The following is a 57671-nucleotide window of genomic DNA, read 5'->3' on the forward strand; positions in this document are numbered from 1 at the left end:
TGGATTGCCAAATTAGAACAACAAGAACGGAAACGCACTGGCATCAAATCGTTAAAAGTAGGTTATAATCGTATCTTTGGTTACTATTTAGAGATTACCAAATCAAATCTCCATCTTGTACCAGAAGAAGGATACATTCGTAAACAGACGTTAGCAAATGCAGAAAGATTTATAACAGCTGATTTGAAAGAACAAGAACAGCTTATTTTACATGCAAACGAAAGATCACTAGAATTAGAGATGGAAACGTTAAAGCAGGTAAGAGATACAATTGCTAATGAAGTTGTACGTTTACAGAATTTAGCTGCAAAAATAGCAGAAATCGATGTTCTACATGCATATGCTGCTGTTTCTATCCGCTACCAATATACTCGCCCTATTATTACAGATAGTGATCGGTTTTATGTTCAAAAAGGCAGACATCCTGTAGTAGAGGCAGCTCAATTTGATAACTATGTATCAAACGATATTCATATGGATTCTGACACGAGACAAGTGCTAATGATAACAGGTCCTAATATGGCTGGGAAGAGCACCTATATGAGACAAGTAGCACTTATCGCTATAATGGCTCAAATTGGATGTTTTGTACCTTCTGATAAGGCAGAGATAGGTTTGATCGACCGGATCTTTACTCGTATCGGAGCTTCTGACGATTTGGCACAAGGTCATAGTACCTTTATGGTAGAAATGATGGAAACATGTGAAGCATTACAAGAAGCAACTCCTAAAAGCTTAATTCTTTTGGATGAGGTAGGACGTGGTACTTCTACTTATGATGGGATGGCTTTGGCTCATGCAATAGTAGAATATGTTCACGAGAAAGTAGGAGCAAAAACGCTTTTTTCCACTCACTATCATGAACTTACCAAATTAGAATCAGAACTTCCCAAATTGAAAAATGTACATGCCAAATGTGTGGAGAAAAATGGGAAAGTAGTATTTTTGCATCGGATTGTTTCAGGAGGGGCAGATCGTAGTTATGGAATACATGTGGCGGAATTAGCAGGACTTCCTGTTCCTGTTATCGAGCGAGCTAAAGAAATTCTTACTCATTTAGAAGAAACGAACACAGCTGAAGCTGAAGTTGCAGTAACCAAAGAAGAAGAACCTCTCACTTTATTTTCATTTCTACCAGAAATTAGCCCGATTGAAGAAGAAGTGACCAATGAATTGCGAGCTTGGGATCTATTGGAGCATACACCTATGGAATCTTTACAGTTTTTACAAACGTTGCAACAAAAATTGAAGTCGAAGTAGGAGGGTTGGATCTTGGCTACGATTCAAATCCTGAGTGATCATTTAGCGAATCAGATTGCTGCTGGTGAAGTAGTAGAACGCCCTGCTTCTGTAGTAAAAGAATTAGTAGAAAATGCGATCGATGCTGACGCGACGAAGATCGAAGTGGATTTGGTTGAGGGTGGAATTACTTCCATTCGGATATCGGATAATGGTATTGGTATGAGCATGGAAGATGCAAAACTTGCCTTTGAACGGCATGCTACCAGTAAAATCCGAAATGAGAGAGATTTATCAACTATTCGTACCTTAGGTTTTCGGGGAGAAGCGCTTCCTAGTATTGCTTCTGTAGCGAGAGTAGAATTAGTCACATCCTCAAATGATTTAGAACTAGCTACCACTATTCAAATAGATGGTGGTAGCAAACGAGAAGCAGCTTCCACTTCAAGAGTAAAAGGAACGGATGTAATAGTTCGCGATTTATTTTACAATACACCTGCACGCTTAAAATATTTAAAAACGATTAGTACAGAAATTAGCCATGTAGCAGACGTAATAGGTAGATTAGCTTTGGCTCATCCTACCATTTCTTTTCACCTCCAACATCAGGGTAGAGAACTATTCAGAAGTACAGGAGATGGAAAACTACTTCATGCCATACTTGCTCTGTATGGAAAACAAGTTGCGGCACAAATGGTAGAAATAAAAACCGAGGACAGCGATTTTAAATTATCTGGATACATCGGTAAACCAGAAGTGACAAGAGCAAGTAGAAAAGCGATTACACTGTTGTTAAACGGAAGATATGTTCGTAGTATTCCTTTGGCTAATACCATTCTAACTGCTTATGGAACACTGCTACCTATAGGAAGATATCCCATTGGTGTATTTCAGATTGAGATGGACCCAAAACTCGTGGATGTAAATGTCCATCCTGCAAAATTAGAAGTAAGATTAAGTAAAGAAAAAGAACTTGCTCAGCTTATGACGAAATCGATTAAATCTGCTTTTCAACAAAAAACATTAATTCCCATAGCCACTCAACCAAAACAAACTATTTTTCCACCAAAACCCAACGTTGAGCAAATGGAATTGTCTCATGAGCAACCGTATCAAAAGATAGAAATCAAACAGCCTTCACCTATCATACGAGAGACTAGTTCTCTTATTTTACCAAAAGAAAAAGTAGTAGAGGTTGAAGAATATCTTCTATCATCTCAATTAGAGAGTTCCTCAAACGAACTAAAACAACTAGAGGTAAAATCAAACCGTGTTCCACTGCCTGATTTATTGCCATTGGCACAAGTACATGGAACATACATCGTAGCTCAATCAGCAAATGGGATGTACTTGATTGACCAACATGCTGCACAAGAGAGGATTTATTATGAGCAGTTTTTAGCGAAAATGAAGAAAGAAGATCATCACGTTCAGCCTTTGTTAGTTCCATTGACAATAGAATGCACCTCAAGTGAAGCACTTTTATTAGAAAGCTATTTAGAAGAGCTCAAAGATTGGGGTTTAGAACTTGAGCCTTTTGGTGGTAATACGTTTTTATTGCGCAGCTATCCAGATTGGTTTCCTTCCGTTGAAATCCACTCATTACTGTCAGAAATTATTGAGTGGTTAAGGAAACATGGTCAGGTAAACACAACGGAGTTACGAGACGCTTCTGCGAAATTAATGGCATGTAAAGCTGCGATAAAGGCGAATCGCCATCTACGGGTGGATGAAATGGAAGCATTGCTCGGAACGCTTGCGACATGCGAAACCCCTTATACATGCCCACATGGTCGACCTATTCTAGTCCATTTTTCTACCTATGAATTGGAGAAAATGTTTAAGCGGGTGATGTAAATGATTGTAGTCACTACTTCGCATGAACCATCTATAAAGGAAAAAGAAAAGGCAGTAGCGATTGCAGATTCCTTATCTGTTCCTTATGTAGATAGAGATCGTGCGAGTTTGGATAAGATGCATATACAATATGAAGTTGATGGTGTATTAATTGTTACTAAACAAGGATTGCGTTACGAAAGTAGTGGTTATCCATCATTTTTTTTTCACCCAAATTTGTCTGTTGTTCGTTTGAAACAATGGTCAAAAGGCGAAAATGATGCTATGGTGCGAGCTGCGAATCTCTTAGAAGGAGATCAAGTGCTGGATTGTACACTTGGAATGGGAGCAGATGCGATTGTTTCGTCTTTTGTGACAGGTTCTAGTGGGAAAGTGGTGGGTCTAGAAAGCGAACCATTACTAGCTTGTATGGTAAAGGAAGGTCTAAAAAATTATTGTAGTGGAAGACCTGCCGTAGATGAAGCAATGCGGAGAATTGAAGTAATTAATTGCAATTATCGATCCTATCTTGCTAAAAGTAAGAGTGACTCTTTTGATGTGGTCGTATTTGACCCTATGTTTCGTAAAACCGTATATGGATCAAAAGCGATGCAGATGTTAAAACCACTAGCTAATCCGACAGCTGTAGATGAAGAATCAGTTGCACATGCAGTACGAGTTGCTCGTAGGCGGGTTCTGCTAAAAGAGAGGAAAAATAGCAGCGAATTTGTTAGACTTGGTTTTAAGGTGATTCATCAATCTTCAAGTTATGCATGGGGGGTGATTGACCCATGAAACCTGATTTGTTGGTTATTGTTGGACCTACAGGGGTTGGAAAGACAGCCTTGAGCTTAAGTCTAGCAAAATCGTTTCATGGAGAGATTATTTCTGGAGATTCCATGCAAGTATATCAGGGAATGGACATTGGAACAGCAAAGGCTAGTCAAGAAGAGCAAGACTTAGTTCCTCATCATCTGATCGACCTGCTTCAACCAGACGAATCCTTTTCGGTTCAACAATATCAAGCAATTGCAAGACAGAAGATTGTAGAGATACAAAATCGTAATCATCTGCCTATTTTAGTTGGTGGAACAGGACTATATATAGAAGCAGTCATCTTTGAGTATCAAATGGCCAAAGTCACTGAAAATCCAGCTATTCGTCAGGAACTAACTTCGTTAGCAAGTAAACATGGAAACGAATTTTTGCATCAGCGTTTACAACAAGTTGATCCCATTCATGCCAGAAAACTTCATCCTAATGATCTGCGAAGGATCATCCGAGCGCTAGAAGTTTATCAGCTGACAGGGAAGCCTTTATCCGAACAACAACACCGAAGTGCTTCTCCATTTGAAGTTTTATGGATTGGGTTGACAATGCCGCGCACAGAGCTATACGATCAGATTAATCGCAGAGTTGATCAAATGCTCCAAATGGGTCTAGAGCATGAAGTAAGACAATTGCTTGCTACTGGGCGATTTGAACATCATACTGCATCTCAAGCAATTGGTTACAAAGAGATGATTCAATACATAAAGGGTAATATTTCTTATGAAGAGGCAGTATCCTCGATTAAACAGGGTAGCCGAAGATACGCGAAACGGCAGCTTTCCTGGTTCCGTCGCATACCCGAGATTCATTGGTTTGATAAAACAGATGTACATGCGTTCATAGAAATTAACCATTTAGTAGCAGGAAAGTTTCCATCTTACAGAGAATAGGTATCAGATAAGAAGATATGGGAGGTACCACACATTGAAACAATCAATAAATATTCAAGATACATTTTTAAACCAAATTCGCAAAGAATCCGTTCCGGTAACTATATTTTTAGTTAATGGATTTCAACTCCGTGGTTTGATCCGGGGATTTGATAATTTTACAATTGTGATAGATAGTGACGGTAAACAACAAATGGTATATAAGCATGCGATATCTACATTTACCCCTGCTAGACCAGTTTCCCTCATGTCAGCAGATGAGGCTAAAGAAGAACAAAACGCTTAAGCATGGTATGGAAAAGTCCCTTATAAGGGACTTTTTCTTTTTCACCCTTTCTAGGCACTTGCGTATAGTGGAGTGTGGTGAGATGGAAAGGGGAATGATGTATGAGTAGAAAAGTTTTATTGGAGGAGACCAAAAGACGCATTCAAATTGTATTTGACCGAGATGTGGAGCCTACTCCAGCAGATTGGGAAAAAGAACATCAATCACTGACAAAGTGCCTTCATTCCCTGAGACATTTAATCGGTTTAACAGAGATCAGGTCATTTGTGGAAGAGATATATGCTTGGCTGGAAATTGGAGAAAGGCGTAAAAATGCTGGATTGACTCAGGAGCAACAGGTACTTCACATGGTGTTTACAGGAAATCCAGGTACAGGAAAAACGACCGTTGCGAGGATTATCGGCGAGCTCTTTCAAGAGATGGGAGTGCTTACTCGAGGGCATGTTATTGAGGTAGAACGTGCTGATCTCGTTGGGGAATACATTGGCCATACAGCTCAAAAAACGAGAGAACATGTGAAACAAGCATTAGGCGGAATACTATTTATTGATGAAGCATATGCACTTTCTCGTGGAGGAGAAAAAGATTTTGGCAAAGAGGCAATTGATACATTAGTTAAGTCGATGGAAGATTATAAAAATGAATTTGTCCTTATTCTTGCAGGATATTCGCATGAGATGGAGGCATTTATCCGCTCCAATCCAGGATTGCCATCCCGATTTCCTATCCATCTGAAATTCCCTGATTTCTCAATAATGGAATTACTGGAAATTGCCGACTTAATGGTAAAACAGAGAGAATATGTATTTTCAGCAGCTGCAAAAGAGAAAATACGTCAGTTGCTTCAAAGGGAAGCAGAACGAAAAAATCACACGTTTGGGAATGCTAGATTTATCCGGAATTTAGTAGAACAGGCAATACGACTACATGCTGTTCGATTGCTGAAGAAAAAAGAGGCTGATCGTCATAGTTTGATGACTATTTTACCGGAGGATATCTTACTTGAATCCATTGGACGAAAAAATCATTCTTCATGGTAGAATAGAGTTGTATAGAAAAATGATTCTAAGTAGAAAAGATGATAGTGTATGTCAAAAGTTAAAACGCAGCAAAAAACAATTTCTAAAATTGCCCCTATCCTTGAACAGATTGAAGAAAGAGTCGAAAGACATCAAGCAAAACTCTTAGCTGCATTTCAAAAACATAAGGTGAGTGAAACTCATTTACAATCGTCGACTGGATATGGGTATGATGATATGGGTCGAGAAACATTGGAACGAATTGTTGCTGATTTATTTGGGGGAGATTCAGCTTTGGTGCGGCCAAATATCGTTTCAGGTACGCATGCAATAGCTGCATGTCTCTATGGTGTACTCCGTCCAGGGGATGAGTGGATTTCACTTACAGGGAGACCTTACGATACCTTATTTCAAATTATCGGCTCTCCTGATGATGGGACAGGCTCTCTTGCAGATCTAGGTGTGCACTATCATGAGATTGGATTAACAGACGGGCATAAGGTGGATTGGACTAAATTTCAACAAAAAGTAACTAGTAAGACAAAACTAGTAGCAATCCAACGCTCTAGAGGATACTCCAATCGCCCATCTTTCACGATTGCAGAAATCACAAAAATGATCACTCAAGTACGCCGGATTTTACCAAATGCAATCATATTTGTTGATAATTGTTATGGCGAATTTGTGGAAGATCAAGAGCCACTGCATGTGGGAGCTGATTTGATCGCTGGTTCCTTGATTAAAAATCTGGGTGGTGGTTTAGCTAAATCAGGTGGATACATAGTTGGTCGTAAATCGCTGGTAGAGTTAGCTGCATCTCGACTAGTTGCTCCTGGACTTGGGGTAGAAGTTGGCGCTACTTATGGTTATTTAGCTGATTATTATCAAGGATTATTTCTAGCGCCACATGTAGTTGGAGAGGCATTAAAAGGGATGGTTTTTGCATCAGCTCTTTTTGAAGATGAGGGTTATACTGTTTCTCCTACTTATCAAGATAAGAGAACGGATATTATTCAACAGATTCAATTAGGTAAGCCAGAAAAGCTTGTGTCTTTTTGCCAAGCCATTCAAGCTGCATCCCCGATAAATGCATACGTACGGCCTGAACCTTGTGATATGCCAGGTTATAAAGATCCCGTAATTATGGCAGCGGGAACCTTTGTGCAAGGAGCGAGTATTGAGCTGTCTGCTGATGGGCCCCTTCGTGAACCATATACGGTTTATTTACAAGGCGGTTTGACTTTTGCACATGTAAAAGTCGCTTTAAAACAAGCTTTACATTCGTTAAATCAAATATAACAACTGGATAGGAGAAACGTAATGAGTGTTGCAGATGTTTTTTGGTGGGTTGTCATTGTTTTTTTATTTTTACTAGCATATGGAGGGTTATTCCTTCCAGCATTACCTGATGTACCGTTTATATTTGCAGGTTTCCTTGTTTATCACTTTCTCATTAATGATGGAAAATTAGGTTGGTTTTTTTGGTCCATTACGCTTGTGGCAACGATTGCTTTGTTTTTAATCGAGTACTTTGCCGGCGGGTATGCTGCTTCAAAAGTAGGAGGGTCAAAGTGGTCCATACCGGTTGCTGCCTTAGGTGTAATTGTATTTATGTGGCTTCCAGCAGGATTTCTTATCGGGCCGATCATTACGGTATTTCTTCTTGAATTGGTTTTTATGCGCAGAACACCAGCAGACGCCTTAAGAATATCGATCAGCACTTTAATCGGATTTCTCGGTGGAATGATAGTCAAGTTTTTCTTGATGACTGCAATGATTATCTGGTTCTTAGCCTTAGTATTCTTCTTTTAGAACGCCGAATGGCGTTCTTTTTTTAGGGGTATGTCAGCTTTGTTGACACAAATTTGACAGCGAATATGACATCACCCTATAATGTTTCTCGAAGGAGGCGTTAGCGTGAATGATGATATCCGACGAAACATGTCGTTGTTTCCGATAAGCATCGTGAGTAAATTAACTGAGTTAACCGCGCGCCAAATTCGTTATTATGAAAAACATGGTTTGGTTAGTCCTGCTAGAACGGAAGGTAACCAACGTCTCTTTTCATTTCACGATGTCGATATGCTCCTCAAAATCAAAATACAACTAGAGAAAGGCTATAACTTGACGAGTATCAAGAATATGCTTTTACCTAAGGAGCAAGATAAACTGAAAGAGAAGGGAAAGAAAGAGCTCACTGATCAAGAATTACGTCGTATGTTACATAGGGAATTGTTCTCTGGTGACAAACATAAGACACCGCTTACACAAGGAGAATTATCTCGATTCTTCCGCCCATAATATTTTGAAGGGAGCCGTTTTTACATGGCCAAGCAACTAACGAAGGACGATATTTTACGAATTGCATCAGAGGAGAATGTACAGTATATCCGACTACAATTTACTGATCTGTTAGGGACCATTAAAAATGTTGAAATTCCGCTTAGCCAACTAGAGAAGGCACTTGATAACAAAATGATGTTTGATGGTTCTTCTATCGAAGGCTTCGTTCGTATCGAAGAATCAGATATGTATCTATATCCTGATTATAATTCTTGGGTCATTTATCCTTGGGAATCTGATAATGGTAAAATCGCTGGATTAACTTGTGATATATACAATCCAGATGGCACACCATTTGATGGAGATCCACGTGGTATTTTGAAAAAAGTAATGGAAGAAGCAAAAGAACTCGGTTTTACTTCTTTCAATGTTGGCCCTGAACCAGAATTTTTCTTATTTAAAACCGATGAAAAAGGGAACCCAACTCTTGATTTAAATGACCAAGGTGGATATTTTGACCTTGCACCGCTTGATCTTGGAGAAAACTGTCGTCGAGATATCGTGTTAACACTGGAGCAAATGGGCTTTGAAATTGAAGCTTCCCACCATGAAGTAGCACCAGGTCAACATGAAATTGACTTTAAATATGGTGATGCTGTTACAACAGCTGACAACATCCAAATCTTTAAACTTGTTGTAAAAAATGTCGCACGTAAATATGGTTTACATGCAACTTTCATGCCAAAACCTCTATTTGGTGTAAATGGTTCCGGTATGCACTGCCACCAATCTCTATTCCGTGGAAATGAAAATGCTTTCTATGATGAAAGCGATGAGCTAGGTCTAAGTGAAACTGCAAGACATTACTTAGCAGGTATCTTGACACACGCTCGCAACTTTACTGCTATCACCAATCCATTGGTGAATTCCTACAAACGACTCGTACCAGGTTATGAAGCACCTTGTTATGTTGCTTGGTCTCCTAAAAACCGTAGTCCATTAGTACGTGTACCAGCTTCTCGTGGACTTAGCACCCGTATTGAAGTACGCAGCCCAGATCCATCTGCAAATCCTTATTTAGCATTAGCAGTAATGCTAAAAGCTGGTCTGGATGGTATTAAAAATAAACTTGCTCTTGTGCCTCATACAGATCGTAATATTTATGTGATGGATGAGTCCGAGCGTAAAGATGCAGGGATCGATAACTTACCAGCTAGCATCATCGATGCAGTTAAAGCATTGCAAAGCGATCCAGTTATTTGTGAAGCTCTAGGAGAGCATGCATTAGCACACTTTGTTGAAGCAAAACGCATCGAATGGGATTTATTCCGTACAACCGTTCACGATTGGGAACGCGATCAGTACATTTCACTTTATTAATATCACCAAAACCCCTACTTGCTGTAGACCACAAGTAGGGGTTTTTGCATAAGTGAAAGTTTTAGTTATTGAAGCAAGATTAACCAAAGGTATAGTCCTGTCAATGTAAGAAATAACGTTGGAACAGTAAGTAGGAAGCCAATTTTAAAATAATATCCCCAACTGATACGCACATCTTTCTGTGCGAGAATATGAAGCCAAATGAGTGTCGCTAAAGAGCCGATCGGAGTTATTTTTGGACCGAGATCTGATCCTATTACATTTGCATAGATAAGAGCTTCTCGCATGATACCATGTGTAGGTGTTGCATGTATGGCTAAAGCATTGATCATCAAAGTGGGTAAGTTGTTCATGATGGAAGAGAGGACAGCAGATAAAAATCCTGTCCCTAAGGTAGCAATGTATAAACCACAGTTTGTGAGCCAGGTGATAAATTGACTAAGTTCGTCTGTGAGGCCTGCATTTTTTAAACCATAAACTACCACATACATGCCAATAGAGAAAATAACCACAGACCAAGGAGCGTTTTTCATAATTTTTTTGATTTGAATGGATTTCCTTTTTAGTGAGGCGATAATCAAAATAATAGCAGCTAAACTCACTACAAAAGAAACAGGAATTTCAAAGTATTCACTAATAAAATATCCTCCAAACAATAAGAACAGGGTAAACCAAGTTAGTCGAAATAGTATTAGGTCTTTAATCGCTTCTTTTGGTTGTTTTAGCTGGGATATATCATAGTTTTGTGGGATACTTTTTCGAAAGTAGAGAAACAGTACAATTAAACTTGCACCTATCGAGAATAAATTAGGTATTAACATTCGACTTGCATATGCTACAAATCCAATGTGAAAATAATCGGAGGAGACGATATTTGTTAAGTTGCTAATGATGAATGGAAGAGATGAAGTATCTGCAATAAAGCCACTAGCCATCACAAACGCTAAGACCATTTTGGCTTCAAAATTCAAAATGCGAACCATTGCTAATACGATGGGAGTTAGGATAAGAGCAGTGCCATCGTTCGTAAAAAGTGCAGATACGATAGCACCTAGTAAGATCACATAGAGAAACATCCTTCTTCCGTTTCCCTTAGCTAAACGAGCCATATGGAGAGCAGACCATTCAAAAAAACCGATCTCATCCATGATCAATGAAACTAAGATAATTGCTACAAATGCAAATGTTGCATTCCATACAATCCCTGTTACTGTACCTATATCCTCTAGGCTAACGATGCCAAGTAGCAGTGCTAAGATAGCTCCTGCACTAGCAGACCAACCTATGGATAAACGAAATGGTTGCCAAATCACGAATGTTAATGTAAGAACAAAAACGAAAAATGCTAAGAAAGCCATATATCAATCTCCTTCAAAGAATGGGGTTTAATAGGAAAGTATGGTTTGTTTCGATAGGTACAGGTGAATGGTTTGAGTACATATTTTTATTATACAGAATTATTATAATAAAAATTAGAATATGAATTCTATTGTAAGGACAATTTATTGGAGAGCTATCATCTTCCTCCAAATACTCCTCGTATAAGGCTGGAAAAAAGAAAAAGTGAGGAACAGCCTCACTTTTTCTTTTTGTTCTCTTCTTTTTTTTTGTCGTCTTCTTTTTGTTTCTTGTACGCCCCTTCTGAATAGACCGAAGAATGATGTATAGTTGGATCATCTTTATTGAGGAAGTAGATCAATTTTAATTTATATCCATTTACATGGTAGATATAAATAGATTCGCCGGTATGGTGGGTAATCTCATTTGGTTCGCCTAAAATATTTACTACTTCAGAACGAGTTATCTCCATTAATTTTGGGTCATGGGAACGAACATCATAAATTAGATCCTTTCTGCCTACTCCAAAATCCAAATTGCGTTTGCTATAAATGTAGTAAGGGAAATCTTTGCTTTTTGCGTTAGGCTCTCCATATTCTTTTTTGACATCTGTCAGCGTGTTTTTACCTGCTGCAAAATTACTACCTATTACCTTACCTGATCCAGCAAGAGCTAAAGATTGCAGCAAGTATTTCTGATGCTCTGGATCAATTTTTTTGGGGATGTTCTCAGGTATGGTTGTTGTTGATGTTGTTTCCTCAAGGGTTTGTGATGTTTCCCGAGTGTTGTTTTCATTTTTCTTTGGCGATGCGAAAATGAAGTCACAGCCATTTAATAAGAAAAAAACAAGAACTGATATACCAATCAGACGAACAAACTTCATTTCATTGCCTCCATAACATCATGTATGTAGGATTTTTATAACTGATTTGCAAGCAATTTGTACAAAGCTTGTGTACCACTGTTTTCTTCGCCTTTTTCCGCTAGTTCTTCATATAATGACTTTGTTAGTTCTAATCCTGGTGTACGTATTCCCATCTCTTTGGCAGAATCCAATGCAATGTTCATATCTTTGATAAAGTGTTTGACAAAAAAACCTGGAGAGTAGTCTTCTGCTATAATCCGTGGACCCAAATTGCTTAAAGACCAGCTTCCAGCTGATCCCGCAGAGATGCTTTTTAAAACTTGTGTTGGATTTAAACCAGCATTTAATGCATACAGAATCGCTTCGCAAACTGCCATCATGCCCGATGCAATTGCAATTTGGTTACTCATTTTGGTATGTTGTCCAGCACCTGCAGTCCCTTGCAGGATTACGTTGGAACCCATGGTATGTAAGATAGGGGATACAGTTTCGAATGCTGCTTCCTCTCCACCAGCCATAATGGTCAATGTGCCGTTTTTGGCGCCGATATCTCCACCTGACACTGGTGCATCGAGTGCAAAAATGCCGGTTTCTTTCGCTGCTTGATAGATTTTTTTTGCCAATGATGGGGTAGAAGTGGTCATGTCAATGACATAAGTACCAGCATCCGCATTTGCCAGAATTCCAGATAGACCAAAATAGGTCGCTTCTACGTCTTTGGGATAACCGATCATCGTAATAATAACATCTGCTTCTTTCGCAACGTCTGCGACGGTATCTTTCCAAATAGCTCCCATTTGTACAAGTTCATCTGTTTTTTCTTTTGTACGATTGTAAACCAAGAGGGAATAGCCAGCTTGAATAAGATGAGCAGCCATCGACTTTCCCATCACACCTGTTCCAATAAATCCAATAGTAGTGTTTTTATTTAGCATGTATATTGCAGCTCCTTTGCTGGTATAAGAATAATTTACATGTAGGAAAGACAGGAAGCAAGGGGAAGGGGGAGTTCTTCTGTTTTCATTCGAGATTATAATTTAATTTTGTAAAAATTAAAGGATTTCGGGGGATTATGTCGAAAATTAGAAAGCGGATTATAGAATAAATGGATATAACTTGCATTTATCTTGGTCTGCAGAATGAAGAGATATAATTGTATTTTTTCGAAGAACAACTGAGGTGAAGAAATGAAAAAATTGGTTTTTTTATTATCTTTTTTATTGTTAGGAGGAATGGTGGGGTGTAGTGATAATCCTACCCAAGCAGATGAAGCAAATGGACATACGCCAACAGAAGTTGCGGTACGATATCTAACAGCGTGGATTGAGAATAATACACGTAGACAAATGGAGTTAGCAACACCAACACTGCAAGAAAAAATACAAAAGAGTACGGAAGATAGATACCTATATTATTCTCCATACAAGTTGCAATTTGGACCAGAAAACAGGGATCAATTAGATGAAAATTATCAATTGGAAGAGTTTAAACTGAATGATTCAGCCTATTTTTACCGATTTTCTGGTGCGTTTAAGAGTGGAGATACATTGAAAGATAGACTATTAAAAGTAACTCTTTATAAAGGAGATTGGAAGGTCGAGGAAACAGACGCAAAAGATAATTTTCAGGAAAATGAAGGAAAGATGGAGCCAGTAATTATAAAAGAGCCAGATAAAGAGCCTATATTTCAAGAGCAAATAGCAGAGGACTATAAAGAAGATGTAAGTAAAGGTAAGTTAGCTAAAAAGCAAGATGAAAATTATTTTGTATCAGATGGTGAAGTGCTTAAGGGCTATTCTCCTGCTGATGTAGCACTTCTTTATCATGTTCTTCATGATAATGGTGACTTTTTCCGTTTGAATAAAATAATTACACAAGAAGAAAGGGACAAACTTAATAAAGAATACTCCTGGGATTGGTCTTATACAAAGGAAAAAAGTGAACTTCAATCTTTTTACGAGAATGAAATGGATGAAAAAGATTCTGTAGAGGAAATAAAAAAAGACAATAATACATATTTCTATATTGTGGATTCCATTAATTATGTTATAGTGAAAAAAGAAAATGGCGAATGGAAAGCCCAAAATGGCAGGCCAGGCTATACATCACCTAAATGGGACGATTTAGAAAAAAGAGTAGTATTTACTCAGTTAATCATCCCCTGAATATCAAAAAGCTGACCAAATAGGTCAGCTTTTTCTCATAAATACCGCTTTTTCCAAAATACAAACGTAGTAATGCTGGACAATAAAACGGAAGCAATCATAATGACAGCAAAAGCATGTGGGGAGTGTTGAAAAGGGATGGGGATATTCATTCCATATACACTCGCGATCATAATCGGGAAAGTCAAAATAATGGTTAAAGATGTTAAGATTTTCATCACGTTATTCACATTGTTAGAGATAACAGAAGCAAAAGTATCCATTAAGCCACTGACAATAGGAGTATAGATTTCTGCCATTTCAATCGCCTGTCTATTTTCGATGATGACATCTTCTAGTAATTCTTGGTCTTGATCATAGAGTCGTAAATGTTGGCCACGTGATATTTTTTGAGTCACCACTTGATTCGTTTTTAATGAAGTGGTGAAGTAGACCAAGCTTTTTTGTAAATTTAGTAGAGAAAAGAGTTCTTGATTTTTTAAGGATTGCCGAAGTTCTTTTTCAATTTCATTCGTTTTTCGGTTAATTTGTTTTAAATATGCTAGGTAGTATGTTGATACTGCATTTAAAAGCTGTAGGACAAAACGTGTTTTCATAAAGGTAAAAAAGTTTTTAACTTTTTTACGTGTGAAATCTTCTAAAATTGGTGTTTCTTTTAGACAAACAGTAATCAAGAAGTCTCTTGTAACGATAATTCCGAGAGGGATAGTAATAAATTTTTCTCTTTTGGTGCCATTTGGTGTCATGATGGGCAAATCTATAATAATAAGGGTGCCTTCATCTTCTTTTTCAATCCGTGATTTTTCTTCTGGGTCTAATGGATCTTTGATGAAATAATCCGGGATTTGAGCAGCTAATACTACATCATTGATTTCTTGCTCAGTTGGATTGATTAAATGAATCCAGGTACCTTTGACGAATTGGTTGACAAGTGCAAGTTGACCTTGCGTGTTGGAACGATACACTTTTAGCATGGATGTTCACCTCTGTTTCACCACATCCAAGTAAAAAGGGAATCACTCTTACTTGGACGCGTGTAATGTTGTTTAACGATCGACGTATCTCCTATAGCCGGATCATCGGTAAGAATGATCCCCACCTCCCTTGATGGATGTAAACAGAAAAACCTTCCACTCAATGAGCGAAGGTTTTAACAGCACAGAAAAAATGCGCAGCCGACAAAACCTACCTCTCGTTGAGTTTTAGCACTGTATAGCATAGGCTTATGCCAGCTACGTTAAGAAAGACCTTAAGCCGATCTTTCCTGTTCTACCCATTGGCGTCTTTCGACATTTTTGGGCAGTAGCTTCTCTCTATACAGGAGCCTCACCTAACGGTAAGTTAATTTTTATTTCCTTCTATACTATACGCGCATCATAGCTGATGCGTCAAATGTTTTCTTCAATAAAGGCTTATTTTTAGAATTTTGTACACATCTTGTTTTTCAAAGTCCTACAGAAATATAACTCCTTATGGAATTTAGAGGAGAGAATGGAAGGATTATAAAAGAGTTGATTTTCCATGAAATGTGTAAACATTGACTTATTTATTGTGCGATTCGGAAGGTTTGAAAAACAACTCAATTGGTATTCGATGAGTTTAGGGTCGTCGTCGAAGGGACTGGTTCATAGAATCCCAGAGGACTGTTGATACGCTGCATGGCCACATAAAATAAAAGGCAACTAAAAAATTAGTCACCTTTATCTTTTCATCAGTTTGTAAATGTAGCTACTACCCTACGTATGGATTTGTTTAGTTCTATTAAATCGGGAGTAGGGATAGTTTGCCGATCTGTAAGTTTGTATTTTTGTTTTAATAGTAAGATACGAAGTACACTTTCATCAATCCGCTTTTCCGTAATCCAACCACTGGCAATACTCTTTTTCAGTGAGGAGATGACTTTTGTCACATTATCGTATCCATGAGCAACAAGTAAAATATCGCTACCTGCCTTTATGGCTTGAACCGCAGCTTTACCAATTCCATAATGTTTGGCGATTGCCCCCATTGTGAGATCATCTGTTATCACAACACCCCTGAAACCAAGTGTATCACGAAGTTGATCGGTAATGATTACTTTAGAAAGCGAAGCAGGGAATTTGCTATCTATTTTTGGAAACAAAATATGTGCAATCATCGCCACATCTGCCCCATTGTGGATTGCACTTTTAAAAGGAACCCACTCAAAAGATTTAAGTTGACTCAAATCCTTATACACAATAGGTAATTCTAGATGGGAGTCAACAGATGTATCGCCATGTCCTGGAAAATGTTTTACTACTGAAATAATGCCCTCTTGCTGTATTCCTTGCATCACCTTTATTCCTGTACGAGACACAACATCTGCAGTTGGGCCATAAGAACGTACTCCAATCACCGGATTGTTTGGATTACTGTTAATATCTAATATAGGAGCATAGTCGACATTCATTCCCATTGCTTTGCATGCTTTTCCTAGATATCGACCAATTTTCAACACATTGGTTGAGCTATTCGACTTTCCAATCACCGAAGCGTTTGGGAATTTTTCTAATTTTGGCAACCGACTTACTTTGCCTCCTTCTTGGTCAACTGAAACAATTAACGATGTTGGATTTCTTCGGTTCCAAGATTTAAGCTGATTCACATATGTAACCAAACCTTTTGGAGTTGTTATATTATTTTTATAGAAAATAACGCCACCCACATACTGTCCCTGAATCATTTTCTTGGTTTGTAAACTTGCTGTATTCCCTTCCATTCCAGCAATAATTAGCTCTCCAAGCTTTTGATCCAATGACATATTTTTTAGTTGTTTTAATGTTTTTTGTTGAGCTATGGTAGCACTAGATTGTGGTTTGACCTTTTCGGTTTCACTATGCTGGAGTTCTTCCGTATGGGATGATGGAGTTGTGTTCTCACCTTTTCGAGTACTCATACAACCTGTAACAAGGCTACATAATACAGTGAATAATGTTATTCTTACTATATTTTTTAAGATGATTCCTCACTCCTTTCTTATTCATGCTTCTATTATGTCCTTGAAAGATAGATGATATTTTAACTGTAGAAACTGAAAAACCATGTATTGTAGCAAGAGAAACAATAGAAGCTCCGAGGAGCGGTGGGAATGAACTGTTTTCCACGAAAATGAAGATGAATATTTTACTTTGAAGGATTAGTATAACGATACATGGTTATATATTTCAAATTAGTTCCTGTGAAGGATCTTCCTTAGAAATAGCAAAATCCCGTTACCTTCAGTTACGGGATTTTCTTTTTGCGGGAAGGGATTATTCTGTTAATTTAGTAATATTATTTACTTTTTATGATCAACTAATAATTGTTATTTTTCTATGCTTGGGCCTTCAAGACGTATTAACTGATAGAAGAAGTATAAGTTTTACTGTATAAGGTGCATTCTTGGATTCGCTCTAAATTTGGTTCATAACCAATCCCAGGACGATTGGGAACAGTGATTGTACCATTTTGAACCGTAACTTCAGGATCAATAAGGTCCTGTTCCCAATAACGGGAAGAAGCAGCAGTGTCACCAGGTAAGGTGAAATTGGAAAGGGTAGTAATAGCAATGTTATGAGCACGGCCAATTCCGGATTCTAACATACCACCACACCAAACGGGGATTTGATTTGCTTCGCAGAAATCATGAATTTTTTTCGCCTCTGTTAATCCGCCAACTCTTCCAATCTTAATATTAATGATTTTACAACTTCCAAGTTGCAATGCTTTTCTAGCATCCTCTACGGAATGGATGCTTTCATCCAAACAAATAGGTGTGTTTAGATACTTTTGTAAAGTAGCGTGATCCACAATGTCGTCATGTGCTAATGGTTGTTCGATCATGGTGAGGTGAAAAGCATCTAGTTGTTTTAAATGCTCTATATCATGAAGCGTATAAGCAGTATTGGCATCTGCCATCAATGGAATATCAGGAAACTGTTTTCGGATTGCTGAAAGAGGTTCAATATCCCATCCAGGTTGAATTTTTACTTTGATTCGTTTATATCCTTCATTGATATAATTCGTTACTAATTTTATTAATTGCGGGATGGTATCTTGGATTCCAATGCTGATTCCTACATCAATTTGTTTTTTCTTCCCGTCAAGCGCTTCTGCCAAGGGAATTCCTTTTTGTTTGGCAAAAAGATCCCAAACTGCACCTTCAAGTGCTGCTTTTGCCATATAGTTTCCTCGAATATGTGCAAATCGTGTCGTCACTTCATCTGGATGCTCGATGGGTCTTTCCAGGAGGTGAGGAATGAGAAAATCATTCATAATGCTCCAGTTGGATTGGACCGTTTCTTCCTTATAATAGGGATCAATAGCGGCTACAGATTCTGCCCATCCTGAAATCCTATTTGATTAAATCCCAATCGATCGACTCACTAAAAGAGAGAGTCGATGTGTCTATACTTCGTTTCCGGGCTTGGACGAAAGAAGGTAAGTTTTTTGAAATTCCGAATTTGTGGCATGAGTTTGATACCTAGTAGATGAGATAGACCAAATACAGGTGTCGATTGCCCTTGCGTGTCTGCATGAAGAGTATCTGGTTGCACATCGGATTCGTTTTTTAGTAACCCATCTAAAATATAAACGGCTTCCCATACCCCACAAGGAATAAAATGACTGAACAAGGCGATGTAATTATCTGCAAGGTGATGGTAGGCAATTGCCCCATAAATGCCATACCGAATATGATATTCGGCTCAGAGATTCTCTTCATAAACGTTATAGGGAGTGCCATCAGCAGCGGCGGATTTTCCTGTTCCCCACAACTTGGGTAAGTCAAAGCCGTGATGGTAATGGTTGATGATGTCCTTCATTGCTTGATCAATCTTTTTTTTTGGTAATATGCCTTTGATTGGTATAAGAGAGAACATTTCCGGTTACATCCTCCTGCATATGTCTAGCAGCTTGGAAAGGTCCTAAATTGCATCCGTACGCAAAGGTAGTTAAGATATACCGTTCACGGGGATTTTTTAACTTTGGATCAGAGCTAGATGCTGGATAAAAATGACAAAACCAATTTACCCAGTGTTCTACATTGCATAGAATATCCATTAGATTTCTTTCGGGAAGTCGTTTTTTAATCATCTCCTCTAGTTCCTTCAGTAACTTGTTATACTCCGTTTCTTTACTTTTTTTAATACTAATTTCCTGCTTCGTTGATACTAACATGCTCATTATCCGGTTTCAAAGTCCGTCAGAAGGAAATGAGGGGCTTGTTTTTATATGTATGTACGTTTATACGAAACAGTAAGAATTGTATAAGATCATGCTCAAACAGGAGCCGAAATCAAAATCAGAGATTGCACAGGGACCATTGTGGATGTAAATAGGGTCACTACGTGTTATCAAGTGATGTACAGCAAGAAAAAAGGGGAGCTGGTGCCGTTTGAGGATGTGAAAAAAGTTACCATGTGTTTAGTGATATCTGCTATGCTCAAAGTAGAACAAATAGTCAAAATCTATAAAATTTATTTAAGTTTAAGGAGAAAATCATATTGATCGACGAACGGTTTGTAATACTCGGTGCTGTATTACAGTTTATTGGCTCCATGAGTTATCTAATAGATACTTTAAAAGGTAAGACTCAACCAAACAAAGTTACTTGGGCTTTATGGGTACTCGCTCCATTCATTGCATTTAGCTCCGAAATTAACCAAGGTGTGGGTTTGCCAGCACTGATGACTTTTATGGTGGGTTTTGGTCCATTCCTCATATTCTTGGCATCGTTTGTTAACCGTAAATCTTCATGGAAATTGACAGGTTTGGATATTATCTGTGGTGGACTTTCCATTTTCGGTATCATCTTATGGAAAGTAACAGGAAGTGGTAATTTGGCCATTCTTTTTAGCCTTTTGGCAGATGGGCTGGCAGGTGTCCCTACAGTGATGAAATCGTATAAGAATCCAGAAAGTGAAAGTTGGCATGTCTTTTTTTTTGCTATGGTCAATGCGATTATTACCTTACTAGTCATAGATATCTGGAATTTCGCTCACTATGCATTTCCTCTTTATATTTTCGCACTTTGTCTTGTACTTGTCATACTGATCAAGTTTAAAGTAGGTACAAGGTATAAACCTTAAACAAAGATGGATCAGAAATAACGATAAGTGCTAGGCGTTTAAAAAGGTACCACATTCTGGTTCTCATTACGTAACAAAAACGAACAAAATTTAGACAGACAAGAAATTCAACTTCGAGAAGCTGGTTGCGATAAGGTATTTTGGGAAAAAATCAGTGGAACAAATAAGCATAGACCTGAATTAGATCGAATGTTGGAACAGTTAAGAGAAGGTGATACCGTTATTGTTCCAGACCTAACTCGATTATCCAGTAACCTTAGAGACATGATTGAGTTGGTTAATTTATTCGGAGAAAAGGGTTGCCATTTCATTAGTCTAATAGAAGGCTGGAATTTTAATTTAGGAACAGCAATGGGGAATATGCAGCTTCATCTTTTTGGGATGTTGGCACAATATGAACGGGATCTGATTGCAGAGCGTACCAAGAGGGACTAAGGTCAGCAGCAAAGAAAGGACGTTTCCCAGGAAGACCACAAACAGATAGCGATAAAGTCAAATATGCCAGTTTTCTTTTAGAACAAGGGAATATGACTATGCAAGAAATAGCTGATAAAGAAGGAGTTTCCCGAATGACTTTGTATCGAAAACTGAAAGACGGTCAATCATGACCAGTGGTATTTAATGGAACCATAAAATAGGAATTATCTGATGAACTGGAACAGAAACTGTCTCACTATCTCATAAAAAATTAGGTACCCCTCACTCTGGGAAGAGTGAGGGGTACTGGACTGGAGATTTCGAACGCTAACTGGCTGTCAGCGATTCAGGAGAGCTCCACTTGCTAACAGGATTAACAACTGTCTAGCAAATCATCCAGGTTGAACAGCTCGAAATCAGTCATGACTCGATAGAGTTCATTAGACTTATCAGAACTGCTCATTTGGTAAAGCCGTGTCCCTTACAACAATGGATACATAATCGACACCTCTCGCAGAAGACAGTGAATAGTGGTATTCTCCCACAGTTTCTGCAAATAAGCGTCCTACCTGGAGGCATGTTGCTCCTTTCACTATTGTTTGGAACCCTACAAACTAAATTTTAACATTATTTTCTCTATTGTAAAACAGGGTAATCTAAGTTGGGGTAGAACCAGCATCCGTGCAACGAAGTGCAATCTGTCCAATAAATGGAAATTATCGGAAGGACTAGAGCATGAACCGTTTCATTAGGACTAAAATCAGGTGTCCCCTTGTACGTTCACAAGGAGGCACCTGAGTGACCTCACCGTCATCTGGGTGACAGCGTCCTCCTTGTTGATCGAGGTGGTAGCGGTGCCATTCCTAGGCAGAAGATTGATGAGCTGTCGCATGATTTCCCTCGATACAACTCACTGAACAGGTCATGTTTTCTATGTTGCTATTTATTTTATATGGAGTGAGGAAACAACATCATTCCATGATCCGTTGCCTAGTTTTATCATGGTGAAATCAGAGTATTTTCCTGGTTTCAGTTTCAATTTCTGTCCTTTGTAATTGATGTGTTCGTATAACACAACACTATCAACATCGGATACTTTAGCAGATGACGCAACATCATTCCAATTCTTTTTGCCGAATTGCAAGATGACTAGTATCCGATCAAAGAACCATAATTTAACCATTGAGCATAAAAAACGCCACTTGTGTGAGTGGCTCTACAAATACAAATAGGAGTACATAACGATCTACCTAGCATTACGATGAGTCGATAGATGTTTGGTTATGATCGAAAGACCATAACAACCAAAACATCTATCGCCCATTCGTAATGGTTTGGTCAATCAAGCAAGATACTCTGTCAGAAACAATCTTTTGGTTATTTTCAACAGAGTATCTTGCTTGATCTTCGCTCACCACATATACACCTTACGGCATATATGGTTGGGCTTAATCGTTATGTACTCTTGACTATATGGTGTCCTAAATCGGAATCATCATGCACAGATACATATATTTTCCAGTGTGGCCCCTCAATGTGCGAATCGTTCACACGTCACCTATTGACTATCTACTGGCCCTGCGCTTTCGGTTACACTGGGCCTATTACAATTTTCGGGTAGATCAGGCTCCTCACGGTGCCTGATCTACCCGAAAAACTAACCAACTACTTGTTCGATAAGCAGTTGGTTAGTTTTTTCTATTAGTTGCTGGAATGACTAAATTTTGAATATATTATAGGAGCTAATGAATAGTAATTTCAATACGGCTACCGAAAATGAATGTAATTTTATTATTACCAGCTTTGTAAATAAGCTCATCTCCATCTTCATATTGCCCTGCTTCATCAGGTTTTCCTAATGCTTTTTGTACCTCTTGTTTGGTGATATCTTGAAGTCTTTCATCTGCACTGTAGAGTTCGACTACTTTGTTATTTTTTAATACAAAATATGCTTTCCGGCTCTCATAATACATTTGATCGACACTTTTTTCATCTTCAGTTCCCCATTTTTTGTTAATTTCACCCCGTAAGGAACCAAGACCAAATCCGTCACTATTGATAGTTTTACCTTCTATAGCTAGTTGTTTTACTTGTTGAATAAGTTGTTGCGTATTTAATTTAGGATTTGATTCTTCTGTACTCGATGGAGGAGAAGTAGATAGAGATGATTTGGATGTATTATTATTGGTTGAATCTGTTGTGCATCCTATGAGAGATAACATTGATAGAATTGCCAGCGCCAAAAAGAAAGGACGAAAAGAAGATTTTGCCATTTTTTAATTGCTCCTTATAATTATTGTTTTGCTTTTTTAGTATAAAAGACAAAACATTAGCTAAAAAGTGCAAAAAGAAATAAATTATTTCCTCTTTTTCTATCTTATAAGGGAAGTAGCGTATATCTAGGTGTGTCGGTACTCCCCCTTAATTTAAGTAACATGTTATAAATTGCGTTTTAAATGCCCTTAGGAGCAGTGTGCAACACTGCTCTGTTTTTTTATAAATTCCTATCTAATAAAATCCCTACTTGTTCTGCCATTTCACGGGCCGTATAAGGCATTCCATTATTAAACCACCATTCTACTAGCCCTACGTAAGAGGTGACAATAAATTGAAGAATAACTTCTTCCTTTATTCCTTGATTTTTCCCTTTCGCTGCATCCACTTCATCTTTAAATTCTTCGATGAGAAATTCTAGGAACTGACTACGAAATGAAGGAGCTCCTTTACTCGCTAACATCGTGGAAAAGAATAAATAATGACCTTCAAGGTATTCGAACCACGGGAGATTTGCATCTATATATTCCAATTTAGATGACGATTCACATATTACTCGTAGTTTGTCAATATGTTCTGCAATGAGCTTATCCAGTAAATCATATTTATCCAAATAATGAAGATAGATAGTTCCCCGACTAACATTTGCCCTGTCGGAAATATCTTGTAACGTAATTTCATCAAAACTTTTCTTGGACATCAATTCAATAACTGCTTTTTTTATGGCTTCTTGGCTTTTGGCTATTCTTCTATCCACTTTAGACATTGTAAATCTCCAGCTTTCCTAAAGATATTTAACAATTTTATTAGGTTTGTTCATTACTTAACAAATCGTGTTGAATTGACCATTGTAAGTATTTTGTATCTGTTTATAATTATAGACAGATGTCCATTAATTGATCAATGTTTATTTTGTAAGGGTATCTGGATAAAGAAAGGATTGTGTTGAAGCCTCTGAACTCGACTATACAATTTTGAGACTAGGCTGGTTTACCTATGAGGATGAAATCGATCATGAGATAACTCAGAAAGGCAAACCATTTAAAGGGCATGTTATATCTCGAAAGAGTGTTGCTGAGGTGATTGTTAAATTAGCAGTAACGCCAGGATTGAAAGTTCTTCGCAGTTTAGGGGTCAACAAACCAGTGTAATCTGGGGGATTATCCATCCCTTATTGCTTGAAGAAATCAAGGTATTTTTAAGAAAGGGTGTTCTATTATGTCAAATATAAAAGATAAAGTTGTCATCATTACAGGCGCTTCCAGTGGGATTGGAGAGGCTACTGTAAAGGAACTTGCTTCGAAAGGTGCGAAGTTGGCGCTAGCAGCTCGTCGTGAGGAACGTTTAAAGCAATTACAAGAAGAAATCAAGAACAATGGTGGTCAAGCCATTTATAAAGTGGTAGATGTGACTTCGCATGAACAGATGGAACAACTGGCTGAGTTAGCTCTAAAAGAGTTTGGAAAAATTGATGTTTTGGTCAATAATGCCGGAGTCATGCCGCATTCTTTCCTTTACAAGAAAAAAATTGATGATTGGAACAAGATGATTGATGTAAACATTAAGGGAGTTCTTTATGGAATCGCAGCTGTACTTCCAACAATGAGAGAACAAAAATCAGGGCATATCATTAATCTTTCATCAGTTGCAGGACACTTTGTTGGAGCTGGAAGCACTGTCTATGCCGGAACCAAGTTTGCTGTACGTGCTATTTCAGAGGGTCTTCGTAAAGAAGAAGCTGGAAACAATATTCGTTCCACTATTATCTCGCCTGGAGCAGTTACGACTGAATTGACAAATTCGATTACAGATATGGATCTGAAACCAGGAATCGATAAAATTTATGAAGGTGCAATTGATGCTGAATCAATAGCTCGTGCCATTGATTTTGCTATTGAACAACCTTCCGATGTAGCAGTTAACGAAATGATTATCCGTCCTACATCACAAGAACAGTAATTCATTATAATTTGTTCATTAATGGACAAATTAAGCCAACTGCGGATTATAAATTAAATTAAGGAGGACATGCAATGAAAGACGTTATACTTTGGACAGGTGCAGGACAGATTGGAATGGCGATAGCTAGAAGAATCGGTTTTGGTAAGAAAATTATTATTGGTGATAAGAATCTAGATAATGCCAAAACTATTTCGAAAATTATGAAAGATACCGGATTTGATGTGGTACCTGTCGAAACGGACATTTCTTCCAGAGAATCTATTTTAAATTTGATTGCAGAAGGTCAGAAGTATGGTGAAATCACTGTTCTTATCAATGCAGCCGGCGTGTCACCTAGTCAGGCACCTATTGAAACCATTTTGAAGGTGGATTTGTACGGAGCTTCAGTATTGCTGGAGGAAGTAGGAAAGGTCATAGCTTATGGAGGCGTAGGTGTGACAATTTCCAGTCAGTCTGGACACAGAATGCCTCAATTGGGAGTTGAAATTGATGAACAGCTAGCAACGACACCGACTGAAGAACTCCTTAGTTTGGAAATTCTTCGTCCAGAAAATATCAAGGATACGTTGCATGCTTATCAAATGGCGAAACGGTGTAATGTGAAGCGCGTTATGTTTGAATCTATTCGTTGGGGGGAAAGAAACGCTCGCATCAATTCCATTTCTCCGGGGATTATCGTAACGCCATTGGCTATAGACGAGTTCAATGGTCCAAGAGGAGAGTTCTATAAGAATATGTTTGCCAAGTGCCCTGCCGGACGACCAGGAACAGCTGATGAGGTTGCAAATGTTGCGGAGCTGCTGATGATGCCGCAGGGAGTTTTCATCACCGGAACTGATTTCCTAATTGACGGTGGAGCTACGGCTTCTTATTTTTACGGACCACTAAAATCAGCTGAATAATATAATCGTTCGACTGTTGAAGTAGGTTAATAATAAAAAATAAAGCTATTGGAGGAATTAAATTAAATATGACAAAACATGAGGAAGTAAAAAATGGTGTTATTTTTCCAGTAGGCGAAAAAAATGAAGCATTTGCACAATTTTTCGTAGGACAAAGTTATCTTAAAGGATTAGTTTCTGATCCTAAAGTAAATGTTGGTGTGGGGAATGTTACCTTTGAACCAGGATGCCGAAATAACTGGCATATTCACCGTAGTGGATTTCAAATTTTACTTGTAACTGGCGGCGAAGGTTGGTATCAAGAAGAGGGAAAAACAGCTCAGTTTTTAAAAGCTGGTGATGTGATAGTCACTTATGATGGTGTGAAACACTGGCATGGTGCTACAAAAGATAGCTGGTTTGAACACATTGCAATCACTGCAGGAATTCCGGAATGGTCAGAACCTGTTGATGATGAATGGTATAACAAGTTATAAAACTTTTGCATCAAATTAATTGATTCGATGTGTTAGTCACTTTAAAAAGATATATTGTGACTTTATGGGAAAATTCAAACCTGAAGTGATTGTGATGACCATAACCAAGTGTTATTAGAATTAATTGCTGGAGTTGCTGAAAGTAAGAATGCAACTCATAATACTGAGGTGGATAATCCTCGTTTGAAATAATTGTTAACCGGTCTATTCTTAACACTTGGAGGATTCGATTCAACTTCGTTGCTCCAATATCCTGATATTCAAATTTTTCATCCTTTGAAATCTTCATCTGAGAAACACCCAATTTCTCGGTCAGCTGTTCTTGGGTAATACCTCTGTAGACACGCATTTTTTTCAAAAAAGATCCCAATTGACTCATCGTAACGGTTTCTTGATCAAAATCACCCTGTTTCATACATTTCAATGTCATATTTTAAAGAGTAATAAATTTTGTTAATAGCCATGAGTGAAATATCAATTTTTGTTTGATCATACCCTTGATTAGTCAAATTTTCTGTAATATATCTCCTTTTTTATAAAATTCGAGAAATACATCTTGATAATACGACCGTTTGGAACCGTTCGGCTAAAAAAGCCGATGCCCTTTGTCGAAAAGGGAGCGATGCGTGCAACTACAGTTGATGAAGCAGTTTCAACAAGCACAGTAGTAGTCACCTGTGTGTTCGATTACAAAGCATTGAAAGAAATCCTTAATCCTGTAAGAGCCTGCCTCTCTGATCGAGTTATCATCAATCTCACTTCTGGGATATCGGAAGAAGCGCGTGAGATGGCCCTAGGATAGCCTTCCATAGCGGAGATTGTGGATTGTTGAATGGATTTACCGGTGGTGGATTTCACTTTGGAGGCTAGTTCTGTCTGTTTCCATCCTAAATCCAATCGACGATGGAGAATCACTCTTCACAGAGTAACTTTCTATAAAATCCTTTACACTAAACCTCATTTAACACTTGAAAAACATTGTTCACTTTGCATTCTAATCGCTTAACTTCGTGCCGTACGTTTTAGCCATCATTCGTTCCCACAGAGGGATAAACTGTTTGATCAAAGGTCCAATAGTCAGTGCTGTTAGCAGTGTACCGATAGAAACTGGTCCTCCAAACAAAAAGCCCAGCAATGTGACTGTGCATTCAATTCCGATTCGGGTTTTGCTGATGCTCCAGCCCATTCGTTCATGTAAGACCAACATAAAGCTATCGCGTGGTCCTGCCCCGATTCGTGGTGAGATGTACATACCCGTACCGAATGTATAAATAAGCAAACCAGCAGTAAACAAGAAGATTTGTTCGATGATGGTCTCTCCAGAAGGAAGCCATTTTAACCACATGAATAAGTCTATAAACACGCCAAAGAAAAACATGTTTAAAAACATACCTATATTTGGCTTGATTTTACCAATGAAATAAGTCGCGAGTATGATGATGGCTCCCATGATTTGCGACCACATCCCGATGGTAAGTCCAAACGTCTTTTGTAATCCGATATGCAGTGTGTCCCATGGAGCAACACCTAAATTAGCTTCAATCATCATGCCGATTCCATATCCCATGACTGCCAATCCGAGCATGAACATACCATAGCGAACCAACATTGGATGAAGCAAAAACTTTTTTTTCATAATGAATTTCCCCTTCATGAATATCTTTTCTAAAGGTGTAGGGAGGTGATTGAGCAAATACTATTTCTGTTTTTAAATGAATGGTGAGCTGCTTTCTTCTGTTGAAGTATTTTGTTACTTGTTGAACTGTCACAAGGGGAATGATACTTTTTGTACAGGACAATCGCTTTTTGTATGGAATTATTTTAGTTTTAAATTATCTATGCTATTTTTATATAAGGAAGGTTACTTGTCAACATATTTTGGATAATTTAACGTATGGGAAAATAGGATTTTAAAGGTACTATATGGATTGTAAAAGTAGTGGGATTATAGATGATAAGGATTGGCCAAAAAATTAATGGTATTTCAATGTGCGATTTGCAAGAACTGATGCGATGAAGATGAAAACAAATATGTCATGATAAATGGCTGCTTTGTATGTGTGGAATGTGAACAGCAGATGGAGAAGAACAGGTTGAAGGGGAAAACAGACATGAGTGAAGATATGGAGTTTTTTAAGTGCTCTGTGAATTTGTAAAGTTTGCTAGGTATTTTTCTGTAAGAGTGACACCATGATGTAAGTACTGTTATCGCCAGTGACCACTCAGAGAGATTCCCCGATGAAAGAGCAGAATTCAGATGTTGTCAGCCTCATTCTTTCGTCAAAGGTGCTGGGCCATTGGAGCTTGAACCCTTGAGGCGACAAACCCAAAAAGCCCATTAGAGTGAGATGTAGATGTATCCCAAGCTTCCATATGGGAAATATTCGGTAATCCTTACAAATAAGAAAAATGTTTTTTTGAATAAAATCAAATTATAATAGAATTAACAAAAAGGGATGTCAGAATATGCATTTGAGTGATATTTTTCTAGTTATTTTTTTAGCCTTTGTTTTTGGATATTTGGCTTATTGTGCTTATATTGCGTATAAAACTCTAGAAAACAAAAGCCGATTTAAAGGGTACAATTACTCTCCTCGATCCCAAAGGACGACTACAGTTCGAATGATTCGTATAATAATGATTATTCTGATTAATTTTTGTGCTACACTTGAAAAAACTGATTTAGCTATATCTCCTGAACTACTTAAAGTTGGGGTGTTCCGACAAATTTGTTAAGTCAACTCTACTCCAAAGGAAGTGAAAAAAATTGATTATGGGTGTATTATTTGCTAGTTTTCTTCTGATTTTTCTTATTTGGACAAATGTAGAGAAGCATTCAAAAGCTTCCGTTATTCTTTCTAGGATATCAATCGGAGTCGCTTTGTTGTTTATTATTGGAACTATATTTTTTACCATTATCGCCATTTTTTTGTTCCGATTAGATCCATTGACTTAATACACTTCTAGTTGACCATAGATGAAGTTTGGTATGCCATGAAGAGCACACCGAATGAGTATTTGCTTTTGATAATGATAAAGCTGGCGCAAAAGCAGTTAAAGTACTTATACTAGAGAAAATTCTTTATGGAAAAGAAGTAATCATCATCATAGATGAATGTTTGCTATGACTAGAGTAATGGATTAGAGCACGGTGCTCTGCTGATAGGTTACGATCAAGGGTAAATATATTTATGCAAAAGATGCGTACTTCTCTGCTTTTCGTATTATTTCTCCTCAGTTTGCAGTACATTTTAATGTAATTATCGTAAGTTCAGGTTTACAATGAAAACGGATAGGCACGCGAGTTAGTCCAATACCTCTTGTCGTATAAACTTGATAGTGGCTATCTTTAACTCTATTTAAACCATAGGGGTATTTTTGTGAATATGGAGGCGTATAAAGAGCTCCTATTAGAGGGATTCGGACTTGTCCGCCATGGCTATGTCCAGATAGTTGTAAATCGATAGGATAGTGATAAAATTCATCTGCGAAATCCGGCTCATGGGATAGAAGGATAGTGCAAGAATCTTTTGGAATACCAAGTAATGCTTTCTGTATGTCTGCCTCTCCAACCCAAGGATCATCAATTCCAGCGATATAAAGGTTATCGGTATGTCTATTTATTGATATATGTTCATTTAGCAAAAGTTGAAATCCGGCTTTTTTCAAAACACGTTTAACGGATAGCTGATTGGACCAATTATCGTGATTTCCTAAAACAGCATACTTTCCATAAGGAGCTTCTACTTGAGACAATAGCTTTGTCGTTTTTATGATCTTACTTGGAGCTTCATCAAATAAGTCGCCTGTGAAGCAGATACAGTCAGGTACTTCATTTTGAATAGCGTAGATAAGGGGAGATAGATCGTCTATCTCAAGATGAAAGCCCAAGTGTAGATCACTAAAGTGACAGATGGTAAAATTATGAAAACTGGTGGGCAAGTGTGGAAGAGTAATATCGATTTTGGTTGTTTCCAATTGATATGGTTCAATCCATCGGGAGTATGCACCTGTCAAAGTAGGAATACCTATTACTCCTGCTATATAATAAAAACTTCGTTTGATAAAGTCTCTACGATTAATATTTTGATTTGTTGTTTTGTGTATGGTGGGTTTTAGATTCATTTTCCTGCTTGACCTCGCTTTAGTAGATACTACTATAGGTTATGAATGTTACACGGGTATTGCGTCATAAAATCCCAAAATAGTAGCTGTTAGCAGGAAATTAGGAATACTCGGATTAAGTGGAATTTATCAATCAACGAAATAAAGAGATGCTACTGTTAACCAACAAATATCTCTCGACATTTTTGGGGATAGTAGCATCTCTTTACTAATTAGAAAATTGTATTTTTCTTTACAAACACATTTTTAGAATTTCGTACACATCTTGCTGGGTAACGGGTTTAAAACGTCCTGTGGTGCCATTTGGCGCAGCTTTTTGGGCCATATCTTGTAGTCGTTCTTCATTAATTTCATAATCTGCTAGATGACTCGGTGCTCCAATACTGTTCCAATAAGCACGGAGTTTTTCGATACCTTCTAAGGCTATTTCAAGATCGGATTTATTGGCAGGATTAACTCCGAAGACACGAATTGCCAGTTGTTTCATTTTCGGAGCAGTAGAATCTAGATTGTATTTAATCCAATTCGGGAAGATGATGGCAAGTCCACCGCCATGAGGAATATCGTAGATAGCTGAAACTGCGTGTTCAATCTGATGTGTTCCCCAATCTCCTATCATCCCCATACTGAGTGTTCCGTTTAAAGCCATTGTACCGCAGTAAAGAATCGATTCTCTGGCCTCGTAATCTTCTGGATTCTCGATTGCTTTTGGTGCTGCTTCCATTACGGTGCGTAGGATTGCTTCTGAAAATCCTTCATTTAATGGAACATTAGGTGAATCGCTAAAATATTGTTCCAATACGTGTGACATGATGTCTACAACACCATAAACGGTTTGATTTTGTGGCACAGAGAAAGTATGTACTGGATCGAGAATGGAGAACCGTGGAAATACATGAGGAGAACCCCAGCCTATTTTTTCTTGTGTTTCCCAATTGGTGATGACTGATCCTGCATTCATCTCCGAACCAGTTGCAGCAAGTGTTAAGACAGTACCGAATGGTAATGCATCTGCGGCATGTGTTTTTTTTGTGATGATATCCCATATGTTACCATCAAATTTAGCACCTGCGGCGATCGCTTTTGTCCCGTCGATGACACTGCCTCCACCAACAGCTAAAATAAAATCAATTTTTTCGCTTTTACATATATCAATACCCTTTTGTACAGTGGAAAGTCTTGGGTTTGGCTCTACTCCGCTCAGTTCAAAAACAGAAGCATCGATTTTTGCTAATTGTTCTTGTACTTGGTCATAGAGACCATTTCGTTTGATACTACCTCCACCATAGACAAGCAGTACCTTTGTACCATAAGGTTTTATTTCATTAGATAGATGAGATAATTGACCACTACCAAAAATTAATTTGGTAGGGTTTTGGTAAATAAATGGTTCCATTTATGTTGGTCACCTCTTTCATTTATATGGGTTAATTATATCGTACCCAGGAAGGGAACAAAAATAAACGATAACTCATAATTTATTCAAAAGTTCGTTTGACCGTATACAAAGAAGGAGATTACAATAATATTCAAACAAGTATTTGAATGAAGGGGTCATTTGATTGGATAACGATGTTTGTTCTACTCCTTGTGTAGAAAGTGAAAAAGTAAAAGAGATTTCTGAACGGCTAAAACAGGAGGATTTTGAAGGAACAACAGAATTGTATCGGGCATTGGCAGATGAAAATAGGTTGAAAATTGCTTATGCACTGCTTTTAGAGGAGGAGTTATGTGTATGTGAGATTGCAAATGCAATAGGGACTTCTGTTGCTACAGCTTCCCATCATCTACGTTTTCTTCGTAAAAAAGGCTTAGCAAAACATCGCAAGTTAGGAAAGATGGTGTATTATTCGCTAGATGATGATCATGTGAAACAAATGGTGGAAATAGCTTTTATCCATCGAAAAGAGGGAAGATGTAATGGGTAGAGATGAGCAAGTAGCAGTATACCGAATAGAAGGATTGAGTTGTTCTTCTTGCGCCAAAAAGTTTGAAGATAATGTCAACCGAATTTCAACCGTTTCAGAAGCAAAAGTTAACTTCGGAGCTGCTACCCTAACCGTATGCGGGATTGCAACGATTCGAGACTTAGAAAAAGCAGGGTCCTTTGACCATTTACAATTGGTTCCCAGACATGAAGAATTTGAAAAAAAAGCTTGGTATCGACAAAGACAATACCAACAGCTTCTCCTATCTATTATTTTTTTACTCAGCGGATTTATTACTCATATGATAGATGGGGAGCAAAATCAGTTTGGCATCTTATTCTATATTTTAGCTGCATTGGTTGGAGGAAGTACACTTTTTGTTGAAGGTCTTAAAAATTTCATTCATCTGCGATTTGATATGACCACTTTAATGACCATAGCAATTCTGGGTGCTTTTGCTATAGGGGAATGGAGTGAAGGTGCTACTGTTGTTATTTTATTTGCAATAAGTGAAACGCTAGAACGTTTTTCTCTTGATCGAGCAAGAAAATCTATTCGATCATTGGTTGATTTGTCACCAAAAGAAGCATGGATAAAAAAAGATGGAGAAGAAAAGTGTGTCCCTATTCTCGATGTAAAAGTAGGAGATATTTGTGTTATTAAGGCAGGACAAAAAATAGCAATTGATGGTAAAGTCATCAAAGGAGTTTCATCTATTAATCAATCTGCGATAACTGGTGAGTCTATTCCAGTAGTCAAACAATTAGGGGACGAGGTATTCGCTGGAACGTTAAATGAAGAAGGATATCTAGAGGTAGAAGTGACCAAAAAAGCAACGGACACTACTTTATCAAAAATTATACAGTTAGTAGAAGAAGCCCAAGCAAATCGTGCACCATCACAGGCGTTTATTGATCAATTTGCAAAATATTATACACCAGCGATTTTAGTTCTCGCTATCTTATTAGCAGTTGTTCCCCCTCTATTTCAAGGAGATTGGCTTACTTGGATTTATCGAGGATTAACAGTACTGGTGGTTGGTTGTCCCTGTGCATTGGTAATTTCCACACCTGTTGCCATCGTTACATCGATTGGAAATGCGGCTAGAAATGGTGTGCTTATCAAAGGTGGAGTATATTTAGAAGAATTAAGTACCATACAAACGGTAGCTTTTGATAAAACTGGTACATTGACTCGAGGAAAACCAGAGGTTACGGACTATCTATCGTTTAGTAATAGGGATGAAAGATCGGTTCTTGAAATCGCCACTACTTTAGAAAGTGGTTCTACACATCCTCTCGCTGCTTCTATTACCCGTTATGCGAATGAACATCATATCATTCCAAAAGAAAATATAGAATCCTTTCAATCCCATACGGGAAGAGGGGTTGAGGGAAGCCTTTATGGGATACGGCATTTCATAGGAAGTCCTTCTTGGTTTGAGAATAAATTGACACCAGAAGTCATCTCAAAAATTTCTTCTTATCAACAACAGGGGAAAACGGTGGTGTTATTAGGTACAGAAAATGAAATTTTGGGTGGATTTGCCATTGCAGATCAAGTCAGAGAGAAGAGCAAACAGGTGATCCAAGCGTTAAATCAAGTTGGTGTTGGACATATTGTTATGCTTACTGGAGATAACGAGCAAACTGCCAGAGGAATTGCACATCATTTGGGAATAAAGGAGGTTAAATCAGATTTAATGCCAGAAGGCAAACAAAAATATCTCAAAAGTTTGCGAGATACAGGTAAATCTGTAGCTATGGTGGGAGATGGAGTAAATGATGCCCCAGCATTAGCAGTATCGCATGTAGGAATTGCAATGGGTGGGGCTGGTTCAGATACTGCTCTAGAAACGGCAGATATGGTATTGATGGCAGACGATTTAGAAAAGCTGCCCTTTGTTATTCGTTTAAGCCGATTTACCAAGCGGATAATTGGACAGAATATTACGGTGGCATTAGGTTTAAAATTACTTGCATTGCTTCTCATTATACCAGGGATGCTTACTCTATGGTTAGCGGTGTTTGCCGACATGGGTGCAACTGTTCTGGTTACCTTCAATGCACTTCGTCTCTTACGTGGGAAATAGTTGATTTCCTAACCGAACTTCTAGTATATAACCTCTACTTTTTAGGAAGCATTTTCAACTGATTTGACTGAGAGAGATGAAAATGAAAGAGGTTTAATCAATGAAACTGGCATGGAAATCAAGTATATTTGCAATTTGGGTGAGTTTGATTAGCAATGTATTGTTAGCAATTGTTAAATTTATCGTTGGTATGTATACAAGGAGCCAAGTTCTTATAGCAGATGCACTTCATAATGCTGGTGATGTTATTGCAACAGTCGCTACTTTGACTTCTTCCGTGGTTTCCAAGAAGCCTGCTGATGAAGATCATCCTTATGGACACGGTAAAGCTGAAGTAATCGCTTCATTTATTGTGGCAATTATCCTGGCTGTAGCTGCTTGTTATATGGTATATCACTCTATTGTTGCATTATTTGAGCAGGCTGTTAAAGCCAGTTTGATTGCTTTAGTTGCTGCATTTGTTTCCTTTGTTTGGAAACAAGGTTTGTATCTGTACTGTATTCAATTAGGGAAATCGTCGAACAGTAAGAGCTTAATCGCTACTGCGAAAGACCATTTAGCAGATGTCTATGCATCTCTTGCTGCAATAGTAGGTATTGGAGCCGGATTGTTGGGAGATGCCTTTTCTATACAAGTATTGCAATTTGGTGATCCGATTGCGGGCATTATTGTATCATATTTTGTTTTGAAGTTAGCATATGGAATGGCAAAAGAATCAATTGGTATTTTAATGGAACAAAATGTACCTATGAATGAGTTATCTCATTTTCATCATATCGTCGAGAAAATTCCTGAAGTAAAACGAATCGATCGAATCCGTGCCAGAGATCTTGGTCATTATATTATTGTGGATATAAGAGTGAGTGTGCCAAATCATTTGACTGTGAAAGAAGGTCATGATGTCAGTAGGAGAATCAAAGCATCAATTATTAAAGAAAATCCAAAAGTGGAAGAAGTTTTAGTTCATTTAAATCCTTGGTTTTCAGATACTCCTGAATCTCAAAAATAAGCGATAAAAAGAGCTGCAAACGCAGCTCTTTTTATCGCTTAGGTGCTAGTATGGGAAAGCTATCTTTCTTGGTTATAATAGACTTTACGTCATTCCAAGACGTCTCCCATTTATTTTTGGTCAGCCCTGGATATGCTTTTAAGTTTCCAGCGGTTTTGGTAGGTAAAGGTACAACTGTGTACTCTGTTTTACCGCTTTTTTTGTATTTGTTGACCAAAGTAGGTAGAAAAGAAGTGTTTGTGAGTTTTATTTTTCCTGTCTTTGCATCTTTCATGATGTCTAAATAGACGATAACACCTTCGTCCGTATAAGGTTTAGACTGATTAGAAATAAAGTTTCCCATCGAATATACAACAAGTTTTTCTTGACCATTTACCATCAATTTCTCTATTTGTTGCTGAACATGGGGATGGCTTCCGAGTATTACATCTGCTCCAGCTTGAAGTACTTTTAAAGCTGTCTTTTTTTGTTTTTCATTTGGATTTCGTTGAAATTCTGTTCCCCAGTGCAAAGAGACAATTACATATTCCGCACCTTGTTGTTTTAGTTGTTTGATATCTTTAGCAATTTTAATGGGATCAATCAGGTTCACGAGATAAGGTTTCCCCTTAGGAACAGAACCATTTGTGTGTTCTGTATAAGCGAGAAACCCTAATTTTATTCCGTTTTTTTCCACTATAACACCTTTACGCTCTTGTTCTGACGGTGCTGTTCCTGTAAGCAGGAACCCATTCTTTTTAATGGTAGAGAAAGTGCGTATAATACCTTTTTCACCTGTATCATTTGCATGATTGTTCGCAGTAGTGAGAATATCTACTCCAGAATATTTTAAGGCATCTAAAATTTGATCAGGTGCATTAAAATTTGGATATCCACTGTATTTTTTGCGGGTTCCAGCCAAAGTCATTTCAAAATTAGCAATTGTTAGATCGGAATTTGATAGGTATGGTTGTACTGCTTTAAAAAACTTACGGAAGTTATAACCGCTGGTTGTTTTTCCAGATTGAATTTGTGAGTCATGCATGATCACATCTCCAATCGCTGCAATTGTTACTTTAGCAGGTGGAGGTGGTGTTGGCTTCTTTTGTTTCTGCTCGTCGGTGTTATGTACGTGCACCAATTTACATGCAGATAAAAGGAGAAATAAGGCCAATATGGATACAATTACGATGGATCTTTTCAGCAGAATCACACTCCAAAAATATTGCTATTACTGTTATACGATATTCTATCAGAAAAAGAGCAAAATTTGTCCCGTTGTTGTCTGTTTGTGAAAATAGTATAATTAGGCTTAATGTAATGAATCGGATGGAGGATTGTTGGATGTTAACAACTATTGCAAATCTACATAAGCATATAGATGAAGAAGTAAAAATGGGAGTTTGGATGTATAATCGCCGTTCCAGTGGGAAAATTCAATTTTTACAATTGAGAGACGGCTCAGGTACAGTCCAAGGTGTTTTGGTGAAAAGTCAAGCTGATGCTTCAATCTGGGAAGAGGCAAAGAATTTGACTCAAGAGAGTTCCCTATATGTCTGGGGAAAAGTGAGAAAAGACGATCGTGCACCATCAGGTTTTGAATTAGATGTTACGAATATTGAGGTTATACATATTGCGGAAGAATACCCCATCGCCAAAAAAGAACATGGTGTTGATTTTTTATTAGACCATCGACATCTGTGGATTCGTTCAGAAAGACAGCGAGCAATTTTAAAAATACGTGCCCAAATCATACAATCTATACAGTTTTTTCTGGATTCAGATGGATTTAGCCTAGTCGACCCCCCTGTATTAACGCCTTCTTCTTGTGAAGGAACTACCAATTTGTTCCACACGAAATATTTTGATGAAGATGCGTACCTTACCCAAAGTGGCCAGTTATATATGGAAGCTGCTGCTATGGCGTTGGGACGAGTATATTCTTTTGGTCCTACTTTCCGTGCAGAAAAATCCAAAACACGCCGACATCTTATTGAGTTTTGGATGATTGAGCCCGAAATGGCTTTTGTGGATCATGAGGGGAACTTGGAAGTACAAGAGAAGCTGGTGACACATGTTGTGCAATCTGTGCTAGCAAATTGCAAGCTAGAATTAAAGGTACTAGGAAGAGATATCAGCAAGTTAGAAAATATCAAAGCTCCTTTCCCTCGCATTACGTATGATGAAGCAGTTGAGAGGCTACAAAAGGCAGGGGTAGATTTTACTTGGGGAGATGATTTTGGTGCTCCTCACGAAACATTATTGGCAGAACAGTTTGATCGTCCTGTTTTTATTACGGAATACCCAACTAATATCAAAGCATTTTATATGAAACCGAACCCAAATCGACCAGAAGTAGTACTGTGTGCAGATATGATTGCACCAGAAGGTTATGGAGAGATAATTGGCGGTAGTCAACGTATCGATGACCCTGAACTTTTGGAGGAGCGTTTCAAAGAACATGATCTTTCTGCACAAGATTATGCATGGTATTTGGATCTGAGAAAATATGGGTCTGTTCCACATTCCGGCTTTGGATTGGGATTAGAGAGAACAGTGGCCTGGATATGTGGATTGGAACATGTAAGGGAAACCATTCCTTTCCCACGTATGCTCAATCGCATGTATCCATAAATTGATTTTATCGACAAGGGGTTTGCAAATGAAGGGAAACAACGATAAGATGCGTACCACTTTGGTACAGCTTCTCCAAAAGGGTACGATAACGTTACCAGTTGCTTTGTTTACTCAATATAAACGCCTTGGTTTACGAGAGACAGAGGTTCTATTGTTAACACAGCTCCTTATTTTTCAAGAAAAAGAGAAAATCGCAGCACCGACTTTTCAAGAGCTTTCACAACGAATGAATCTAACCATACAAGAAATAGCAGATATGGTGGCTAAATTATCGAAAGATGGCTGGGTTGGCATTGGTTCAAGGGGAGAAAAAGGATATGATCTCTCCTTGATATATAAAAGACTTGTTTCTATGCTCGAAGAAGAGGATGAAGAGGTAGTACAAGTAGATTCAAACGAGCACTATCAAACCTTATTTCATTTGATAGAGCAGGAGTTTGGAAGACCTCTTTCTCCAAATGAATGTGAGCATATCATTAAATGGCTAGATGAAGATTTTTATCCTGAAGATTTGATTGAAGCAGCTCTCAGGGAAACTGTTTATTGTGATAAATTATCCATTCGGTATATGGATCGAATCTTAATGGAATGGGAAAGGCACCAAATTCATACTGTGGAACAAGCTATGGAGTTTTCAAAACGATTTAGACAACAGGAAGTTCCAGCTAAACCAAAACGTTCCACTTCTGAGTTTACTTTTTACAATTGGTTAGAAGGTTAACGCGATAAACCCTCCATAAAAAGTTTATGGAGGGTTTATCGCGTTATTCAAAAATATCTCCAAACCATTTAGCTGTAGGTTTCCATACATGGTAATGCCACCAGCGGAATGGAGGGGCAATGATATGAAGGTATACCCAACGAGATGGTATCCATATTAGGTGCAAACTTATCCACTTTAGAGGAATCCATATTAAGTTAACTGTAATCCACTTTAGTGGTATCCAGAGTACATAGTACACTGCTTGCCCAAGCATTCGAAAAATCCAAGAAATAGCTGTACTCGCCCAACGGGTAACTACAACGATTATTTCATACCATATCCAGCGTAGAATAGCGTAAATTCCGTGTTTCCAAAGCCACGTAACTGGAAAAATAATGAGGTAATATAAGATCGGATATAAAATGTGTTTCCAAAGCCAAACAAATAAATATCGCCATATAAACATGGCAATGGGAGATATCACGTAGTTCCATAACCAATTCATTGGCAACCAAATGACATAATACAAAGGATAGCCAATGATATATTTTATTAGGAATGTAAGAACTGGTTCCAGTATGTTCACCCATAGCCATTGACTAGGGATAGATAGAAGGTAAATCCATATCCATTCCAAGATTTTATAAATCAAATAAAATGGAAAATAAATCACAAATACTATGCCTCGTACGAGAGCTTTCAGCCCTTTCCCTATTTCCTCCATGCGTTCCTCCTTTGATGACTATTTATTGCTTTTTGGATTTTTGTGAAAAAAATATGCGGAAGTATTTAACTATGATAATAGAAAAAAGTTCATCCGAACAGGTAATTTAAAGGGATAAATGTAATAAATAGGATTTTATCCTCTTGTAGATATTTTTAATTGGGATTATTTCGAGTTGAAAGGTAGATGTTCTATTTACTTGTGAATTGCTGTTGTTTGTCTAAGTAATTAGATTAACGAAAAATATTATTCTGTTACTATTTGTTATTTAATATTATTCTGTCAAATTGTAAAATAGGAATGAATATGGATTAAGGAGGTACGGTTTCGTTTTGAATACCACACTGTTTTTTGTAAGGTCAGGAGAAACTGAATGGAATATAAAACAACAAATGCAAGGAAGGAAAGATTCACCGCTCACATCTGTTGGGATAGAGCAGGCGAAAACGCTGGCACAGCGTCTAGAACATATTCATTTTCATGGTATTTACTCAAGTGAGAGTAAAAGAGCTTGTGATGCCGCTTCTTATATATTACATAATCGTAAAATCAAGTTAAAACGAACAAATGATTTAATGGAAATGTCATTTGGTGATTGGGAAGGTCGTACCTTAAGTGATATACAACTTAATTACCCAGATGAATATCATTTATTTTGGAAAAAACCAAATGAGTATGAAGCAAAAGAAAGTAAGGGAGAAACTTTTATAGATGTGCAAGAAAGAGTGATCCCGTTTGTTCAAATTGTTGTAGAAAGACACGTAGGAGAAACTATTTTGCTTGTAACGGATACATGTGTAATTAAAACACTTTTCAATTTTTATTCAGGTGGAGACCTTTCGACATTGTGGGATAGTCCTAATTATGATAATACTAGTTCTTTCATTTTAGAATTTACTCCAAATGAAGTACATCTATCTTTTGAAGGAGAGCGATTAGGATAAGACAAAGAAAAGCAGTTGGAGCAATAGTTACCCAAAATAACGATGTGTTACTGGTTCATAAAGTAAGGTTGATGGATAGGATAAAAGGTTCAAAGGAAATAAAAGGGTATTGGGATTTTCCAAAAGGGGGAGCTTTGGAACAAGAACTCACATTAGAAGAATCCCTACAAAGAGAATTGTCAGAGGAAATCGGTTCAACTGATTTTACGATTGCAAAACAATTCTTTACACCAATTACTTTTCGTTTTTCTAAGGAGACAGCAGAGTCAATTGGTTATCAAAGACAGGAAACTACTATGTTTCATGTGCTTTTTCATGGTGATCGAACTGACTTAAAACCATTAGATAAAGAAATATCAGAAATCAAGTTTTTACCATCAGAACTTATAGTAGTATTTTATTTTAGTGTTCATACATAGTTTTATAAAATGGAAATACAACAATAAGAAAAAGAGGGAAGGAGTCCATCACTTTAGGTGAGGGCTTTTTTCCTTTTTACTGACCAAGATGAGAGAGATTGATGGAAAAAATGCACCTATAAATCCATCATTGACTGGGGCTAATTATTACTCTAGGGGATGGTAAATTAACGCATATTTGTTCAGAAAAAGGATGGAATTGGATATTTATCATTGATTTCTAATTTATTATATGCAAACAAGTTTGCAATAAAAACTTAATTTCCGATATAAACCATACTACAATAAAAGCGTTTCCAATTATACTGTACAAAAAAATATAGAAAGTGCAGTGAGATTAGATAAGTCATCAGAGCTATCTCTTAGGAGGTGGCTTTTTTATTGCAAAAAACGTTTGATCTAGAGTTAACTCTAGGCTCTATACTGAAGCAGGAACTATGAGGTGAGTAGATGGGTTTTACCATTGATTAGATCGCAGAAAACATAGGTTTATCTATCCATACCTTGCGATATTATGAAAAAGAAGGCATTATGCCCATGTGAAATGAAACGAGAGTGGTAACCGTATTTATGAACCTGAAGATGTTGAAGTTCTTAAGTTTATTTGTTGTTTGAAGGAAACCGGTATGCGAGTAAAAGAAATTAAGAAATTTGTCTCTCTTCTTGTGATGGGAGACGAGCCAATGAGGATAGGGTAACCTTACTAATCAGGCAAAAGGAAAATGTTCAATCACAAGTAGATCAGTTACTATCTTACATTCAAATGTTAGATGGGAAAGTAGAGTTATATCAATCGATATTAGGAAGTAGTAGAAAAGAAAAACGAGTATAAGATAACCCTTATACTCGTTTTTTCCTATTTTGTTAGCTCGATTCCGTTTGGGTATTCAAGTTTTTTATTTGATTTTTTACTTTTGGAATCGGGATAACGTATTGATAATAGGGTACCTTTTCAAACAGTTTCAAGGAAAGGATACTGACTAGTAAATAAAAGAGAAACGTAAAGAAAATAGACGTTGGATTCCAAAAGAATTTTGGCATAAAAGTAGCGTAATAGATAAAGAGAGGATGCATTACATAGATCCCCATCGAGTACTCCCCGATAAAAGTTAACGTCTTATCTACAGCTTTCCACTGCCTGACTATTGGATATATCCCTATTAGTACTATGAAAAGAAGAGGGACACTGATCATATTTTCTAGCCGATATTCAGCAATTGTTTGGATACGGTAAAACGACCAAAGCCCATCCGCCATAACCAAGGAAGCAAGAACAAGATTTGTTTTCGGATGGGATTGTATCCAGTCTCGTATTGGTATCCAATACTGTGCGAGATATCCTCCTAAAATAAAATAATAGATCCAATTAAAGAGATATACTTTTTCCCAATGGAAATAGAGGGGCACTATTTTCAAGAAAATAAGTTGAACAAAGATCGAACTAACTAACATGATGTTCCATTGTTTTTTGCTATTTGACCATCTCTGAAAGAGGGGAAATACCAAATAAAATTGCAATATTAATGAAAAAAACCACAGATGATAGAATCCATTTCCAAGGTAGATCATGGAGTAAAAATAATCGATCGAAAATGTAAAATTACTATATCCGTTATAGAGTGCAGTAATGATTTGATAGAAAATGGTAAAGGCAACAAAAGGAATGATTACTTTACTCGTTCTTGATTTCCAGTAATGTTTCGCATCAAAACCTTTTTGTTTTTTGTGGTAGAACAACAGAAAACCACTAATCATAATAAACAAGTTAATTCCATAGCGACTGATCTGGTTGAAAAAGGAAGTGTACCATACATGGTGTTGATCGTGAATGTAATAATAGGAACCTGTTACATGGATGACTAGGATCATAAGGCAAGAGATGGCTCTGATCATATGAATCTCATAGAGGTAATTACTTTTCTGCAACAGACACACACCTTTTTACAATATTCACTTCTAACAAAAGGAAATAACAACTTCTTTTGTATGATTGAATGAGTTAGTTACGAACCTAACATATTATGAATAAATAGACAAATAGATTTGTAAAATCATTTCATCATGAAAAGGTGTGAAAATAGGAGTATAAAGAAGAAAATAGAGGATTTTTTGATTTTTATTTGGAATGTGAATATATTTTTAAAATCGAAATAAAGGGCAGAAGAGTGAAATTTAACCGAATTGAAATTAACCTCAAGAGAACATTCCATGTATACTTGTAAGTAAGTGTTCCAACTATGGACCAAGGAGTCCAAGTGAAGAGTCTCAAACAGTTCTTCCGAAGTACAACAAGGCAACTAGCTTGGCAGCTTGTGAAAAAACGAAAGCGGATTGTTTTCCTTCTACTAGTGTGCGTAATTGTCGATTCACTGCTCGACCTCGTGTACCCCTTTGCTATGCAGAAGTTGATCGATGGGGCTGGAGAAAAGCAGAATTATGGGAACATGACCATCATCTGGATTTTGATTTTCATGTTCTATGGTACGATCAATAAATTTTTTTTGACCATTGAGAAACAATGGAGAGAAGAACTTACTACAGATGTAGACATGGGTCTGCAAGGGTTTCTTTGGGAAAAGTTTCAGGATGTGTCTTTCCTCAAGATCTTTGCTCAAAAAGATCTTGAGGAGAAGACAAGCGGAAATTCTGATGAGTGTGAAACGAGAAACGAACACCAACTAGCTGGCAGTCTAGTAAGTTGGACCGACGAGGTCTCCCAATTTGTCTCTACTTTCTTCCCAGAACTGCTGACTAGCTTGCTCAGCTTCATCGCTTTGTGGTCGATGTGGAAGATGAACCCCTTGATTACCTGTATGTGTATTGCGGGTTTGGGGACGATGGGGCTGGTAGGATTTGTACTGAAAAAGTACACTCAGTTGAACAGACAGCTATTTCGATATCAGACCAAGCTTACAGGACAGACAGTAGAGTTTGTTCGACAGCTCCCTCTTTTTCAGCTATTTGGAGCTGGGAAGCGTGAAAAAGAGGCTTTTGACCGTGGTCGCATGGAATATCAGGTTCTCCGGGTTAAGACAATGTGGACAGCATTCAAGGGAATTACACTCGTTTCCAGTTTGTCAAACATGGTAATGAGTGGGATGGTTCTTCTCATTGGAATGTTCTATCTCCACATTCTGACGCTTGGTCAAGCGTTTCAATTCCTTTCTTACACCTCCATGTTCGAAATTGGGGTACAGTTTTTCTTTAGCAGTTTTGTCTCTGTATCGGAACTGACTCCCAGTTTGGAGCGTTGCGATGAGTTCCTTCATGAAGAAGAGATCGAAACTGTACCAAATGCGAAGCCTCTCGAAAGAGTAGAGACTATTGAGTTTGTGAATGTGACAGCTGCATATCCTGGTAGTAATAAGCCAGTGATTCGCAATGTCACCTTCACCATTCACTACGGTGAGAAGATTGCTCTCGTAGGTGAGTCGGGTAGTGGAAAGACTACCTTGATTTATCTGCTTGCTAGGCTAATCGAACCGATGTCAGGTGAAATTCGGATCAATGGTCTTTCGATCAAGGAATACTCCTTGGAGTCACTATGGGAGAAGTTTGCTTTTTGTCTCCAGGAAACAAGAATGCTCGACCGTTCGCTAGTCGATAATCTGAAAATTGCAGATCCTGATGCAACCGATGAAAAACTCCTTGAGACGCTTGCCTGTGCAGGTTTCAAGGTGAGGGACAGACGTTTCCTAGCGAAAACGGTTAGAGGCTCTGGCGGCGAGAAGCAACGCTTTAATGTTGCCCGAATGCTATTGAGGAAGTTTGCAGAGGTATTCATCTTCGATGAGTTTACGTCTGCACTTGATCCAATTATCGAAAGTCAGGTGAGGAAGAATCTCAAGAAACGACTCAAGGGAAAGACACAGATCATCATCGCTCACCGTTACTCCACGATTCGAGATGTGGATCGTGTGATTGTGATGGCCGATGGAGAGATTGTGCAGATCGGCACCCTTCCAGAACTTCTCAAGCAAAGGAAGGGGTTGTTCTACAAGCTCTGGAAAGAGCAAATGGGAAGGCTTACCGTGATCCAGATCATTCTTACTTCATTGGCACGGAAGCTGTTCCTGAATAAATGAACAGGTAAATAGGCTTGATTAGAACACTGTTCGGATCGCCGTAACCTGTTTCCGCCCCCGCTGGTGTTAATCAGTGGGGGCGAACACATTTATCACAAAGGAAAAAAGCGATTCAAATATGAATCGCTTGATAAGATGAAACCTATTTAGTCGACAATAACATCGACATTTGTGCCAAATACAAAACGCAGAGTATGTTTACCAGCTTTGTAATAGACTTCAGTTCCATCTTCATAATGTTTCACTTTATTTGGTTTTCCTAGTGCTTGTCTCACTTCTTTTTCTGTAATGTTTTGAAATTTTCTATCCAAACTATCAACAGAGGTTACTTTATTTGCTTTTAGTTCAAACTGTATTTTTCTTTTTACATAAAACAATGTGTTTGCATCAGATTCTTCAGGTTTACCCCATTTTTTTACGATTGCGCTTCGAGTAGAGCCAAGGCCAAAGGATTCACTATTGATAACTTTTCCTTCCGTAGCTAATTGCTTTGTTTGTTTAATTAATTTTTGATGGTTCTGTTGTTGTGTATTTTGTTGGTGGGTGGATGTGATAGGGGATGCATAGGCATAGCTGATTTGAGATATGCCAGCTAATAGAGTTCCAACTGTGAAAGTAGTGGCAACAATAGTTTTAATTGATTTGTTCATGATATGAAAACCTCCAAAGAAGTGAATAGGCTTGATACAATACTTATTATAAAGATGTGAGAAAATAGAAAAAGGGTAAAAATAGGAGAGCAATTTTCCGCTTTTTTGAAAAGAAAATGTTTATTGTTCAAACTATTTTTCCATCCAATAATCAGTGTTATGTAACCTTTGACATTTCACGAATAAGAGTAATAGGTTACTTCATTTTATTCATAATATTTAAACTATTATCCGCCGATTGCTTGGCTACCGCGTCAGAAAGGTTTCTAGGTGAACTTAGGGAAGGTTAACCCTAAGAGTTGAATTCGGCCTTAAAGACCTTGTTGTAAGCAGAAGAATGATTTTAATATTTTGATTTACCGAAACGCTGGAATCGAGATGGGATTTAAATTGGAAACATTTAAAATGGATAAATAAAGATCTATCTTTCACTTTGTGTGCATGCAAAAAATAGCATTCGAAAGTAGAGGTATAATGCATCTAGATGAAATAAAATTTGAGAAGTTTGGAGGAAGAAAATGATTCGCTATCTAAGCATCTTTGTCCTATTCATCATAGGATTTGGAATTTGTGAGTACTATGGTGTTATCTGGCATAACTCTATTTTTACGGTAGGTTATGAAGTGAAAGGATTGGATGTATCTCATCATCAAGGAAAGATTGATTGGAAGCAGGTAAAGGAGGTGGGGAAATATAATTTTGTCTTTATAAAAGCAACAGAAGGCAAGGATTATGTAGACGATCGATTTATTTATAACTGGAAAGAAGCTAAAAAGCAAAAGATTCTAACTGGTGCCTATCATTTTTTTTCGATGCAGAGCAGTGGAACGGAGCAAGCAACTCATTTCAAGAATATTGTGCCTGCCCAGTCGAATAGTTTGCCTCCAGTGATTGATGTAGAGATAGCTCTCTATCATGACAAAAAGAAAGTAAGAGAAAATTTGCAGGCAATGCTTAAGGAATTGGAAAAAACATATCATAAAAAGCCAATTGTTTATGTAACATATGCAACCTATCATACATACATGGAACATTACTTTGAAGATTATCACATATGGATTCGAGACATTTGGAAATATCCCTCGATAGATAAGGGTAAATGGATACTATGGCAATATCACAATCGAGGGCATGTCGATGGTATAGCAAGTTTTGTAGATATAAATGTATACAATGGTGAACTCACAGAATTACAGCATTTAAAGTGATTACATAAAGATTTCCCATAATCCCATACCAAGAAGTAACATTCCTGCTATAGAGCTGGCAAATTTACTAAGCCAAGAATACGATAAACGAAATCCCATATGAACTCCGATCATCATCGTACAAAAGGACATACATCCTACTGCTAATCCAGACCACAAAGGGGATACACCAGTGATTCCTCCGCCAATTCCAACTCCAAAGCAATTTAAGGAAAGAGCGAAGCCTAATAGGAAAGATTCTGTTGATGAGATGACTTTGTTATTATCTGTATCTGCTCTTTCTGGATTATCTAAAATTTGTTGAAGATAGTTCCCTTGTTCTGTTTTTTGATGGGATTTCATGATCCGTTGCCAGTCGTTCCATATTGTCCATGCTCCTAAAGCAAAAAGGATTGTTCCACCTCCTATATGTGCTATATTCGGATCAATATAAGCACCAATCAAACTTCCGACCGTTACCGAAAAATAAGTAATCATCGCCCCGATCATGGCGATGATTATATTAGATTTTATGGGAATCTTAGTAGCTTGCACACCATAAGCAACACCGACACCAAGGTTATCTAAATTTGCAGCAACTCCAATCAACATAATGGTTAACCATTGCATATCCAACACCTCCTGGGTTTCTGGACATTTGTATCAGGATATGCAATGGTTAATAAAAGTTGAAAGGCAAAATATGGTACAGTTTGTTCTTCGTTATGCTTGTCATTCATATAATGTGTCATCAAATAAAAATGGATGGATGAGCTATGCTGTTTGTACAATTTATTTTTGGTTTATTGATCAAAACGTTTGGACTAGCTCTAATTATTCGCTCCCATTTGGGTACTGGTGCATGGGAAGCATTTTATATTGGCTTGTCGAAAAATACGGGACTATCCATCGGTTTTTGGATTATTATGGTTGGATTTCTACTTATCTGGTGTAATGCATGGTTATGGAGACGAAAACCGACCTACTCTTCTTTTGTTACCATTGCTATTGTAGGTTTATTTATTGATTGGTGGTTAGGTTGGTTAGAAATAGCACCCTATAGTCTTCTTTCACAAATGGCAATGTTTTGGATTGGTTTATTCATAGCTGCAATGGGAGCATCTCTTTACTTACTATCTAATTTTTCACCAACACCTATTGATCAGTTGATGTTAGCATTGTCTCATCGATTTCAAATTTCCCTTATGTCTGCTAAAACAATCGGTGAACTCTTTGCCCTAGTATTTGCCCTTGTTTTTCATGGATCAATTGGACTGGGAACGGTTATATTCACCCTTCTCTTTGGTCCGCTTATTCAATTTTTTATGACCGGATGGAAAAAAGTAAGCAATAACCGTGCAGGGTGAATATAAAACCCGTGTTTTATTAAAAAAATTACAAATTATAAACTCTGAAAAATAGTATATAATAATTATGCTTGTATTTTTTGTGAGGAGGCAGTATTAATGCTGAAGATTGGTATCATATTAGGGAGTACAAGACCAGGTAGAGTAAGTCCACAAGTTGGGAACTGGATAAAGGAAATCGCGGATAAGCGTGGAGATGCAAGTTATGAAATCGTAGATATAGCGGATTATAAATTACCCTTTTTTGGTGAGCCTGGAGGCGAAAAGCAGACAGAAGCATGGACCAATAAATTGGATAGTTTGGATGGCTTTGTATTTGTGACTCCTGAATACAATCACAGCATAACTGGTGCATTAAAAAATGCATTGGATTTAGCCCGTGACGAATGGAATAACAAGGCAGCAGGGATAGTTAGTTATGGATCAACTGGAGGTGCTCGAGCAGCGGAGCATTTAAGAGGGATACTTGGTGAATTATTCGTAGCAGATGTAAAAACGCACCCAACTCTATCTCTATTTACCGACTTTGAAAATTTTAGTGTCTTTACACCAGCTGAACTTCATTTGACCAATATCTCTCTGATGCTGGATCAAGTAGTTGCTTGGAGCGGTGCATTAAAAACGCTTCGTTCATGATATATCAGAGGTCGTGGTATCAATCACGATCTCTTTCTTTTGTTGAAAGGAATACTCTGTTAAATGAGGGTAAACCCTTATTAATTAAGGAAAGACAGATGCTATCCTTAATTAATAAGGGTTTTTACTTTTTCTTGCTTTTGATAGTAATGAATCAGAAATTCTTGAAATTTATGTGCGGATTTAGATAAATATCGATCTTTCATCCAGACAAGTTGGAAGGTGCGTTTACATACAGGTTCCTCAATAGGTAATAAGATGATTTCAGGATGGGTAACGGCTTGAGTTAAGAAAGCAACACCAATTTCTTTTTGTACAAAGCTGCTAACTGCTGATAATTCTTCCACTTCGCAAACAGTTTGCGGTGTGAATTCGGCTTCCTTACAATAATTGTCCGTGATTTGTCGAAAGTGGTTTCTGGTAGGTAAGCTAATAAAGTCTTCTTCTGCAAATTCAGCGAGACGAACACGTGACCGATTTGCAAGTTTGTGAGATTTGGGGACTCCCAGAAATATTTCTTCCGTAACAAAAGGGTAGCAAATTAAAGCATTGTTATCTATTGGCAGAGATGTGATGTAAAAATCAATGTCTCCATTTTGCAAAAATGTTTGGTTTTGTATTTCGGAGTATGTTTGTTTAATTAGTAGTTTATTATCTGGAAACATGGTTAAAAAAGATCGGACTAACTCTGCATCACATTGGTGATCGGTAGAAGCTAATATCACTCGTCCTTGAATTAGATTGGCTTGATCTGCTATTTGTTGTTTTCCTTCCTCAAGTGCTGTTAATGCAATTTCCACTTGTTTTAAAAAGATTTGTCCATATTCATTTAGGCGAATTTGACGTTTTTGTCGGTCGAATAAAGGGACTCCTAAATCATTTTCTAATCTAGCGATTGTTTTGCTTAGGGCGGGTTGAGCAATACGGAGTTCTTCTGCTGCGCGTGTAAGATGACCAAGTTGTGCAACTTTGCGAAAATATTGAAGCTGTAGCAGCTCCATAGTGTTCACCTCATTCATATACCAAATGGAATGTATCTATATATAAATATATATTTTAATTTATTCTTTTTTCATTGTACCATATAAACAATCAACAAGTTGTATAAACAGGAGCGAAATAAAATGAAAAAGTATGTTTCATTTTAGGATTCATTCAAACAATATTATTAAGAATATTATAAAAATAATAAGGGTGGTTAGAATGAAAAATTTATCTATTTATTTATTGGCAATCGGCACCTTTTTAACAGGTACTTCAGAAATGATTGTAGCTGGAATTGTAAATATTATCGCAAAAGATCTTCATATAACCGTTGCCTTAGCAGGTCAGTTGGTAACAGCATTCTCGCTTGCTTTTGCGGTAGGTACACCCATAATCGTCACGATCACTTCACGTATGGAAAGAAAAAAAGTATTGCTAGGTTCACTTGGTTTATTTTTAGTTGGTAACCTGATATCTAGTTTTCCTCTTCCTTATTTTATTTTGTTGGCAGCAAGGTTGATTCTGGGAGCAAGTGCAGGTGTATTCATCGTTGTAGCAATGAGTGTGGCCAGTAAATTGGTCTCAGCAGACAAAATCGGAAATGCGATAAGCACTGTTTCTCTTGGATTTGGAACAGCTTTAGTGTTAGGTGTACCAGCAGGAGTAGCCTTAGCAGGGTGGCTGGGTTGGAAGTCGATCTTTATTCTGTTGGCAGTTTTTAGTCTCCTTATTATGATTCCATTGACAAAATTGATACCTTCTCTAGAAGGAGATGAGCCTATTTCTATTCGACAACAACTGTCTATCTTGAAAAATGGCAAGATTTTCAATGGATTACTCATTTTCTTCTTTTTGATCGCTGGTTATGGTTCAAGCTATACGTATTTAACCCCTTTTTTACAAGAAAATCTTCATCTTGATATGAATACGATTAGTTTGAGCATGTTGGTTTTTGGGATCTTTTCTATCATAGGAACTCGATTTGGTGGGTATGGCTCAGATAAATGGGGAACATCGGTAACTATTATCTACAGTGTCTTATTTCATGCTGTTTTCTTAATTACTTTACCTCTCTTTACGGATTCTTTATATGTAACCTTAATTTTAGCAGCATTGTGGGTTGGTGTTTCCAATATAACGATTCCTTCTTTGCAAACGTATTTTATCCAGCAGTCTCCACAGTCCTCGGAACTCGCATTGAGTGCAAGTTCTTCTATGGCGCAATTAGGACTAGCTACAGGTGCTGGAGCAGGAGGTTTGTTAGTAAACGCTTTTGGCACAGTTTCTTATAATCCTTGGTTTAGTGCCCTTGCTGTCATATTGGCTTTCATAGTAGCAATATATATGTTTTCTTCCCAATCAAGAGTAGTATCGCAATAAGTTAAGAAAAAGAGCATCAACTAGAAATAGTTGGATGCTCTTTTTCTATTAGAAATGCGCAAATTTAGTGGTTTCGTTATAATTTCAATATCAGGAAAAGTAAAAATAGGGGGAATAGAATGGGTATTAATATTTTTTCATCAGATTTCAAAGTGAAATCACATCTAGCCTATGCGAAGATGAGAAAAGAACAACCGATTTATCCAATTACACTACCAGGTGGACTTCGAGGTTGGTTAGTAACCAAATATAGACATGCACAAGAGATAATGAATGATCCTCATTTTATAAAAGATCCGCATATCTTTCCTGAACAAAATAATTATCAATTTTTTCCTGATGACTATCGAGAATTTTTTATGAGTCATTTATTGAACACTGATTTGCCGGATCATACCCAGTTGCGTAGATTTGTTCAACCTACTTTTACTCCACAAGCTATCAATCGACAAAAACAAATGATTGAAGAGCTTGCCACTAAACTAATTGATGACATAGAGAAACAAGGCAAAGAATTTTGTTTGATTAAAGATTTTGCATTTCCTCTGCCATTTCTTGTTATAGCCCAAATGTTAGGTATCCCGAGTAAGGATATGCGGGATTTTCAAAAATGGTCCAATATCATGATAGAGGCCATCAATGATCCAGCAGCTATGAAAGCAGGAGAACCCTATTATAAGCTCTTCTTTTCTTATCTGAAAAAATTAGTAGCGATCAAAACAGCCACACCTGAAGAAGATCTTATATCAGCATGGATTCAAGCTAGAGACGAAGGAGAAAAATTATCTCAAGATCAGTTATTCGGGATGATCCTTTTACTCATTTTAGCTGGTCATGAAACGACTGTTAATCTAATTGGGAATAGTATACTTGCTTTGATGCAATACCGAGAACAATGGGATGAACTAATACAAGATAATAAGTTGATTCCTTCTGCTATGGAAGAAGTGCTTCGCTTTTATAGTCCGATTGAGATAGCTACTGCACGATGGGCTAAAGAAGATATAGAATTTGAAGGACAACAGATTCGCCAAGGAGATACGGTCTTTATCGTATTAGCCTCTATAAACCGAGACGAAGAATTGGTATCTGATGGAAATATTTTTAATATCCATCGAAAACCGGTAAAACATATGGCTTTTGGACACGGGATTCATTATTGTCTTGGTGCACCGCTTGCTCGATTAGAGGGAGAAATCGCCCTAAAAGTATTAGTAAACCGTATGCCAAACTTGTCATTGACAATTACAGAAGAACAACTCTCCTATCGTCCGGGGTTTTTATTAAGAGGATTAGTAGGATTACCGGTTCGCTATTAATAAAACTCTTTTTCTTCAGTCTGAATAACCCAACTACGTTCCATAGTTGGGTTATTGTTTTTTAACGCAATGTTTGGACAACCTTTTCTAAATGTAACTTTCTCGAGGCTTTGAAATATACTACTGCATTGGAAGGGACTCTATTTTTTATATGTGTAATCATTGGTGCGTGACGATAGTATGAGAATACTTTATTTGGATTCATGCCATTACGGATAGCACTCAACGCTATTTTTCTTCCTAATATTCCAATCGTAATCAATTGATCAATATTTAATTTTGCGACATACTGACCAATGGAGGCATGAGATTTGTCAGAAATATTCCCGAGCTCCAGCATGTCACCCAGTACAGCAATTTTTGGTCGCTTATATGAGATTTGCTGTAATACATTTAATCCAGCTTTCATAGCAGTTGGATTTGCGTTCCAGGCATCATTGATAAGCGTACGACCTTTTTTGGAAGATAGTACTTGTAATCTCATCTTTGGTGTTCGAAAACGTGCCAACCCACGTTGGATATTGGTTAAAGATATCCCCATGCTTGTAGCAACACCAATTGCAGCTAACGCATTATAGACATTATGTTTTCCATAAGTAGGGATGAAGATGTTTGCTTTTTTGGATTGAATGATCACATCAAATTGAATCCCTTTTGCAGAGTATTTGATGTTTTCTCCTCGAATATAAACATTATCACTCAGGCCGAATGTTCGTATTTTTGCTTTCGTTCGTTTTAGATCGAGACGTTTGGAACGTTCATCATCTGCATTGATGTATAAAACCCCACCAGAACGCACACCTTCCACTAACTCTTGTTTTGCTTTTACCACACGATTGAGCCCACCTAAACTGCCAGCATGGGCTTCGCCCACATTGGTGACAACTCCAATATGCGGTTTTACGATATTACACTGCCGCCGAATATTATTTAAACTTTTCATACCAATTTCAAGTAAAAGTAAGTTGTGTTGATCATTTAGGCGAATAAGGTAATTTGGTAAAAAGGAAAATGTATTAACGTTCCTATTATACCAATAAATAATAACACTAAATTTTCGGATAAACAACCAGGGTAAACTGGTCATTTCGTTGATGTTCTTCTTTTTTATATGTACATTTTTCGAGTACACTTTTTAATAAAGAGTTTTTTTGTGCTGGATCATCTAACTGATCGTAAATCTCTAAAACGTGTTTCACTCGAGGGATGATATCTTCTTTTGCTTTTAGTCGTTCTTTTTCTTTCGATAGTTCATTCGTGGTCTTTAGTATCGTCGAATGTACTTCAATGATTCGATTAGCAACATGTTGTGATCGTTCTAGATAGGTATCCTCATCATAAATCCCACGCTCTAATAGATCATGTAATCGACCTTTTTGGGATTCCAAGTTCTTTAATTCTTGATTCAAATTATTTAGTGTCGTTTCTTTTAGTTCCAAAATAGAACTTTCGTTATGTGGCTGGTCGGATGAATTCCATTTTAACTCGTATTGTTCTAACCACTGATGAAGTACTGAAATTACCCTATCCTCCACATGAGAAAAACGTGTACTTCTGTTTTTGCATTGCTTCCTCTTATAACAATAGATGTGGGGGGGCTGCTTCGAAAATGTTTTTAATGTCATCGATGATCCACAGTTTTCACATTCAATCAGTCCAGCCAATGGATTTGCAATCTTATTCGAAGACTTGTGGGGAACATGACTCCTATTCTTTAGGATATTCTGTGTTTTTTTGTACATTTCCATTGAAATGATGGGTTCATGTTTACCTTCTACATCAATCCAGTCTTCTTGTGGTCTTTTAACAGAGCCTAGTTTGTTATTCTTTGTTTGAGAAGATTGTGTTTTTTTCCATTGTATCCGGCCAGCATATGCAGCATTTTTTAAGATGTTTCTCACCAAGTATCCATTCCATAACTTATCTTCATAAGTTCGTATTCCCTGGGCATTCAATACATCAGCAATTCTACTTGATCCCAGTCGCTCATTAGGATCATCATTTGTATATAATTCAAAAATCATTTTCACAATTGGAGCTGTTTCTTCATTTGGAACTAAATAACGACTATTCGTATCTTCTTTCACTTTGTAACCATAAGGTGGACGAGTTGCAATAAAGTTTCCTTCCTCAGCTGATCGGATACGTCCACCTTGTAGACGACGAGTAATAATTTTTAATTCCTTTCGAGCCATAAAAGCTTCGAATTCCGAGTATTCTTCATCCCATTCATCATGAAGATCATAGCTTTTACGTGGTGTAATTATCTTTGTATTGGAATTTCGAAACGTTTCTAAGATTAGACCTTGTTCCTTCATGTTTCCACGCCCTAGACGGTCCATGTCCATAACCAGAACAGCTTCATATTTTTCCGCTTCAATTTCTTTTAGCAATTCCATCATCTCTGGGCGATGGAGGAGGCTTTCTCCTGATGCGATTTCCTGTCTGATTTTAACGATATTTAGATTTTGCTGTTCCGCTACTTGCAGTAATGCCTTTTTATGTTTTGCGAGGGTTTCTCCTTCTCCTCGTGCTTCTGCTTCAATATCACTTCTCGATTTCCGGAGGTAAATAGCTACTCTTTCCATTAAGAAAATTCACACCTTTTGAATGATAAATAATGAGATTGTCCTCAGGATGGGATTGCATACGATTTACAGAGGTGATCCATATGCAAGATCATCAATATAGCCAAGTATATCAGATAGGAGGTACAACGATATATGTTGTTGCCCCGCAAATTACGGATGAAGAGAGAATAAAAAGATTAGAAGAAATAAAGAAACAAATATGGTTATTATGGATGAATATGATATCAGAAAAATAAAAGCGATCTTGTTTATTAATATCACTATAAAAGGATTTTCTCATTCATTCAAGTTGGTACAAACTGAATATAAAGACAGCAAAAGGGAGATGGTTAAATCACTGTTACTGGTTCAATTACTCTAACTTCCCATATTGAAATAGATATTATCACGATTAGGAAGCAGAGAAGACCGCATAGAAGGTTACCGACAAGATCCAAGGGAAGGGGAAGGACGGCAAGTGATCCCCCGGCACAGTGGCGCTAGGTGTTCGTAGTAATATTAGCGGATACTGAGCGTCCGTCGTGTTTTAATCAAAATAAGAGTTGTTATTGTTTATAGAGGTGCATGGATGAAAGAGTGGGCAAGGTTATTTTATAAAGGGAAAGCATGGCGCAACAGTTGTTATGCTTATTTTGTTTCAATATCGTTGATAGATCATGTTTCAATATAAATTAGGTGCTGGGTGGTGAACGAATGCTCACCACCCAGCGTATGTCAGAGAGGGATTCGAGTTTTATTTCTCATTCCCCTGAGTGTTGTCCTCGGAAGTACCGCTGGAGTGCCCCTCCTCGTTGTCCCTTTCATGGGACAACTTAGACGGATGTACCCGTCCGATGGAGATGGCACCAAGACCCTTGGTCTCTTCCTCTGACATTTGTGGTCTCCTTTCTGTTCGGTAACAGACCACATGTTGATAATAAAGAAAAGAATGTATATATACAAGTTAATATATTGTAAAAGTTTAGATTGGAACGATAGGAATACTTGAAGATAATGAACTTGATATCCTATACATTTCTCCAGAGGGCATGAAAAGAGTATTCCGAGAACATACAAAGCAGTTTTTTCATCCATGTTATGATGCTGATAAAAAATTTTATATTTACAACAAACCTCATCGAGCGGAAGACAACAATAGTCACACTCCTGAGTAGTTTGAAGCGCTGGAAAAATCGCTTCAAACAGATGCCAAAACCATTTGGATCGGTTACAAAAAGCTCCTGTGAATGCCGATACTCCAGGAATCATCAAGACAATTAATCGATTGAATGAAATTCGCGCTTTAGGTGCGGAGCAGTGGAAATTCTAAACTGGTTTATATTACAAACATGGGTGTTGTACATAGAAATAACTTTAGTAATCAGGACTGGCATATACTTCTATCAACAACTCTAGTAAAAACAACCTTTGTGTGTTTTTACTAGAGTTGTTGTTTTTATGTATGGATCTTTTCGAGGAAGTTGACCTAACCGAAAACCCTAGAAGTATTTATCACATAATAATCTTTACTAATTTTGTTATCTTGCTATTACATTCTAAAAGCCTTATTTTTTCTTATTTATGGGGTTATAGTGTTAGTTATCAAGAATATTGCTAAATAGGAGATGATAAAAATGGTCCAAGATATAAAAACACGTGTCAAAAGCTTAAATTGGGATTCAATTCAAAACGAATTAGATGATCAAGGATTTGCAAAGCTTTCAGCGATTTTAACAAAAGAGGAATGCGACTCCATCATGGAACTTTATAGTGTGGAAGAGTCATACAGAGCGACAATCAATATGACGAGATATCGCTTTGGGAATGGGGAGTACAAATATTTTTCCTATCCATTACCTGACATCATTCAAAGTTTAAGAGAGTCCTTTTATCCAGAGTTGGCCAAAACAGCAAATCGATGGTTGGGTTATTTAAAGAAATCAGAACAGTTTCCGGATCATCTTCAAGATTTTTTGAAAACATGTGAAGAATATGAACAAACCAGACCGACACCCTTAATTTTAAAATATGAAACAGGTGGGTTTAATTGTTTGCACCAAGATTTATATGGAGAGGTGTTTTTCCCATTTCAAGTAGTATTTGTAATAAATCAACGAGATAAAGACTATACGGGTGGTGAGTCTTTATTAGTGGAACAAATTCCTCGTGCTCAGAGCAGGGGACATGTGATTACTTTAGAACAAGGCAGTGCGCTTATCTTTCCTACTAACCATAGACCTGCTCTTGGCAAAAAAGGATATTACAAAAATAAGGTTCGTCATGGAGTAAGTACAGTTATTTCTGGAGAACGATATGGTCTTGGAATCATTTTTCATGATTCCAAGTAGGTATTAAATTTCAATATCTTGCTATTTTATTCCTAGAATCATCCATTTTGAATTTATAGAGGATATACTGTAAGGAGAGGTGAAGTAAGTGCCGGACAGTACTAATAATAAATACCAAGAGAGTCTTGATTATGGAATTTCGAATGACGCGAAAATCATGACAGACGATAAGTGGCAAGCAATTATAGATAATGATGCATCGTACAATGATCAATTTTTCTATGCTGTAAAAACCACGGGGATTTTCTGTAAACCATCTTGCAAATCCCGTGTTCCAAAAAAAGAAAATGTATGTATTTTTCAAAGCGCAGAACAAGCTCTCCATGCAAATTT

55 protein-coding genes, 4 pseudogenes and 1 riboswitch (2 of these 60 cut by a window edge) are annotated in these 57671 nt (G+C 37.5%); of the genes and pseudogenes, 37 read left to right on the forward strand and 22 right to left on the reverse strand.

Going from position 1 to position 57671, the window contains the following annotated elements; all coding sequences use genetic code 11:
- The 10 genes from mutS to glnA form a co-directional block, all read left to right on the forward strand.
- Window positions 1-1260, forward strand: partial view of a DNA mismatch repair protein MutS gene (gene mutS, locus AC5WOF_RS10450; protein ID WP_496049886.1) — the 3' portion only. The gene continues 1320 nt to the left of window position 1, outside the view; 1260 of the gene's 2580 nt are visible here — the last part of the coding sequence; the start codon falls outside the window, past its left edge; it ends in the stop codon at window positions 1258-1260.
- A gap of 12 nt (window positions 1261-1272) precedes the next feature.
- Entirely contained in the window at window positions 1273-3096 is a 1824-nt protein-coding gene (mutL, locus tag AC5WOF_RS10455) for a DNA mismatch repair endonuclease MutL (RefSeq protein WP_496049887.1), read from the forward strand.
- Window positions 3097-3870 (forward strand): class I SAM-dependent methyltransferase, encoded by a 774-nt coding sequence (locus AC5WOF_RS10460; protein WP_496049888.1) that lies wholly within the window; start codon window positions 3097-3099, stop codon window positions 3868-3870.
- On the forward strand, window positions 3867-4796 hold the full coding sequence (miaA, locus tag AC5WOF_RS10465) for a tRNA (adenosine(37)-N6)-dimethylallyltransferase MiaA (protein WP_496049889.1): 930 nt from the start codon (window positions 3867-3869) through the stop codon (window positions 4794-4796). The genes AC5WOF_RS10460 and miaA overlap by 4 nt, the downstream gene beginning before the upstream one ends.
- 34 nt (window positions 4797-4830) lie before the next feature.
- Window positions 4831-5082, forward strand: a complete 252-nt coding sequence (gene hfq, locus AC5WOF_RS10470) for an RNA chaperone Hfq (RefSeq protein WP_240876902.1) — start codon at window positions 4831-4833, stop codon at window positions 5080-5082.
- A gap of 101 nt (window positions 5083-5183) precedes the next feature.
- Entirely contained in the window at window positions 5184-6122 is a 939-nt protein-coding gene (locus AC5WOF_RS10475; protein WP_496049890.1) for an AAA family ATPase, read from the forward strand.
- Window positions 6123-6170: 48 nt separating this feature from the next.
- Entirely contained in the window at window positions 6171-7400 is a 1230-nt protein-coding gene (locus tag AC5WOF_RS10480; protein ID WP_496049891.1) for a methionine gamma-lyase family protein, read from the forward strand.
- 21 nt (window positions 7401-7421) lie between these two features.
- Window positions 7422-7913 (forward strand): DUF456 domain-containing protein, encoded by a 492-nt coding sequence (locus AC5WOF_RS10485; protein WP_496049892.1) that lies wholly within the window; start codon window positions 7422-7424, stop codon window positions 7911-7913.
- A gap of 105 nt (window positions 7914-8018) precedes the next feature.
- Entirely contained in the window at window positions 8019-8402 is a 384-nt protein-coding gene (locus AC5WOF_RS10490; protein WP_496049893.1) for a MerR family transcriptional regulator, read from the forward strand.
- Between the two features lie 24 nt (window positions 8403-8426).
- Window positions 8427-9764 (forward strand): type I glutamate--ammonia ligase, encoded by a 1338-nt coding sequence (gene glnA, locus AC5WOF_RS10495; RefSeq protein WP_496049894.1) that lies wholly within the window; start codon window positions 8427-8429, stop codon window positions 9762-9764.
- Between the two features lie 65 nt (window positions 9765-9829).
- Here the strand turns inward: glnA and AC5WOF_RS10500 are convergent, their stop codons facing one another.
- From AC5WOF_RS10500 to AC5WOF_RS10510, 3 genes are all read right to left on the reverse strand, one after another.
- Window positions 9830-11122 carry an arsenic transporter gene (locus AC5WOF_RS10500; protein WP_496049895.1) on the reverse strand — a complete coding sequence of 431 codons (1293 nt, stop codon included), beginning with the start codon at window positions 11120-11122 and terminating at the stop codon, window positions 9830-9832.
- Between the two features lie 218 nt (window positions 11123-11340).
- Window positions 11341-11985: a YjgB family protein gene (locus AC5WOF_RS10505; protein ID WP_496049896.1), complete on the reverse strand. Its 645-nt coding sequence runs from the start codon at window positions 11983-11985 to the stop codon at window positions 11341-11343.
- A gap of 35 nt (window positions 11986-12020) precedes the next feature.
- The gene (locus tag AC5WOF_RS10510) at window positions 12021-12902 is read right to left on the reverse strand and encodes an NAD(P)-dependent oxidoreductase (RefSeq protein WP_496049897.1); all 882 of its coding nucleotides are present in this window, start codon (window positions 12900-12902) and stop codon (window positions 12021-12023) included.
- A gap of 252 nt (window positions 12903-13154) precedes the next feature.
- Between AC5WOF_RS10510 and AC5WOF_RS10515 the strand changes: the two genes are divergently transcribed.
- Entirely contained in the window at window positions 13155-14132 is a 978-nt protein-coding gene (locus tag AC5WOF_RS10515) for a hypothetical protein (protein WP_496049898.1), read from the forward strand.
- 35 nt (window positions 14133-14167) lie between these two features.
- On the opposite strand, the gene AC5WOF_RS10520 is transcribed toward AC5WOF_RS10515, so the two are convergent.
- The 4 genes and pseudogenes from AC5WOF_RS10520 to AC5WOF_RS10535 all read right to left on the reverse strand — a co-directional run.
- On the reverse strand, window positions 14168-15106 hold the full coding sequence (locus AC5WOF_RS10520) for a magnesium transporter CorA family protein (RefSeq protein ID WP_496049899.1): 939 nt from the start codon (window positions 15104-15106) through the stop codon (window positions 14168-14170).
- A 206-nt stretch (window positions 15107-15312) separates the two neighbouring features.
- Window positions 15313-15477, reverse strand: a riboswitch (M-box (ykoK) riboswitch).
- A gap of 366 nt (window positions 15478-15843) precedes the next feature.
- Window positions 15844-17049 (reverse strand): glycoside hydrolase family 3 N-terminal domain-containing protein, encoded by a 1206-nt coding sequence (locus AC5WOF_RS10525; protein ID WP_496049900.1) that lies wholly within the window; start codon window positions 17047-17049, stop codon window positions 15844-15846.
- A 440-nt stretch (window positions 17050-17489) separates the two neighbouring features.
- Window positions 17490-18482, reverse strand: a pseudogene (gene menC, locus AC5WOF_RS10530) (o-succinylbenzoate synthase); the annotation flags it as partial.
- A gap of 7 nt (window positions 18483-18489) precedes the next feature.
- Window positions 18490-19280, reverse strand: a pseudogene (locus tag AC5WOF_RS10535) (Tn3 family transposase); the annotation flags it as partial.
- A gap of 356 nt (window positions 19281-19636) precedes the next feature.
- Between AC5WOF_RS10535 and AC5WOF_RS10540 the strand changes: the two are divergent.
- From AC5WOF_RS10540 to AC5WOF_RS10550, 3 genes and pseudogenes are all read left to right on the forward strand, one after another.
- On the forward strand, window positions 19637-20221 hold the full coding sequence (locus AC5WOF_RS10540) for a hypothetical protein (RefSeq protein ID WP_496049901.1): 585 nt from the start codon (window positions 19637-19639) through the stop codon (window positions 20219-20221).
- A gap of 105 nt (window positions 20222-20326) precedes the next feature.
- Window positions 20327-20656 (forward strand): recombinase family protein, encoded by a 330-nt coding sequence (locus AC5WOF_RS10545; RefSeq protein ID WP_496049975.1) that lies wholly within the window; start codon window positions 20327-20329, stop codon window positions 20654-20656.
- Between the two features lie 89 nt (window positions 20657-20745).
- A pseudogene (locus AC5WOF_RS10550) lies at window positions 20746-20829 on the forward strand (helix-turn-helix domain-containing protein); the annotation flags it as partial.
- 752 nt (window positions 20830-21581) lie between these two features.
- On the opposite strand, the gene AC5WOF_RS10555 reads toward AC5WOF_RS10550, so the two are convergent.
- From AC5WOF_RS10555 to AC5WOF_RS10565, 3 genes are all read right to left on the reverse strand, one after another.
- Window positions 21582-21821, reverse strand: a complete 240-nt coding sequence (locus AC5WOF_RS10555) for a beta/gamma crystallin-related protein (RefSeq protein WP_496049902.1) — start codon at window positions 21819-21821, stop codon at window positions 21582-21584.
- Window positions 21822-22380: 559 nt separating this feature from the next.
- Window positions 22381-22911, reverse strand: coding sequence for a DUF4309 domain-containing protein (locus AC5WOF_RS10560; RefSeq protein ID WP_496049903.1), 531 nt, complete (start codon window positions 22909-22911; stop codon window positions 22381-22383).
- A 221-nt stretch (window positions 22912-23132) separates the two neighbouring features.
- Window positions 23133-23678, reverse strand: coding sequence for a TetR/AcrR family transcriptional regulator (locus AC5WOF_RS10565; protein ID WP_496049904.1), 546 nt, complete (start codon window positions 23676-23678; stop codon window positions 23133-23135).
- 184 nt (window positions 23679-23862) lie between these two features.
- Between AC5WOF_RS10565 and AC5WOF_RS10570 the strand changes: the two are divergent.
- The 4 genes and pseudogenes from AC5WOF_RS10570 to AC5WOF_RS10585 form a co-directional block, all read left to right on the forward strand.
- A pseudogene (locus tag AC5WOF_RS10570) lies at window positions 23863-24063 on the forward strand (NAD(P)H-binding protein); the annotation flags it as partial.
- Between the two features lie 67 nt (window positions 24064-24130).
- Window positions 24131-24871, forward strand: a complete 741-nt coding sequence (locus tag AC5WOF_RS10575) for an SDR family oxidoreductase (RefSeq protein WP_496049905.1) — start codon at window positions 24131-24133, stop codon at window positions 24869-24871.
- A gap of 74 nt (window positions 24872-24945) precedes the next feature.
- The gene (locus tag AC5WOF_RS10580; protein ID WP_496049906.1) at window positions 24946-25776 is read left to right on the forward strand and encodes an SDR family oxidoreductase; all 831 of its coding nucleotides are present in this window, start codon (window positions 24946-24948) and stop codon (window positions 25774-25776) included.
- 68 nt (window positions 25777-25844) lie between these two features.
- Window positions 25845-26252 carry a cupin domain-containing protein gene (locus AC5WOF_RS10585; RefSeq protein WP_496049907.1) on the forward strand — a complete coding sequence of 136 codons (408 nt, stop codon included), beginning with the start codon at window positions 25845-25847 and terminating at the stop codon, window positions 26250-26252.
- A 10-nt stretch (window positions 26253-26262) separates the two neighbouring features.
- Here the strand turns inward: AC5WOF_RS10585 and AC5WOF_RS10590 are convergent, their stop codons facing one another.
- On the reverse strand, window positions 26263-26667 hold the full coding sequence (locus tag AC5WOF_RS10590) for a helix-turn-helix domain-containing protein (protein WP_496049908.1): 405 nt from the start codon (window positions 26665-26667) through the stop codon (window positions 26263-26265).
- Between the two features lie 141 nt (window positions 26668-26808).
- Here AC5WOF_RS10590 and AC5WOF_RS10595 point away from each other — a divergent pair, with 141 nt between their 5' ends.
- Window positions 26809-27054: a hypothetical protein gene (locus AC5WOF_RS10595; protein ID WP_496049909.1), complete on the forward strand. Its 246-nt coding sequence runs from the start codon at window positions 26809-26811 to the stop codon at window positions 27052-27054.
- A 192-nt stretch (window positions 27055-27246) separates the two neighbouring features.
- On the opposite strand, the gene AC5WOF_RS10600 is transcribed toward AC5WOF_RS10595, so the two are convergent.
- The 3 genes from AC5WOF_RS10600 to AC5WOF_RS10610 all read right to left on the reverse strand — a co-directional run bounded on the left by AC5WOF_RS10600 (window position 27247) and on the right by AC5WOF_RS10610 (window position 31773).
- Window positions 27247-27888, reverse strand: a complete 642-nt coding sequence (locus tag AC5WOF_RS10600) for a YczE/YyaS/YitT family protein (RefSeq protein ID WP_496049910.1) — start codon at window positions 27886-27888, stop codon at window positions 27247-27249.
- A gap of 1598 nt (window positions 27889-29486) precedes the next feature.
- Window positions 29487-30377 carry a metallophosphoesterase gene (locus AC5WOF_RS10605; RefSeq protein WP_496049911.1) on the reverse strand — a complete coding sequence of 297 codons (891 nt, stop codon included), beginning with the start codon at window positions 30375-30377 and terminating at the stop codon, window positions 29487-29489.
- 232 nt (window positions 30378-30609) lie between these two features.
- On the reverse strand, window positions 30610-31773 hold the full coding sequence (locus AC5WOF_RS10610) for an iron-containing alcohol dehydrogenase (protein ID WP_496049912.1): 1164 nt from the start codon (window positions 31771-31773) through the stop codon (window positions 30610-30612).
- 166 nt (window positions 31774-31939) lie between these two features.
- Between AC5WOF_RS10610 and AC5WOF_RS10615 the strand changes: the two genes are divergently transcribed.
- The 3 genes from AC5WOF_RS10615 to AC5WOF_RS10625 all read left to right on the forward strand — a co-directional run bounded on the left by AC5WOF_RS10615 (window position 31940) and on the right by AC5WOF_RS10625 (window position 35406).
- The gene (locus tag AC5WOF_RS10615) at window positions 31940-32305 is read left to right on the forward strand and encodes an ArsR/SmtB family transcription factor (protein WP_496049913.1); all 366 of its coding nucleotides are present in this window, start codon (window positions 31940-31942) and stop codon (window positions 32303-32305) included.
- Window positions 32298-34397, forward strand: coding sequence for a heavy metal translocating P-type ATPase (locus AC5WOF_RS10620; protein WP_496049914.1), 2100 nt, complete (start codon window positions 32298-32300; stop codon window positions 34395-34397). The genes AC5WOF_RS10615 and AC5WOF_RS10620 overlap by 8 nt, the downstream gene beginning before the upstream one ends.
- A 100-nt stretch (window positions 34398-34497) precedes the next feature.
- A complete protein-coding gene (locus AC5WOF_RS10625) occupies window positions 34498-35406 on the forward strand; it encodes a cation diffusion facilitator family transporter (RefSeq protein WP_496049915.1) in 909 nt (302 codons plus the stop codon).
- Between the two features lie 31 nt (window positions 35407-35437).
- On the opposite strand, the gene AC5WOF_RS10630 is transcribed toward AC5WOF_RS10625, so the two are convergent.
- On the reverse strand, window positions 35438-36598 hold the full coding sequence (locus AC5WOF_RS10630) for a CapA family protein (protein ID WP_496049916.1): 1161 nt from the start codon (window positions 36596-36598) through the stop codon (window positions 35438-35440).
- Between the two features lie 131 nt (window positions 36599-36729).
- On the opposite strand from AC5WOF_RS10630, the gene asnS reads away from it, so the two are divergent.
- Window positions 36730-38019, forward strand: a complete 1290-nt coding sequence (asnS, locus tag AC5WOF_RS10635; RefSeq protein WP_496049917.1) for an asparagine--tRNA ligase — start codon at window positions 36730-36732, stop codon at window positions 38017-38019.
- Window positions 38020-38047: 28 nt separating this feature from the next.
- Window positions 38048-38743, forward strand: coding sequence for a DnaD domain-containing protein (locus tag AC5WOF_RS10640; protein WP_496049918.1), 696 nt, complete (start codon window positions 38048-38050; stop codon window positions 38741-38743).
- 43 nt (window positions 38744-38786) lie between these two features.
- On the opposite strand, the gene AC5WOF_RS10645 is transcribed toward AC5WOF_RS10640, so the two are convergent.
- Window positions 38787-39449, reverse strand: a complete 663-nt coding sequence (locus AC5WOF_RS10645) for a hypothetical protein (RefSeq protein ID WP_496049919.1) — start codon at window positions 39447-39449, stop codon at window positions 38787-38789.
- 332 nt (window positions 39450-39781) lie between these two features.
- Between AC5WOF_RS10645 and AC5WOF_RS10650 the strand changes: the two genes are divergently transcribed.
- The 4 genes from AC5WOF_RS10650 to AC5WOF_RS10665 all read left to right on the forward strand — a co-directional run bounded on the left by AC5WOF_RS10650 (window position 39782) and on the right by AC5WOF_RS10665 (window position 41510).
- Window positions 39782-40393: a histidine phosphatase family protein gene (locus AC5WOF_RS10650; RefSeq protein ID WP_496049920.1), complete on the forward strand. Its 612-nt coding sequence runs from the start codon at window positions 39782-39784 to the stop codon at window positions 40391-40393.
- Complete coding sequence (locus tag AC5WOF_RS10655) at window positions 40390-40812, forward strand: NUDIX hydrolase (RefSeq protein ID WP_496049976.1); 423 nt, start codon at window positions 40390-40392, stop codon at window positions 40810-40812. The genes AC5WOF_RS10650 and AC5WOF_RS10655 overlap by 4 nt, the downstream gene beginning before the upstream one ends.
- Before the next feature lie 495 nt (window positions 40813-41307).
- Window positions 41308-41355, forward strand: a complete 48-nt coding sequence (locus AC5WOF_RS10660; protein WP_496049977.1) for a hypothetical protein — start codon at window positions 41308-41310, stop codon at window positions 41353-41355.
- A gap of 23 nt (window positions 41356-41378) precedes the next feature.
- On the forward strand, window positions 41379-41510 hold the full coding sequence (locus AC5WOF_RS10665) for a MerR family transcriptional regulator (protein ID WP_496049978.1): 132 nt from the start codon (window positions 41379-41381) through the stop codon (window positions 41508-41510).
- Window positions 41511-41676: 166 nt separating this feature from the next.
- Here the strand turns inward: AC5WOF_RS10665 and AC5WOF_RS10670 are convergent, their stop codons facing one another.
- On the reverse strand, window positions 41677-42738 hold the full coding sequence (locus AC5WOF_RS10670; protein ID WP_496049921.1) for an acyltransferase: 1062 nt from the start codon (window positions 42736-42738) through the stop codon (window positions 41677-41679).
- Between the two features lie 329 nt (window positions 42739-43067).
- On the opposite strand from AC5WOF_RS10670, the gene AC5WOF_RS10675 reads away from it, so the two are divergent.
- A complete protein-coding gene (locus AC5WOF_RS10675; protein ID WP_496049922.1) occupies window positions 43068-44897 on the forward strand; it encodes an ABC transporter ATP-binding protein in 1830 nt (609 codons plus the stop codon).
- A 146-nt stretch (window positions 44898-45043) separates the two neighbouring features.
- Here the strand turns inward: AC5WOF_RS10675 and AC5WOF_RS10680 are convergent, their stop codons facing one another.
- Window positions 45044-45547 (reverse strand): DUF4309 domain-containing protein, encoded by a 504-nt coding sequence (locus tag AC5WOF_RS10680; protein WP_496049923.1) that lies wholly within the window; start codon window positions 45545-45547, stop codon window positions 45044-45046.
- A gap of 518 nt (window positions 45548-46065) precedes the next feature.
- Between AC5WOF_RS10680 and AC5WOF_RS10685 the strand changes: the two genes are divergently transcribed.
- Complete coding sequence (locus tag AC5WOF_RS10685) at window positions 46066-46755, forward strand: GH25 family lysozyme (protein WP_496049924.1); 690 nt, start codon at window positions 46066-46068, stop codon at window positions 46753-46755.
- Here AC5WOF_RS10685 and ytaF read toward each other — a convergent pair whose 3' ends face one another.
- On the reverse strand, window positions 46756-47364 hold the full coding sequence (ytaF, locus tag AC5WOF_RS10690; RefSeq protein ID WP_496049925.1) for a sporulation membrane protein YtaF: 609 nt from the start codon (window positions 47362-47364) through the stop codon (window positions 46756-46758).
- 146 nt (window positions 47365-47510) lie between these two features.
- Between ytaF and AC5WOF_RS10695 the strand changes: the two genes are divergently transcribed.
- On the forward strand, window positions 47511-48101 hold the full coding sequence (locus AC5WOF_RS10695; protein WP_496049926.1) for a YczE/YyaS/YitT family protein: 591 nt from the start codon (window positions 47511-47513) through the stop codon (window positions 48099-48101).
- Between the two features lie 99 nt (window positions 48102-48200).
- Entirely contained in the window at window positions 48201-48737 is a 537-nt protein-coding gene (locus AC5WOF_RS10700) for an NADPH-dependent FMN reductase (protein ID WP_496049927.1), read from the forward strand.
- 107 nt (window positions 48738-48844) lie between these two features.
- On the opposite strand, the gene AC5WOF_RS10705 is transcribed toward AC5WOF_RS10700, so the two are convergent.
- Window positions 48845-49738 carry a LysR family transcriptional regulator gene (locus AC5WOF_RS10705; protein ID WP_496049928.1) on the reverse strand — a complete coding sequence of 298 codons (894 nt, stop codon included), beginning with the start codon at window positions 49736-49738 and terminating at the stop codon, window positions 48845-48847.
- Window positions 49739-49940: 202 nt separating this feature from the next.
- Here AC5WOF_RS10705 and AC5WOF_RS10710 point away from each other — a divergent pair, with 202 nt between their 5' ends.
- Both AC5WOF_RS10710 and AC5WOF_RS10715 read left to right on the forward strand, forming a co-directional pair.
- Window positions 49941-51101 carry an MFS transporter gene (locus AC5WOF_RS10710; protein WP_496049929.1) on the forward strand — a complete coding sequence of 387 codons (1161 nt, stop codon included), beginning with the start codon at window positions 49941-49943 and terminating at the stop codon, window positions 51099-51101.
- A 119-nt stretch (window positions 51102-51220) separates the two neighbouring features.
- Window positions 51221-52420 (forward strand): cytochrome P450 family protein, encoded by a 1200-nt coding sequence (locus tag AC5WOF_RS10715; RefSeq protein WP_496049930.1) that lies wholly within the window; start codon window positions 51221-51223, stop codon window positions 52418-52420.
- Window positions 52421-52481: 61 nt separating this feature from the next.
- On the opposite strand, the gene AC5WOF_RS10720 is transcribed toward AC5WOF_RS10715, so the two are convergent.
- Together AC5WOF_RS10720 and AC5WOF_RS10725 are read right to left on the reverse strand one after the other, a co-directional pair.
- On the reverse strand, window positions 52482-53507 hold the full coding sequence (locus AC5WOF_RS10720) for a UDP-N-acetylmuramoyl-tripeptide--D-alanyl-D-alanine ligase (protein WP_496049931.1): 1026 nt from the start codon (window positions 53505-53507) through the stop codon (window positions 52482-52484).
- Window positions 53470-55008: a recombinase family protein gene (locus AC5WOF_RS10725; RefSeq protein ID WP_496049932.1), complete on the reverse strand. Its 1539-nt coding sequence runs from the start codon at window positions 55006-55008 to the stop codon at window positions 53470-53472. The genes AC5WOF_RS10720 and AC5WOF_RS10725 overlap by 38 nt, the downstream gene beginning before the upstream one ends.
- Window positions 55009-55091: 83 nt before the next feature.
- Here AC5WOF_RS10725 and AC5WOF_RS10730 point away from each other — a divergent pair, with 83 nt between their 5' ends.
- The 3 genes from AC5WOF_RS10730 to AC5WOF_RS10740 form a co-directional block, all read left to right on the forward strand.
- A complete protein-coding gene (locus AC5WOF_RS10730) occupies window positions 55092-55247 on the forward strand; it encodes a hypothetical protein (protein WP_496049933.1) in 156 nt (51 codons plus the stop codon).
- Window positions 55248-56624: 1377 nt separating this feature from the next.
- On the forward strand, window positions 56625-57338 hold the full coding sequence (locus tag AC5WOF_RS10735; protein ID WP_496049934.1) for a 2OG-Fe(II) oxygenase: 714 nt from the start codon (window positions 56625-56627) through the stop codon (window positions 57336-57338).
- A gap of 88 nt (window positions 57339-57426) precedes the next feature.
- Window positions 57427-57671, forward strand: the beginning of a protein-coding gene (locus AC5WOF_RS10740) for a bifunctional transcriptional activator/DNA repair enzyme AdaA (protein WP_496049935.1). Its footprint extends 376 nt past the window's final position; 245 of the gene's 621 nt are visible here — the first part of the coding sequence; its start codon is at window positions 57427-57429; the stop codon falls past the right edge of the window.

It is taken from the genome of Shimazuella sp. NTD250 (genome assembly GCF_059510375.1).

Bases quoted from the DNA above. Each gene is read 5' to 3' on its own strand.
- AC5WOF_RS10460 (WP_496049888.1), top strand. From the start codon at position 3,097: ATGATTGTAGTCACTACTTCGCATGAACCATCTATAAAGGAAAAAGAA.
- miaA (WP_496049889.1), top strand. From the start codon at position 3,867: ATGAAACCTGATTTGTTGGTTATTGTTGGACCTACAGGGGTTGGAAAG.
- AC5WOF_RS10475 (WP_496049890.1), top strand. From the start codon at position 5,184: ATGAGTAGAAAAGTTTTATTGGAGGAGACCAAAAGACGCATTCAAATT.
- AC5WOF_RS10480 (WP_496049891.1), top strand. From the start codon at position 6,171: ATGTCAAAAGTTAAAACGCAGCAAAAAACAATTTCTAAAATTGCCCCT.
- AC5WOF_RS10485 (WP_496049892.1), top strand. From the start codon at position 7,422: ATGAGTGTTGCAGATGTTTTTTGGTGGGTTGTCATTGTTTTTTTATTT.
- glnA (WP_496049894.1), top strand. From the start codon at position 8,427: ATGGCCAAGCAACTAACGAAGGACGATATTTTACGAATTGCATCAGAG.
- AC5WOF_RS10500 (WP_496049895.1), bottom strand. From the start codon at position 11,122: ATGGCTTTCTTAGCATTTTTCGTTTTTGTTCTTACATTAACATTCGTG.
- AC5WOF_RS10505 (WP_496049896.1), bottom strand. From the start codon at position 11,985: ATGAAGTTTGTTCGTCTGATTGGTATATCAGTTCTTGTTTTTTTCTTA.
- AC5WOF_RS10510 (WP_496049897.1), bottom strand. From the start codon at position 12,902: ATGCTAAATAAAAACACTACTATTGGATTTATTGGAACAGGTGTGATG.
- AC5WOF_RS10515 (WP_496049898.1), top strand. From the start codon at position 13,155: ATGAAAAAATTGGTTTTTTTATTATCTTTTTTATTGTTAGGAGGAATG.
- AC5WOF_RS10520 (WP_496049899.1), bottom strand. From the start codon at position 15,106: ATGCTAAAAGTGTATCGTTCCAACACGCAAGGTCAACTTGCACTTGTC.
- AC5WOF_RS10525 (WP_496049900.1), bottom strand. From the start codon at position 17,049: ATGAGTACTCGAAAAGGTGAGAACACAACTCCATCATCCCATACGGAA.
- AC5WOF_RS10555 (WP_496049902.1), bottom strand. From the start codon at position 21,821: ATGGTTAAATTATGGTTCTTTGATCGGATACTAGTCATCTTGCAATTC.
- AC5WOF_RS10560 (WP_496049903.1), bottom strand. From the start codon at position 22,911: ATGGCAAAATCTTCTTTTCGTCCTTTCTTTTTGGCGCTGGCAATTCTA.
- AC5WOF_RS10565 (WP_496049904.1), bottom strand. From the start codon at position 23,678: ATGTCTAAAGTGGATAGAAGAATAGCCAAAAGCCAAGAAGCCATAAAA.
- AC5WOF_RS10575 (WP_496049905.1), top strand. From the start codon at position 24,131: ATGTCAAATATAAAAGATAAAGTTGTCATCATTACAGGCGCTTCCAGT.
- AC5WOF_RS10580 (WP_496049906.1), top strand. From the start codon at position 24,946: ATGAAAGACGTTATACTTTGGACAGGTGCAGGACAGATTGGAATGGCG.
- AC5WOF_RS10585 (WP_496049907.1), top strand. From the start codon at position 25,845: ATGACAAAACATGAGGAAGTAAAAAATGGTGTTATTTTTCCAGTAGGC.
- AC5WOF_RS10590 (WP_496049908.1), bottom strand. From the start codon at position 26,667: ATGAAACAGGGTGATTTTGATCAAGAAACCGTTACGATGAGTCAATTG.
- AC5WOF_RS10600 (WP_496049910.1), bottom strand. From the start codon at position 27,888: ATGAAAAAAAAGTTTTTGCTTCATCCAATGTTGGTTCGCTATGGTATG.
- AC5WOF_RS10605 (WP_496049911.1), bottom strand. From the start codon at position 30,377: ATGAATCTAAAACCCACCATACACAAAACAACAAATCAAAATATTAAT.
- AC5WOF_RS10610 (WP_496049912.1), bottom strand. From the start codon at position 31,773: ATGGAACCATTTATTTACCAAAACCCTACCAAATTAATTTTTGGTAGT.
- AC5WOF_RS10620 (WP_496049914.1), top strand. From the start codon at position 32,298: ATGGGTAGAGATGAGCAAGTAGCAGTATACCGAATAGAAGGATTGAGT.
- AC5WOF_RS10625 (WP_496049915.1), top strand. From the start codon at position 34,498: ATGAAACTGGCATGGAAATCAAGTATATTTGCAATTTGGGTGAGTTTG.
- asnS (WP_496049917.1), top strand. From the start codon at position 36,730: ATGTTAACAACTATTGCAAATCTACATAAGCATATAGATGAAGAAGTA.
- AC5WOF_RS10640 (WP_496049918.1), top strand. From the start codon at position 38,048: ATGAAGGGAAACAACGATAAGATGCGTACCACTTTGGTACAGCTTCTC.
- AC5WOF_RS10645 (WP_496049919.1), bottom strand. From the start codon at position 39,449: ATGGAGGAAATAGGGAAAGGGCTGAAAGCTCTCGTACGAGGCATAGTA.
- AC5WOF_RS10680 (WP_496049923.1), bottom strand. From the start codon at position 45,547: ATGAACAAATCAATTAAAACTATTGTTGCCACTACTTTCACAGTTGGA.
- AC5WOF_RS10685 (WP_496049924.1), top strand. From the start codon at position 46,066: ATGATTCGCTATCTAAGCATCTTTGTCCTATTCATCATAGGATTTGGA.
- ytaF (WP_496049925.1), bottom strand. From the start codon at position 47,364: ATGCAATGGTTAACCATTATGTTGATTGGAGTTGCTGCAAATTTAGAT.
- AC5WOF_RS10695 (WP_496049926.1), top strand. From the start codon at position 47,511: ATGCTGTTTGTACAATTTATTTTTGGTTTATTGATCAAAACGTTTGGA.
- AC5WOF_RS10700 (WP_496049927.1), top strand. From the start codon at position 48,201: ATGCTGAAGATTGGTATCATATTAGGGAGTACAAGACCAGGTAGAGTA.
- AC5WOF_RS10705 (WP_496049928.1), bottom strand. From the start codon at position 49,738: ATGGAGCTGCTACAGCTTCAATATTTTCGCAAAGTTGCACAACTTGGT.
- AC5WOF_RS10710 (WP_496049929.1), top strand. From the start codon at position 49,941: ATGAAAAATTTATCTATTTATTTATTGGCAATCGGCACCTTTTTAACA.
- AC5WOF_RS10715 (WP_496049930.1), top strand. From the start codon at position 51,221: ATGGGTATTAATATTTTTTCATCAGATTTCAAAGTGAAATCACATCTA.
- AC5WOF_RS10720 (WP_496049931.1), bottom strand. From the start codon at position 53,507: ATGACCAGTTTACCCTGGTTGTTTATCCGAAAATTTAGTGTTATTATT.
- AC5WOF_RS10725 (WP_496049932.1), bottom strand. From the start codon at position 55,008: ATGGAAAGAGTAGCTATTTACCTCCGGAAATCGAGAAGTGATATTGAA.
- AC5WOF_RS10730 (WP_496049933.1), top strand. From the start codon at position 55,092: ATGCAAGATCATCAATATAGCCAAGTATATCAGATAGGAGGTACAACG.
- AC5WOF_RS10735 (WP_496049934.1), top strand. From the start codon at position 56,625: ATGGTCCAAGATATAAAAACACGTGTCAAAAGCTTAAATTGGGATTCA.